We start from the raw sequence: 57,671 nt of genomic DNA, 5'->3' as shown, positions 1-57,671 counted from the left end.
CGATAGTAAAAGGCACATCTTCAGTTTTCATGGTCATTGTGGCAACCGCAGCTGGGTGCATTTGACCTTGCTGCTCCGGTGCTTTAGAGCAAGCAGATAAAAGTATAGGTGCAGTAACCAATAATAAAGCAGATAAAGATAATTTGGCAGGTGCGAAAGGCAGACGCATGTTTACTCCACAGTCCAATTGTTAAGCAAGTAAGCAAAGAAATGCCATCCAAAACTCAAAGGCAGTCCTATGCAATTTTAAAGTTCGCTTAGTTTATACCCAAAATAGCAAAAGGTACACCCTTTAGTTTACTTTTGCTCGGATTATATCGATACAAAAAACTACTTTAATGAGGATTATTAAAACGAGTTAGCAAAGTAAACCAGTAGAAATCATATTTATCTACTTTTGAGGCTTTGTTAGTCATTGTTTATTAGATTTACTGTGATGATAAGTTGGTTATACAAATGTACTCAAATCAGCAGCTTGCCTTAAATAAATGTAAGGTATAAATATGATTTTATTTGGGTGTATTAACGTGAGGCACAAAATTTTAACAAATGGCTTGTAATTAAACTGAAATCTCGTACCCTAAAGCAATAAAAATATAATAAATGTGAGTTAAGGATGACAGATAGAACAGGTGTGATCACCGCTTTTACTGAGATATCGAGCAAGCTTAGGCGCTTTGTATCACGTATCGTCAGCCCTGATGATGTAGAAGATATTGTGCAAGAGACCTTTATCAAAAGTTATGAGGCCGATCTTAGACAAAATATCGAGTACACTCATAGTTATATGCTGAAAACGGCAAAACATTTAGCACTAAACCATATTGCTAAATGGGATAATAAATATAAAGAGTCGTTAGATGAACAACAACAAGTTGAGCATCAAATGCGCTCAATGGCCTTAGAAGATGAGGTGACCTCAAAAGAACGCTTTTTGTTTTTTTGCCGAGTAACTAACGAACTAAGTCCACAAGTAAAAAAATGCTTTATTTTAAAGAAAGTCTACGGCCTAAGCCAAAAGGAAATTGCTGCTAAAATGGAACTCAGCGAAAGCACTGTTGAAAAACACATAGCCAAAGGCTTACTACATGTTCACCGAGCAATGAAATCTCACGACGTTCAAACCCACAGTCACCCTACAACCACAGAGTTCGCTGCAAAAGAGGTGAACAAATGAGTAATGTTCACCCGTTTTCATCAAAAGAAATGATTCAAGAGCAGGCGAGTCAGTGGATAAGCGCCATTGACCGTGGTTTATCAAAAGATGAAGTAAGCCAATTACATATGTGGGCCCATCAAAGTGCTGCTCACCAAGAAGCACTTTTTGAGCTTGCAACCTTGTGGGATGAAATGAGTGTACTTAACGAGCTAAGTAGCCTGTTTCCTTACAAAGCACCACAAAAACAGCCCGCAGTATTTGGCATGGCAACAGCCGCAAGCTTTCTAATTGTGATGCTGTTTGGTTGCATTATGTTGATTTATTCTAGTTATTGGCAAAGTGAAGAGAACGATTACGCGAAGTTTAATAAGATTTACCGGACAAAAGTGGGTGAGCAAGCTACATTCGTCTTGCCAGATAGCACGATTGTACAACTTAATACCAATACAAAACTTGAAGTGACTTATACAGGAACTCGTCGCCAGTTAATTTTAAACCGTGGCGAAGGGCGTTTTAACGTTGCTAAAGATGCAAGCCGTCCATTTACAGTGATCGCGGGTGATAAATCTTTTACTGCACTTGGTACAGTGTTTAATGTTCAGCGAAATACTGCATCAGACTTAGAATTAGTGGTCACTGAAGGCAAAGTAATGATTGCCGATCCAAATACTCATGTTGATGCAAGTGACTTTGACAGATTAAAAAGTGCTTCAGATAACAGCTCTGACATAAAAAAACTAAAAGCGAATGTTGTTATATCTGGTGAAAAAGCGCTGATTAAACACAGTAAAACTGAGCCAATTAAGCAGCTTTCAGCAGATGATGTGCAACGCGATCTTGCATGGCAACATGGAATGCTGATCTTTAGTGGTGAACCATTAAGCGAGGCACTTCAAGAAGTTAGTCGTTATACAGCAACGAGATTTGAGCTTAGCGATCCTGAACTTGCATCTTTGAAGGTAGCTGGTGTGTTTAAAGCTGGCGATATTAAAGGCCTACTTGATTCACTACAGGCAAATTTGTCAGTTAATCATCAACGTTTGGGTGAGCATCGTGTTAGCTTAACGTTCGCTGCAAAAGGTTAGTTCTGCCTATGAGAATACGCCAATATTATGATGTTAATTGTGCGCCACTTTCTCGTCACAAAAAATTAATTAAAAAAAAGTTAAATTTACATAGTGGATTTTTTTCCCTCACCTGTTTGTTTAAGTTGCACAGTAAGCAATTGCAGTTGTTACCAGCCTCATTTGTTGTTTATGGCCTTACCGTCGGCCAAACAGCAATTGCAGCTGAAAAACAAATGCTGCAATTTGACATCAAAGCGCAACGAGCTGATTTGGCTTTAATCGAATTTGCAAAGCAAACCGAACAAACAGTCATTTTTTCTTTCGAATTAGCGAAGCAATATCAGGCACAATCGTTATTTGGTTTTTACACTAAACTCGATGCACTGAATGCGATGCTAGAAGGTACTGAGCTTGATGCGGTTGTTGATCAACAAGGCTTGCTGAGGATAAAACTCAAACAAGTAGATAGGAAAGATAACAACATGATCAAAGTATCAGGGGTCAGCGCTGCAGTCGTGCCATTACTGCTAGCCGCCAATACGCAAGCATTAGCAGAAGATCAAGCAGCAGAACAAAACATCGAAAAAATTGCCGTTGTCGGTAGCCGTGTAGCAGGACGCTCGGTTGAAGATTTACCGGTTCCGGTTGATATTTTAAGTGCCGAAGCACTAGAGAATACAGGCCAAACAGAAGTAGGCCGTATGCTTCAAGCAATCGCTCCATCGTTTAACTTTTCAAGCTCGTCTATCAGTGATGGTACAGATGCACTTCGCCCAGCAACATTGCGTGGCTTAGGACCAGATCAAACCTTAGTGCTTATCAACGGTAAACGCCGCCATCAAGCGAGCCTTATCCACATTAATACGTCAGTAGGTCGTGGTACGGCTGGTACTGACATGAACGCTATCCCTGCTGCTGCAATCAAACGTATCGAAGTATTACGTGATGGTGCTGCTGCACAATATGGTTCAGATGCGATTGCAGGTGTTATCAATATCGTATTAAAAGACGCCGAAGAAGGCGGTAAAGCCGCTATCAACTACGGTGAGTATTCAGAAGGCGATGGTGAAACGGTTACTGTTGATTTCAACAAAGGTTTTGCTTTAGGTGATGAAGGTTATCTTAACACCACAATTAATTACCGTGACCGTGCGCCAACTAACCGTGCAGGCCTTCATGGTTCTTGTCAATTTTACGGCTGTACAGAACTTGATGACGGTACGCTATTAGCTGGCGATCCGCGTGAGTTAACAGCACCTCGTGATACATTTAGAATCGGTGATGCAGATTCACAGCAATTTGCTTTAACGATTAATACTGGCTACGAATTAGCTGGTGGTGAATTATATGGCTTTATCACCTATTCAAATCGTGAAAATGAATCAGCAGCGTTTTTCCGTCATAACGCAAATGCAAATGGTAACCCAGTATTACAAGATGGTGATGCAACCATTCCTATGGGTTTCTTACCTAAGATTAATACCATCATTGATGATGTGTCTTACAACGTGGGCTTTAAAAAGTCGTTTGATAATGATTCAAGCATTGATTTATCGTACACCTACGGTGAAAACAGCATTGATTACACAACAAGCGACACTATCAATGGTTCATACGCAAACTACCTTCGTTATAACCAAGGTTTAAGCGCTGATGAAATTCGTGCCACTATCCCGCGTTCAGCGTATGCATATGGCCTTGAATTATCGCTTCAAACACTCAACCTTGATTACACTAAAGACTATGATAATTTTTCATTAGCATTGGGTGCTGAGCTACGTACCGATGAGTTCCGTATTCTTGAAGGTAGTGAATACGCGTACCGTGATTACGACACAGTTGATGGCGTTAGCATTTACTCAGGCCTAAATGGCGGTGTTGGTAGTGTTGATGCAGCAAGTGGTACGCAAGGTTTTGGTGGCTCAGATCCGGCATCATCAGTTGATGAGTCGCGCGATGTGATCTCATTCTACATGGATGCAGAAACCTATGTAATCGATGATGTCATCATCTCAGGTGCGGTACGTTACGATAACTACAAAGGCTTTGGCGATACAGTTAACTTTAAGCTAGCGGGTAACTGGTCAATTACTGAAGATGTGTCTTTACGTGGTGCACTAAGCACAGGTTTTAGAGCGCCTTCAATGCAACAACTTTACTTTAACAACGTAAGTACACAGTTTGTTGTGGGTGATGATGGCAGCCTAGTCGCTGAGCAAGTAGGTACGTTCAGAAACGACAGTACCTTAGCGCAATCAATTGGTATTCCTAAGCTAAAAGAAGAGAAATCACAAAACCGTAGTTTAGGTATTGTGTATAACGTTACCGACAATATCAATTTAACCATTGACTACTACTCGATTGATATCGACGACCGTATCGTTATTTCTAACCGTTTAGGTAAAGGTTTATCAGATACGCTAGATGCTGCACTTGAAAGCTCAGGCGCAGGTGCGGGTCAGTTCTTCTTAAATGGTGCAGACACAGAAACAGAAGGTGTTGATTTAGTTGCTACATGGAACACAGAAGGCCTTGGCGGTACGCTTGATTTCACCTTTGCTGCTAACTTCACTAAAACAGATGTGGTTGATTTATTTACGCCATCAGGCAGTGGCCTTGAGACTATTCCGGTAGAAGATGTGTTTTCTGCGCAAGAAACATCAATTATTGAAGAATGGCAACCAGAAGATCGCATTAACTTAAGTGCGCTTTACCGTTTAGAAGATTGGACTGTAAACCTATCACTAAACCGTTACGGCGAGTACACAGTTGAAGACGGTGGTCGTCAAACATACGGCGCTGAAATCTTAACTGATGTAAAAGTTAACTACTTCTTTAACGAAAATCTGTCATTTAACATTGGTGCAAATAACTTATTTGATGTTTACCCAGATAAGAACACCATTGGTAATTCACGCTCGGGTACGATTGTTGATGCAAGCGGCAACACAATTGTTTCAAGCCCTGGTGTGTTCACTTACTCACGTCGTTCAGCACCATTTGGTTTTAACGGTGCGTACTATTACGTAGGTGCAGAGTACAAGTTCTAAACTCCCTTTAGATTCTTTTATTATTTAACTTTGCAAAGGGCCATTTGGCCCTTTTTTAGTTATAAAGACGTACTTATAGAAATTGGCACATCTTGATATTGTTTTATTTTATCAAGCAAGGTGACCAAGGTTTTGTGGCTGCTTTGCTCACTTGCCGTTACTTGCACATTGGTCATTTCAAACTGTGCGGCAAATAACGCAAGGTTAGCGATTATCTGCTCTGGTGTGATAAGCCGGTTTGCAAAGTAAATACTGTCGTTTTCAGTAATAGTAAATTGCGCTTGTTTTTTAGGGTTTTCAAGGCTTGGTTTTGCTAAAGGGCGATTCAATTCAATAGCGCGCTCTTTAACAAACGAGGTTGTGACAATAAAAAATATCAACAAGATAAACACAATATCGAGCATAGGAGTCATATCTACATCAGCGTTTGCAGTGGTTTTTTTATGTTGTTTCACCATAATTAGATCCTTGTTGTTTTTGACCAAGCCACAAAATTTACCATTAAGTGACTAGCCATAGGCGTGTTAAGAACACGGATTATTTTTAAAATGCTGGGCGCCACAGCAGTTTTTAGGATCCTAAATTTAAAGTTAGCAGCTTTTAAAAATACTGTAGTTAAATAAATATTCTAAGTTTATTAAATATTTGTAGCGCTTTTGTTGGTAAAAATATTTATTAACTTTGATGAAATCATTTTGAGGTTAGTCTGGTCATTTTTGTTGGAACTAAGTTTAAAGGATGGATAAATGCTAAAAATTAAGTCTTTAGTTTGTGCTATGTGCCTTGTATTACCAACAGCAAGTTTTGCTGAGGAGCCAGTAAACGGGCAAGATTTCATAAATTTATTTGAGAAGCTGTCAGGTAAGCAGCCCGGTATCAGAAAAGGTCACGCCAAAGGGGTGTGCGCTGTTGGCACATTTACACCTAATCAAGCAGTAAAACAGTATTCAATCAGCCCTTTATTTAACGCACCGTCAAAAGCAAATATTCGTTTTTCTATGGGCGGTGGTAACCCTCATGCTGATGAAACATCACGCTCGCCGCGTGGAATGGGGGTGCAGTTTGTGCTAGAAAATGGTGATGTGCATAATATTGCAGGGCTTACTACGCCAGTATTTGCAGGGAACAGCCCAGAAGCATTTTTTGGTTTGCTAAGTACCTTAGTACCTGACGAAAAAACAGGTCAAATCGATTTTGCAAAAGTAAAAGCATACAGAGAACAAAACCCGAGTACTTTAGGACAATTTAATTGGCTACAAAGCCATAACCCGCCAGCATCGTATGTGTCTTCGCGTTATTTTGGTGTGCATACCTTTTACATGGTTGATGAAAAGGGCGCTAAGCATGCCTTTAGGTGGACCATGGTGCCAGAAGAGCCAGAGCAGGTGCTAACTGAAGAGCAAATGAAAACCTTCCCTAAATCATTTTTGGCTAAGCGACTTGAAGAGGATTTAGCGAAAGGGAAGGTGCATTATCGTTTTCAAGCAGAGTTAGCCGAGCAGGGTGATGTGTTAACTGACCCTTCAGTTCGTTGGCCCGCTGATCGCAAAACAATTGAATTAGGAAAGCTCACCATAGAATCGACAGGTGAATCAGGCTGTGACCTTACTAATTATGACCCAAACCTGTTGTCTAAAGGCTTTATGCCAAGCGATGACAAAGTACTTAAATTACGCTCAACAGCTTATGCTATTTCATTTGCAAAGCGTTTAACGGGGCAATAAATCTAAGTATCTGTCAGGTTTGATTAAAAGGAATTAATAAACCTGACAGGTGAGTGAGAAGCTGACTGCAAGATAAACTCGTTTTTGGACAAAAGTGAGTTAGAGTATTTATTTGGTTCCGCCTTGATGCGTTTCTTATAAGAAATCTACATCAAATCGTCACTTGCATGAGCTAAATACGCATACTTGTATAAATGGTTAGGTAATTTGCTGTAAACATTTTGTTTCTTTGACGCAAAGTTAACTGCACTAGCACTTAAAGCAGCAATGCCAAAACTTGCACTAACTTCATTTGGTATTTGCCCCAAAATTGTGGCTATTGCTGAAACAGCACCGGGGTATGCATTGATAGGGTTAGTGACAATCTGATTTAAACCCTTTAACACAGTTCGAGAATTAAACTCGGTAATTACCTTATTGTACGATTCTAGATCAAACGCAAGTTTGTCCTTAACACGTGTCGCTTCTTTTTCTGTTTGTTCAGCATTACATACACGACTTACTAATTCATATATTGTATTTCGTAGCTCATTAAGCTCATCGGCTCTTTTCTGCTTAAATTCTAAAACCTCGCAAATAGGTACATCCATTCTAGGTACAGGCAACATATTCATGAGTTGAAATTCTATTGTATCTTGTTGGGTCGCACACTTATCTGGAGTATATAGCCCGCCACTAGTTTGAAAGAAACTCCAGTCTGTATCATTCTTTTCTAGATATTTTTGAAGGACAGCATATGGTTTTAAGGCTATAACATCTTGAATATATAAAGGTTCTGTAGTTACCTTGTTTAAATCAATATCACTTTCATCTACAAAAGCTAAGCCTTCTTTTATCAACAGGTCTAGCTCTTGATTTGGATTTGGCCAGCCAGGAGAACTTCGGTATGAAAATTGTTCGTAACAGGTGACGTCAAATTTGTCCCAGAAAAGTAATGCGAATCTTAAATCATTAAGATCCATTTTTTCGTGAATCGTCCCATGATGCCCATTCCCCCTTCCGGGGGTGACTTTTGGTGCTAAAATAATTCCTTTTTCCACACGATGCTCCTCATTGCTTATAACGCCGCGCTCTGCGGAAATTTTGGAGCGCCAGCGAGTAATTTATCCCTAGCAGCGCCTTGTTAGCTACTACAGGCCTCCTATCAGGTTCTTAAAAGACTCCCTGTTTTTCTTTCTTGCAGCAAGCTCGCTGATTAGATATTTAATGCAAGCTTGGATAGCTTTAGCTCTCTCTAGACACTCCCCATCATCGTAACTGTGAACGCCCTCACTAAGAACTTTGTACAGTCGACCTAGCGGATTAAGTCCTGAGGGAATGAGGTAGTCAGGTAGTGCATGATTAGCGATACTTATCTTATCGCTCATCGGAGATTCAGCTCTAAGCTCGGCCAATTTAGCTAAAACTGGGATTTCTCTTTCAGAGCCTTCAACATCTTCCTGAATTAGGCTAAGCAACTCGTGTATATTTCTTTCGATAATTCGTCTCATATATGCGAAAGCAGCTATTCCATAGCCATTAGAAATACACACAACAGCTTTTTCGTAGCATTCAGAGTCATGAGAGAAGAAATTTTGAAGAAGTGGATCTCTCTCTAGCTTTTTCCTAGGGCGTTCACCATATTTCTGAATTTTTATTGTTTCATCAGTAACAATTTGTTCAACTAGATATTCATGCTGATTACCACAGCAAGAAGCACATGAGAATTGAAAGTATGACGTCCCCGTAGTAAGTGATTGTATCGCCATACCAGCGCCACCACCTCTTGGTCTCATGTCTTGAAACGGCCTCCATTGATTGCACGTCTCACAAAACGAATCGATTTCCTTGATCCAGAGATTGCTCCTATTTATATCGGGCTTATTGAACTCCTTCCACGAATATAGAGGTGCAGTTTCAAGAAAATCTTTAATGCATTTATCTGAAATCTTTTCCATTTGCACGAAACTCAATTTGTATGGCTAACAGCGTATTACCGAGAATTCCCGTTAACACTTAATGTGTCAATTTCCAGAATTATCAAAATACGATTTTTATTAATCTAATTATTAATAACTTACACATAGCCTAAAGGAATTACAATTGTTTAGACTCCTATATAACCGAGAATGTACTTATTCGAGAATGGGGAAAATTACATTTCGAGAACACGCATAAAAAATAGCTTTAAAATTAGCAACTTAAATTTTTATGAAAGTTTTAACGAGAAGTCAATTATATTACATAACGAGAATTGATTATTTATTCATTAACACTTTGAATGGCTGCTTCTCTAAAAGCAGCCATTAGTGGGTTTACCCTAACTTGTTTTGGGGCAATAACGAGTTATGCTGATGTCAGCTATTGGACCTTAGCCGAATTTTGACACGAATGGCGGATTAGTTCCTAGTTGTATGTCAAATGAAGCTACAACAAAGAAGTTATATTTTGATAAATAATAAGCAGCATATCTAAACAGATAAAAGCCCAGCTTAACTGGGCTTTGCACTCTCACAATTTAATGCTTTTTCATTTTACTCATTTCAGCATGACAACTTTGAATTGTCAGCAGGGTTTTTGATAACGCGGCTTCACAATCATGGGGTTGTGGCTTTTTAAGCGCATGTTTGATTTCGGCTAGTGTTTTATCTTCAACTTCTTCAAGTTCGCTAACATAGGTGGCGTTTTTGTCGGCACCTAGTTTAGTAATTAGTGATGTATAGGCTTTACGTGCTTCTACAGCAAAGTCAGAGCCATTTTCGCGCTCGCAATTTTCGTTAATAGCATAAGGTTGTAAGCGCTCAACACTTACTTTACGCGCATCTATCATGCGTTGAAATAAGGCAATTATGCTTGGGTCGGTTACTTTTTCCTGTGCTTTTTCATAAAAATCGATACCGCTATTCATAACTTGGATGATATCTGCAATATGATGAACGTCTTGTCCTTGATGAGTATTCATAATGACCTCTTTTTGAATATTAAAAACAATGCAATGAGTTACTTGCAAAGCATATTCCAGTTCATTACTTAAATATAAAGTTGATTTATTTCAGGTGGTTGTTGGTTTTTAATAGGAGGGGTACTGCTGATAAGATAAGCTAATACTTGGCTTATCAGCAATAATTACAATTTGGTGGGTAAAATCTTACTTAAGCTCGTCGGCCACTTCTGCAACCTTTTGGCGTAACCAAATATGGCTTGCATCACGGTGTAATAGCGGGCTCCAAATCATATCGAGCTCAAATGGCGGAATAGGGAATGGCGGCTCAAGAATTTTAAGGCCCGGATCGTCTAAATAAATATTTGCTGCTTTTGATGGTAAGGTTGCAACCAAGTTTTGTTCTTTCGCTAAGTGAATGGCAACGTGGTAGTTACGGGTAAAGGTGGCAATATTACGGTGTTTACCAAAGTGAGCGAGCGCCTCATCGACCCAACCTAGCTTTTGCACATCTTTCGGATCCATACCAACGCCTACACCAAAGCCTGTTTTACTTACCCAGATATGACGCGCTTTTAAATAGCTGTCGAGGCTGAAGTCTTTAATAATCGGGTTATCTGCTTTTACTAGGCAACAAAAGCTGTCTTTCCAAATTTGCTTATAGTGAAACGATTGCGGTAAGTTTTCAAAGCGGTTGATAGCCATATCTACCTTACCGTTTTCAACATCGTGGAAGGTTACATCACTTGGGGTCAAAATATCGAGTGTGGTATCAGGGGCTTCTTCGTGTAATTTACTTAACAAGCGTGGGGCAAGTGTACTTGCTGCATAGTCACTGGCCATGATGCGAAAAACACGTTTACTTTGTGATGCCTCAAACTCGCGGTTTGGTGCAAGTGTTTCTTCAAGGGTCATTAATATGCCGCGGATCACTGGCTGTAACTCTTTTGCACGCTCTGTCGGTACCATACCCTCACTGGTACGCACCAAAATAGGGTCGTTAAATAAATTACGTAAGCGTTTTAAGCCATTACTCATTGCTGGCTGGGTAATGCTAAGCTGGTTAGCTGCTTTGGTTACATTACATTCCCTGAGAAGAGTATCTAGGTAAACAAGTAAGTTTAAATCTATTTTACTAATATTCATTCTGTGTCCTTGGTGTTTACCAATAATGGATAAATCGTTGTGCAGCAGGGTATGGGTAAATATGGCTTACTACACCTTGCTTAAAGTTGTATTGTGCTTGTCGCCAATAGGCTGGATCTTCAAGCTCTGGGTGTGTACTCAATAAGTATTGCTTATACACCGGGTTTGCTGTCACAAAGGTACATAATTGCTCTGGAAACACATCTTGTGGTGCTACAGAGTAGCTTTGCTCATTAGTTAGGTAATCATCGTACGTTTTGGCTTTAGGCAAAGCACGAAAATTCATATCGGTTAGATACTGAACTTCATCGTAGTCATAAAAAATAACGCGATTATGTTTACTCACCCCAAAGTTTTTCAACAGCATGTCGCCTGGGAAAATATTAACGGCGATCATTTCTTTTAAAGCTTGGCCATATTCTTCTATTGCCTCAAAAGCTTGTTGCTCACTGGCATTTTCAAGATAAAGATTTAACGGTGTCATCCGTCTTTCAATATATAAATGCTTGATGATTAGCCATTCGCCTTCAATAATCATCGAAGAACCAATGGTTTTATGTAACTCTTCAAGTAATTTACTATCAAATCGGGCTAGTGGAAATACGACGTTCGAATACTCTATGGTATCGGCCATGCGACCAACACGGTCATGACTTTTTACTAATTGGTAGCGTTTTAATACGGTATCGCGGCCAAAGGGTTTGCTTTCACCAAAGGTGTCTTTAATTACTTTAAATACATAGCCAAACGAGGGCAGGGTAAATACCATCATTACCATACCTGGTGTACCGGGGGCTATAACGAGCTGGTCATTTGAATGATCTAAATGACTTAAAAACTCACGATAAAATTCGGTCTTACCTTGTTTATGAAAACCTATGGCGTTGTACAGCTCTGCCAGTGTTTTATTAGGCATAAGCTGATTCAAAAAGCGCACTAACGCAGATAGTGCATGGGTTTCAACCATAAAATATGCGCGCGCAAAACCAAAGATAACCCGCATTTGCGATGATTTAGTAAGTAGGGCGTCGAGGTATAGCCCTTTGTCTTCATGATGCAACACAGCAATAATAAATGGCTGTACACCACTTTCTGACACCACGCGGCCAACAATATAAGCGGCTTTGTTACGGTAAAAAGGGGCTTGCAGTATATCAAAGCGCATTTGCCATGCTTGATGATGTGTATCGGGCGCTTGTTTATAAAAGGCTTTTACCAGCAAGCGAATATCGCGTTCTAAATCAACAAAGGGGGCTTTAAAATCAAACTGGTTAATAATTTTGCGAATAGTAGGTCTTAAACCATCAACAACCGGGTGGTAACTACGATATTCGGCTTCCATTGGCAATGCTGGGGCATCTGCTAGCGTTGCTTTTACAAATATAAAGTCATTATTAAAATAACGGCGATGGAATAAACGACAAAAAACTGAGTTGTAAAAGGTTTCGGCGAGTTCTGCTTGAGGGTGAAAGCGCAAAAATTGCTGATAAAGTTGTTTGGTTTCAAGCCAGCAGGTTTGGTCTAAGGTAATAATTTGCTGTTCATTAAGCGATTTGAGCTTGGCAATGGTTTCGTTAACCCGATCATCGTAATGGCTAATTCTGAGTTTGCTTATTTCATTTATTTTTTGCCAATCACGCTGTGCAAACGCGAGTGGCGCTTTAGCAGTAATTGCTTGAAAGAGTTTATAGTGATTGCGAAACCCAGATAAAATTAACTCTGCAATGTGTTGTGGCTGCATATAAACTCCTTACTTATACCAACATAGAGCAATAACTCTATAGGTGTTAAGAATATGTTATTTATTCTTCAAACCCAATAGTAAAGTGTATTTAATTATATCGAGCGAGTTTTTTCTCTAAGTTTACGATTTTTTTGTTAATATTTTTCACGTCTCGCACGTATTGCTTATTAATTGCTTTAAGCTGTTTATTTATGTCTTTGTTAATTTCTTTCGCTTTTTTATCTGACAACCTTCTATTTAAGCGTTGTTCTTGTTGATATTGCGCTCTATCTCGATCGCGACTCAAAATATCTAAACGATACTTATAACTACGGATCTCAGCTTCGAGATCTCTAATAATTTGCTGGCGCTCTAATTCATTCAGCTCTTTAACATAATTATTAGGTGCTTTAATGTCGGGATCGGTAACGTGGATTTTGTGCTTGGTTGCACGGTTACCGCAGGGGTATTCACTAAAAACGGTGCCTCTGTCTGTGACGCACTTATAGTATTCAGTTGTTGCAGCAAGTGATGAAAGGGAGCAGGTCAACAAACAAACTATTATTGAAAAAGTGATTATAGTTTTCATGACATCCATGTCTCCTAAATCAGTAATAGGGCTCTGTGTGGGTATATTTAAAACTAGCTCGTAATAATGATTTATCAATAATCACTAAGGAGTATAACGTTTTAGTTTTTTAATACTTTGCACCAAAAATGGGACATCAAGTCTTTGCTCAATCGCAAAACCTTGTGCAGCAGAAATATTTTTAAAATTACCATCAGAGTCAATCAGAGTAATTCGGTCTTTCTTAAAGGCAATGAAAACATCTTGAGAGTAGTTAACACCGGTATCATCATGGCGTTTATATAGATTGCTTCCCAGCATAGTTTGCTTTGCGAGCGTATTACAGCTGAAATAATGGCCAACACTTGTGGCAATAATATCGCTTGGTTGGATAAGACCATCAGTTTGCACCACTTTTTTGTCTGAGCTGTATAAGCGTGAAGCAGTGACAATACCATTGCTGTTATTAGCTAAACTAAAGGCAAAAACGGCATTTGCTGCTTCACGTGGGCGTGTAGATTCGTCCGCGCGAATAAGACGAATAGCCGGATTTATATCTTCGTTGTTAATAAATTCGAATTGTTCAAAACCATTAATTTGTATTGAGCGATTATCAGCAAGCCAAACAGGGAGCTGCTGTTTGTCTAGAATCGGGGCTTTGTAAAATGCTGGTAGGCCGTACACTAAACTAAATAACGTGTCTTCAGCTTCGATAGGTTGTAAGAATAAGTCTGTCTTACGTAGTGCAGGTTCAGTGCTAACAAATTGCTCAAGAGCGTTATTGTTTTCAAATACCAAAATATCAATTGTGGCACTTGAGTCAGCCTTACATTCAGCAAGAGGAGTAGGAGCTAAGTAATCTATGTTGTGCGGGTCTAATCTAACATCATGCGCTTCTTTATAGCTTTCGATATCTAGTAAATCATTTTTAGCTAATAAGCTTTTTGCCGTTGTTGGATAAGACAATGGCAATACATTATCTTGTTTAGTGATGTCGAACTTTAAGTTGGCATCAGCCCAAATATGAATGCTATGGCTCAGTGCAAAACACACTAGAATCGTGCTTGTTGCATAACGCGGAAATTTATATTGCTTTAAGCGTGCTAAGTGGTGCCATGTATAGTTACTTACTAATAACTGAAACGCTAAAATTAATAGCACAATACCACCCGCTAGAATTGTGGTAAGAGCAGGTGAGCTTGTTAAGCGGTGCCAAAGCAGAGACACAATTTCGGGTAGTGCAGATGTATTTAAGTGATAACCTAAGTTGAAATACACATAGGCATCAAGTGTCAATAATGAAGCACCAAGCGTTGCGATAATAGCCGCCATCCCTCGGATATGCCGAGGGTATGGAAACACTAAGCTTAATGGAAATATCGTCAAAACAAAGGCAATAAAAGTAATAAAGCTGGTGTGGCTTAACCAAGTTACGAGCATGTATAAATAGCCCATAAAGGTGGTTGGCGCACTGTCTGCAACTAAGTAGCTTACGCTAATAAATAGCACTAAGCCTATGTTTGCAAAGGTGAACCAATGTCCCCAACTTAGAAGCTGACTTACTTTTGATGAGAATTGACTTTGTTGCGATAAATTCATAAATCTTATTTAACCGACTGAGCTAATGCTTTGGCGAAATTGTCGGCAACCGCTTGTCTTTTCTCTGATGGTACATGCTCTTTTAAAATATGCGTGATAGAATTTCCTAAACACATAAGGCTTAAATCAACAGGCGCTTTGTGCTCTGTTAGTACATCGATCAGCTGATCAACGATTTGTTCTACTTGCTCATTAGAATATTTTGATATGATAGGCATCAGTTGGTTCGGTAAAAAGAGTTATATTCCCGTATTTTAACACCAGAGGCGTGAAAAACAAAGATGACAATAGATGTTAAAAAATTAGTCGTTCATTATGTAGACAAAAAAGATGACGACACAGATATTCATTTACGCAATGATGAGATGGTTGTTAACGATAAAGTAGCCGTTTTTATTGAACAGCTACACCATGCATACAATGGTAAGCCGGGTAAAGGTTATTGCGCATTCAGTGGCGAGAAAAACAGTATTGTTGCATCAGCTATGCAAAGCTACCGTAATAACGAGCTTGGTTTTTGGCACATGACAGAGCAAGCGACAAATGTGCTAAAAGAAGAGCTAAATAAGTATGCCTTCAACGAAACGGGTTATTTAGTTTTTTGCCATTATCAGTATGTTGCGAGTGACTTTTTGTTAATTGCCATGATTAATATTAAAGAGCACTACTCAATTACTTCTGAGCTTGATCTAGCGTCATCACGTCATTTAGATATTTCGCGTATGCAATTAGCTGCACGTGTAGATTTAACAGCGTGGGATGCGCAACCAGAAGATAATCGCTATGTGTCGTTTATTAAAGGTCGTGCCGGTCGTAAAGTAGCAGACTTCTTCTTAGACTTTTTAGGTTGTGAAGAGGGCATTGATCCGAAACAGCAAAGCCAAGTTATGCTTAATGCCGTAGAAGATTACTTATCTGAGCAACAATACGACAAGTCAGAAAAAGACGAGCTTCGCAAACAAGTTTTTGATTACTGTAATGATTGTGTAACTACAGGTGAAGATGCCAATGTTAAAGAACTTTCGGCGACATTATCAAAAAGTGACGACAGCCCATTTGAAAGCTTTTGCCAAGAACAAAATTATGACTTAGAAGAGTCGTTCCCTGTTGATAAGAAAACAGTTACCAGCATGGTTAAGTTTTCAGGTATGGGCGGCGGTGTCAGTGTGAGCTTCGAACGCAAACATTTAGGTGAGCGAGTTACCTACAACGAAGCGACTGATACGCTTGTTATTAAAGGTATTCCACCTAATCTTAAAGACCAGTTACAGCGCTTTATGGAGCAAGAAGAAAGTTAACTTTCTTAGCTACCGCAACCTTTCTTATTTAGCCCAGCCTTAGCTGGGCTTTTTTTACTATTTGTACTCACGTTGAAAATTTTTGCAATTATCTTAAATAAGAAGAGTGTGAGCTGGTCCTTTATGATTGGTTTTAAATTGAGATACGTTGTTTTTTAGTATTCTAAAGCCGTAAATAAAGTGATAACAATAGAAATGGATATTCAAGAATAAGTCGTATTTTTAGTATGAGCTCACAATAGCTGCTTAGTATCTAATTGAGCAGCATTTTAAATATCGAGGGTAAAGGAATGTCATCAAGTATTGTACTAATTAATCCATTTATTGTTCCTGAAGGCAAGTTAGAAGAATCAATCAAATATTGGGAATCCCATCGAGATTTTTTAAAAACGCAACCGGGGTATATATCAACTAAGTTACACCGTTCATTAGAAACACAATCATTTTTGGGTGAAGCCAAATATAAACTAATCAATGTAGCTGAGTGGGAAAGCCAAGACGCCTTTAATTCTGCAGTGCAAAAGATGCAATTAGCACTTAACAGCGAAAGAGTAGAAGGTTTAGTCGGGCAGCCTGCTTTATACGAGGTTGTTAGAGAATAAATAAAGGAAAAGCTGGAGAGATTATAAGTTAAAACTGTAAATTTGGTTTAACAGTGCCTTGACTAAGTCTCTTAACTTTAGCGCTATTTGGGGGATATATGGATAGAATCTTTAGATTATTAAAACCTGAAAATATTCGAGTCTTGTTATTTTTGCTAGGTATTGTGCTGTTAGGGAGAAGCTTGGCTACAACACGCCCAGAATATGGTGTGACAATTCTTACTGCACAAGAGCAACCACAAGATATTTTAATGTATTTTCATGTTGAAGTTCAGCGTTATATTATGACGATGCTTTGGCCTGTTGTTTTCGCGTTATTAAACTCGCTCTATCCAAAAATAAAAGTATCTAAGCCATTTTTTTATACAATTATAGGCCTACATATCATAAGCCTATTTATTAGTTTGATTTGGTATTTCAACTATGTTCCGAACAATCAAGAGGGAGCATCACATTTAGAGCAAGGGTTAGCACATATGCAATTTAGCGCAACAATAGTGTTTATTGTTAGCCTGATTAGTGCTGTGTTTTCTTTAATATGGTTTAGTAAAGGGTGGGTCATTTTTAAATCAGATGAGTCTCCTTAAACTTGGCAGCTAATTAACTAAATCTAAATTTTTTATATCGATAATATGTTTATCAATATCATTGTGTGCCAGCTCTTATGTATTTCTAATGTATGTTTCACAGTGGCTTTTAGTCATGGTGCCCCCTAAAAAAAGCAAATACACAGGCTTTAATTCTTACGAAAATCAATTCTTGCTTTGACATTTATAAGCTTCTTAAACGTGTGCTATTTAGTCGAAATTTTTATCTAACTATGATTTATCTGGCTCAATGCTGGTAAATCCATTAGGGTATTCTTTTAAGCTAAAATTTAAAAAGAGGGTAAATGACCCTTTCATTTAACACTGCAAGATTAAATGTCATTGAAGTAAATTCTAATGCAGCTAAATCAGAGCGTACTGCTCTAGTTAAAGCTTTACCTTCGATATTAACCCCCGCTGTAGTTGCAAATTTACCGAGTTATTTTCAAGGCATAGAATCTAAATTAGCGGCTGAGGAGTGGCTTAATAAAATGCTTAAAGAATGCCATTTATTAATGCTGCAGTCTTCTGAAAGTGAAATTATAGGGTTCTTGTTTATATATAGCGATAACCCAAATGCCCACATTGGTTACTTATTAGCTGAGCAATATTGGGGGAAGGGCCTTGCATTTGAATTACTGCATGGCTTTATCAACTTGGCTTACACCCACCCACAATGGCATAAGCTTATCGCTGGTGTTGATAAATCAAATACCGCGTCAGTTAAGCTTTTAAATAAACTTTCATTTATTCAGCAAGATGAAGTGATAAATGATATGTTGTTTTATGAATTTGACTTACGCAAAGAGCCTTTTGGAAAAGAGTAACGATGACTTACAAAGCAGTTAACTTTAAAGATAAGTTTTCTAAATTTACTGAACATTGGTCGCCACGGGTCATTGCCGAAATGAATGACTATCAATTCAAACTCGCTAAAGTTGAAGGAGAGTTTGTTTGGCATGATCATCCTGATACTGATGAAGTATTCATAGTTATTGAAGGGATACTTGAAATTGAGTTTAGGGATGGCGCTGTGACTTTGGAAGCTGGTGAGTTATTTGTAATTCCTAAGGGTGTTGAGCATAAACCAAAAGCAAACAGCGAATGCAAAATAATGCTTGTTGAACCCAAAGGGGTTGTAAATACAGGTAATGCGGGTGGGCAATTGACTGCCACAAATGATGTATGGGTGTAGCGATAATTTCGATATCAGATTCAGAACTGTAAGAATTAAACCTTAAAAAAGCTACGCATCTTAGTGTTTTTGTGCTTTTACTATTTGGCTTATACTCGTGTTTGTATTTCAGGTAATATATAAAAATCAGCCAATTTGGATCTCAACTAACAAGGCACTAGTGGCATAACGATATATTTTAAGCTTGTGCGGTGATCCTAGTTTTTAACTTAAGTATGGAATAAGTAATGACAATAACTGCATTTTTAGTTAATTCATTTACCGCAGAGGGAACAGGTGGCAACCCTGCAGGTGTGGTATTAAATGCTGACAATCTTTCAGATACAGAAAAATTGAAGATTGCAAAAGAAGTTGGCTTTTCAGAAACGGCATTTGTAGCCCAAGATCATGAAGTTGACTTTGCAGTATCATTTTTCACGACAACAGAAGAAGTTGATTTTTGCGGCCATGCAACACTTGCGGTGTTCGCTACGTTTTATGAAAAGGGTTTATTAAAACCAGGTTATTATACTCAGCGAACAAAAGCGGGTTTGTTAGGCGTCACAATTGCCGAAGACGGCAAAATTACTATGGAGCAAGCCTTGCCAAAATATCTTGGTGGCTTTTCTTATAGTGACCTTGCAGGCTTATTAGGGCTTGATGAAACTATACTTGCAGCAACAGGTTTACCAATTGACATAATAACCACAGGCTTGCCTGATATTATCGTTGCTGTGCCTAATGGCTACTTAGATAAAATGACTATTGATGAAGCAGCGCTGAGCGAATTTTGTCAACAACATAAAGTGATCGGTGTTCACGCATTTGAGCTTTTAGAGAGCGAATGTGGGCTAACAGCAAGTTGTCGTAATTTTGCTCCTTTGGTTGATATACCTGAAGAATCAGCAACGGGGAGTGCCAATGGTGCGCTTGCTTGCTATTTAACTAAACATGTATTTGTTCAGCAAGAAAACCATTTTCAGTTTGAACAAGGTCGAGCAATGGGCTGTCGCTCACATATTTCTACAAGTGTTTACTCGGATGAGCAGGGCGTGAGAAAAGTGTTAGTGGGTGGATACGCCAGTGCCATCGGCACACAAAAAATCGAGATTTAGTGTACATCTAAAACAAAAAAGCCGCGTTTCATAACGCGGCTTTTTTTATATAGCTATCAACTAGTCAGTAGATAATGTTTTCGTCATTTCTGCTCGCGCTCTACCTGCAGGTTTAACTGAACCTGGGCGTAGACCACTATCAGGAATAGCGTCACGTTTATCATGTGCCATAGCCGCCGGAGTAGGTTGTGGCTCGCTGTCTGCAACTGGCGCTGGTTTTGCCATAGCTGCGCTTGCTGAACCTTTAACTAACATTGTTTTTTCATTGTTAGGTGTTGGTTTAGCTTCTTCAGCTTTAACTGGCTCTTCAGCTTGTACTGGTTCGTCAGCTTTTACTGGCTCTTCAGCTTGTACTGGTTCGTCAGCTTGTACTGGCTCTTCAGCTTTTACTGGTTCTTCAGCTTTTACTGGTTCTTCAGCTTTTACTGGTTCGTCAGCTTGTACTGATTCTTCAGCTTGTGCTGGTTCTTCAGCTTTAACTGGTTCTTCAGCTTTAACAGGCTCTTCAGCTTTTACTGGTTCTTCAGCTTTAACAGGCTCTTCAGTTTTAACTGATTCTTCAGCTTTTACTGGTTCTTCAGCTTGTACTGACTCGTCAGCTTGTACTGGTTCTTCAGCTTGTACTGATTCTTCAGCTTTAACAGGCTCTTCAGCTTGTACTGATTCTTCAGCTTTAACAGGCTCTTCAGCTTGTACTGGCTCTTCAGCTTTTACTGATTCTTCAGCTTGTACTGGCTGTTGAGTTTGTGACTGCTTTGCTTTTAACTCAGCTTCATACTCAGCAGCGGCTTGATCAGCAACTGGAATAAACGCAGGTGCGTCACTTTTCGCATCACTTGATTTTTCGTCTTGCTCTGGGCGACGGCGACGTTGACCAGCGGCACGTAAATGACGCGGTGAACGACGAGAGCGAGTACGAGGTTGAGCTTGTTCTTCATCAGTTGATGCTTCAACTACAGATTCAACTTGCTCTGTTTGTTTTGGCTCAGCGTCAGCTTTCACTGGTTCAGCTTTTACTTGTGATTCAGCAACTGGTTGCTCTGCTTGTTCAGTCTCAACTGCAACCGATTCTTTTGCAGGCTTAGCTGGTTTTTCAGCTTTTGGTGCTTGCTCTACCGGTTCATTAGTTTGTACTAAATTTGCATCATCTGCATTTTCGTCTTTAACGCGAACTTTCTTGCGCAAGTTACGGCGTTGACGACGAACCTTAGGTTTAGTTTCCTTTGGTTGCTCAGACTGTGTTTCTTGTGCCGTTTCTTTTGTCGTTTGCTCTACATCATCAGTGCGTTTTTCATTGCGCTTTCTGTTGTTAGAATTACGACGACGCTTGTTACGATTTTCGTTACCTTCTTTTTGCTCAGGTGTTGAAGTATTTGTATTTTCTTCTTTAGCCTGTGCGTCTTCAGGGCGTTTGTTACGAGAGTTACGACGGCGCTGATTGTTGCTACGACGACGGTTATCGTTGTTGCGACGATTATTGCTACGTCTTTGTGCTGCCTTTTTCTCTTCTTGCTCTTTCTCTGTTTCGTCTTCAGCAGTGCTAAATAACGATTTGAAGAACTTACCAATTGCAGCAAATAAACCACCTTCAGACTTTTTAGCTGCAGGAGTTGCTTGCTCAGCTTTAGGTGCTGCTTGAGGAGCCGGTGTAGTCGGCATAACGACACCTTTTAAAACTGGCTCTTCACGAACTGGTGCTGTAGGCGCTTTAGCCATTTCAAATGCTTCTGGCTCAGGCGCAACAACTTGCTCGTAGCTCACTGTTTCGATTGTTTCGTCTTTACGTAAGCGAATTACTTCGTAATGTGGCGTTTCCATGTGTTGATTAGGAATGATCACTACATCAACGTTGTGGCGCTTTTCGATGCGTTGAACACTACGACGCTTTTCGTTTAATAAGTAAGCGGCAACAGCAACAGGCACTTGTGCATTAACTTGTGATGTGTTGTCTTTAATTGCTTCTTCTTCGATTAAGCGAAGGATAGACAGAGCAATTGATTCGTTTGAGCGAATCGTACCTTGACCATTACAACGAGGACATGGACCTTGGCTCGCTTCGCCTAATGAAGGGCGTAAACGTTGACGCGACATTTCAAGTAAACCAAAGCGTGAGATCTTACCGATTTGAACACGTGCTCTATCAGGACGAGCGGCATCTTTTAAACGGTTCTCAACTTCACGCTGGTGACGTGGTGGGGTCATATCGATGAAATCGATAACAATAAGACCACCTAAATCACGTAAACGTAATTGACGCGCAATTTCGTCTGCTGCTTCTAAGTTTGTATTAAGCGCAGTTTCTTCGATATCACCGCCTTTAGTGGCTTTTGACGAGTTAATATCGATAGATGTTAACGCTTCAGTTGGATCAATAACAATTGAGCCACCTGATGGTAAGCGAACTTCACGTTGGAAAGCTGACTCGATTTGGCTTTCTATCTGGTAATGAGTAAATAGCGGCACATCACCTTGATAAAGCTTTACGCGGCTCATGAAGTCTGGGCGGAAACGCTCAATGTGCGCTTTCGCTTCTTCGAATACACGTGCTTTATCAATTAATATTTCGCCAATATCACGACGTAAATAGTCACGAATCGCGCGGAATATTACGTTGCTTTCTTGGTGAATTAAGAACGGAGCAGGGCCACTGTCAGCTGCTTGCTGAATAGCTTGCCAATGCACCAATAATGCTTTTAAGTCGTACTCTAGTTCTTCAAAAGACTTACCAACACCTGCAGTACGAACAATTAAGCCCATGCCTTTAGGAAGTTCTAAACGGCTTAGTGCTTCTTTAAGTTCAGTACGCTCATCACCTTCAATACGGCGAGAAATACCACCTGCACGTGGGTTGTTCGGCATAAGTACTAAATAGCTACCAGCAACACTGATAAAGGTTGTTAACGCAGCACCTTTTTGGCCACGCTCTTCTTTATCAACTTGCACGATAACTTCCTGACCTTCTTTGATCACGTCACGAATGTTCGGACGGCCTTGGAACGTATAGCCTTGTGGGAAGTAGGTGCGAGCTATTTCTTTAAGTGGAAGGAAACCATGTCTTTCAGCGCCATAATCTACAAAGGCAGCTTCTAGTGATGGTTCGATACGGGTAATTTTACCCTTGTAAATATTTGCTTTTTTTTGTTCGTGACCCGGGCTCTCTATGTCTAAATCATACAGGCGCTGGCCATCAACCAGTGCAACGCGCATTTCTTCTTGCTGCGTCGCATTGATTAGCATACGTTTCATATTGTTACTCTACTAATTTTGTCGCTGACATGACGAAGTAAAATCGTCTGTTCAGTGGTATTTGACGGTTATTCTTGTGCAGTCTCACGACTGGGTAAAGTCAAAACCCTAGGTTGTTTGCTTACATTGAGCATCAGTATAGTGTGGCAGACAATAACATGCTGTCATGTTATTAGATTCTATTTGGTGCCAAAACTGCCGCATTTTTTGCGGTTTTAATTTACGAGTTTTGTCCTGAAGTCGACCAGATTTCAATTTTTATTCAATGTCTTGCTACAACAGCTGCTTCTGAATGACGATGTTACGTTGTCACTATCAGTCAATTTATCTTGTTCAATTGCTTTTTATGTTCATTAATCAACATTCGTGCTCAAATTATTCAGGCGATATATTACGCGCACCGCCGATAATTGAACGCTCGTGTTGGCTGGGTAATTATAAAAGCTTTGGAAAACTTAGCGCGGATCTGTATGATCGGCAACCCAGAATATGCATCACGAATGTATTAATGTGATAAAAGCACCGTTGTTACTTGCAAACTTATGTTCGCAGCGGTGATTATCCCACTAATACAACCGGGTTAGCAACTAAATTATTTACTTAAATCAGTGATTAGGCAATGTCAGAAAAAACCGGCTTACAAGTTTCGTTTGTTACCATCAGTGAAGACCATCTAGGTCAACGTATTGATAACTTTCTTATTACCCACCTAAAAGGTGTGCCTAAAAGTGCAGTTTATAAAATCCTTCGTAAAGGCGAAGTGCGAGTAAATAAAAAACGCATTAAACCTGTTTACAAATTACAACTTAACGATGTCGTTCGCATTCCGCCTATTAAAGTCGCTGAAAAGGAAGAGTTCGTTCCTAAGAAACTTGATAAAGTTAAACAACTTGAAGATGCGATTTTGTTTGAAGACAAGTATTTAATGGTTATTAACAAACCTTCAGGAATGGCTGTTCACGGTGGCAGTGGCTTAAGCTATGGCTTAATCGAAGCACTACGTGTGCTTCGTCCTGAAGAGCGCAGCTTAGAGCTTGTCCATCGATTAGACCGCGACACATCAGGCTGTTTACTTATATCAAAACGTCGTTCAGTGCTTACTGATTTACATAAGCAGTTGCGCGAAAAAACCATGGAAAAAAACTATTGGGCACTTGTTGATGGTCAATGGGATGCGAAAACTAAAAACGTTACTGAAGGGCTTCGTAAAAACACCTTAAAATCAGGTGAGCGAGTAGTGCGTGTAGATAATACCGAGGGTAAACCATCGCATACACGTTTTCGTGTCATTGAGCGTTATGCTGAATGCTCATTAGTACAAGCATCGCCAGTTACTGGCCGTACACACCAAATTCGTGTGCATACACAATGCAAAGGCCACCCAATTGCGTGTGATGATAAATACGGTGTGGCAGAGTTTGATCAGTACGTGAATAAGTTAACTGGGTTGAATCGTTTATTCTTACATGCCCATGATTTGCGTTTTATGCACCCTAAAAACGAAACGACTATGCATGTTGAAGCGCCATTAGATAATGCACTTCAAAACTGTATCAAAAAGCTACGTGCAGATAATGAACAAGTTTAAGTTAGTTATTTTTGATTGGGATGGCACTGTAATGGACTCAGTGCCAAAAATCGTCAACTGTTTGCGTAATACGGCTCGTGAATTAGGAATTGATATTCCATCTGAACAGCAAGCCAAGGATGTTATCGGTTTGTCGCTGGCAAAAGCCGCTGAAGTACTTTTTCCTGCCCATGCACATTTAAACGATGAGCTAGTGGCAGGTTATAAAGCGCAGTATCGTGAGTTGGATGTAACACCTACACCGCTATTTGCAGATGTAGAAACTGTGTTAAAGCGGCTAAGCGAGGCTGGCATGCAACTCGCTGTGGCTACCGGTAAAGGGCGTGAAGGCATCGACAGATTACTTAATGAGTCAGGTCTTGGTCAGTACTTTGTAAATGTAAAATGCTCAGATGATGCTAAGTCGAAGCCATCACCGGATATGCTTGAGCAAATTTTGCACGAGCAGGGCATAGCCAAACGTGATGCCGTAATGATTGGCGATAGCCAACTCGATATGGCAATGGCTAACGCTGCAGGTATTGCCTGTATTGGTGTTAGTTTTGGCGCTCATAGCCCGGCGCAGTTACAAAAACATACGCCGTTATGTGTTGTTGATTCATACCAACAACTATTGCAGGTTTTAACTACGCCCTTTGCAGCGTCAACACATCAACACCAAACTCAGCCAGTAGTTTAGTTAATGTGATCAGTGGCAGGCCTATAAGTGTATTTGGGTCATCGCCACTGAGTTTTTCAAATAGGCAAATACCTAACCCTTCACTTTTGAAACTTCCAGCACAATTGTATGGTTGTTCAGCATCACAATAGGCATTAATTTGCTCAAATGTGAGTGTTTTAAATGTCACATCAAAGGGCACTACAGTGGTAATTGCTTTACCACTTTTTATATCAAATACACTCAAACCCGTTAAAAATGTCACTGTATGGCCACTAAATGCCGATAGTTGCTTAATAGCATTCTCTTTAGTATGAGGCTTACCTAAAATTGTATTGCTGAATACCGCAACCTGATCAGAGCCTATGACTAAACCTTCATCAAAATGCTTTATTGCTTCACGGGCTTTTTGTTCACTTAAACGCGCTACCAATTGCTCGGGTGTTTCAGCTTTAAAAGGAGTTTCGTCAATATCTGGAGAGAAACTTTCAAAAGGTAGATTGAATTTAGTTAATAATTGCTGTCTAAATGGTGAGCTTGACGCTAATATAAGTGTTGGTTTCATAATAAATTCTGGATGAAAATTGTATTTTGCCAAGGATAAGCCACATTGAATCCGAAAACAAAGCAGAAGATCGTTAAAAACCGGCTAAAAATGGTTTTTTACTTTGACTAACTTACTAACTATCTATATGATGCAGCCCCTATGCAAAAGGTGAAAATTCCCATCACTCTTCATCCCAGCAAAGCAGCACAACATCGTTTAACGTATGACGGTATTGTACCGCTTGAAAAACTTTCTCGTTTAGAGCAAGTTGTGCAGGAAGAAGCAGGTGAAATAGCGGTAAAGATTCATTGCAAAATTGATGAGCAAGGTTTAGTGGTAATAAGTGGAAACTTATCAACACATGTAACTGTAACTTGTCAACGCTGCAATGGTGAATTAGGGTTGGATTTGGAACAAGACTTTGTGTATTCGCCAGTTGGTTTGGATGCAGAGTCAGATCATCTACCTGCAGGTTACGATGAAGTAGAACTGGACGAAAACGGTGAAATCAACGTATTTGAGTTAATCGAAGACGAATTGATTTTGGCTATTCCAATAGTGCCTACACACAACGAAACCTCGTGCAGTTATTCATCAGAGCCTGCCAGCTTTGGTAAATTAGCAGCAAAAGATGACAAACCAAATCCATTTGATATTTTGAAACAACTTAAGAAAGATTCTTAGGAGAAGACTAATGGCTGTACAAAAAAGCAAAAAGTCTCGTGCAAGACGCGGCATGCGCCGTTCACACGATGCGATCAGTGGTCCAACTTTAACTGTAGATCAAGTTTCTGGTGAGACTCACCGTCGTCACCACGTAACTGCTGACGGTTACTATAAAGGCGTTAAAGTAATTTCTAACTAAGAGATTGCTATATGCTGACCAATCTAACCATAGCGTTAGATATGATGGGGGGCGATTACGGCCCCCGTTCATCTATCCCCGCTGCAGTAAACGCAGTTAATGCGAATACCAACTTAAGACTCATCTTATGTGGTAATCAGCAGGTTATTCTAAAAGAACTCGAAGCACTCGATTCTGTTTCACACCCTCGTTTAATTATTCGTCATTGTAGCGAAGTCGTTACTAATGCGTGTGAACCCGCTTTAGCAGTTCGTTCTAAAAAAGATTCTTCAATGCGAGTTGCCCTTGATTTAGTTAAATCGGGTGAAGCGCAAGCATGTGTAAGCTCTGGTAATACGGGCGCATTATTTTTTATGGCGCATTATGTATTAAAGATGCTTCCAGGCGTAAAACGCCCTGCATTAATTTCTGCTGTTCCAACTGAACGTAAAAACCCTGTCTATTTGTTAGATTTAGGTGCCAATGTGCATTGTGATGCACAAACACTTTATCAATTTGGCATTATGGGGTCTGTGGTAGCAGGGCAAGCTCTAGGTTGTGAAAATCCTAGAGTTAGTTTATTGAATATTGGCTCTGAAGACATAAAAGGGCACGAAGGAATAAAACAGGCTGCACAGTTAATGCAGCAGTGTAAATATCTTAATTACACAGGTTATAGTGAAGGTAGTGATATTTTCAGTGGCAAAGCCGATGTTATAGTTTGCGAAGGATTTGTAGGTAATGTGGCATTAAAAACCTGTGAGGGTATTGCCAAACTCATCATGCATAAACTCACCAAAGCCTTACACAAACATTTCTTATACAAGTGTTTAGCATTTTTATTACGTCCAGTGATAAAAAAACTCTACAAGCGGGTGAACCCCGACCAGTATAACGGCGCAAGTCTGGTAGGATTGCGCGGTATTGTTGTTAAAAGCCATGGTAATGCCTCTGCGAAGGCGTTTCATGCTGCTATTGATGAAGCCGCGCGGGAAGTCGAACGCCAACTCCCTGAAAAAATCGCTGCGATTTTTGAGCAAACACATCCAACAACAAATTAGTGCAGCATAGTTAAAACTTGTTATGCTGCCTACTGATGAATATTTTTTTGTTTAATTATAAGAGCAAAGTATGGCACATAAAATTGCACTCGTATTTCCAGGTCAAGGCTCACAAGCTGTGGGCATGTTATCTGAACTATTAGCTGATTCACAAATTGCTAAAGCAACATTCGCTGAAGCATCTGAAGCACTTGGCTATGATCTCGCTGCACTTGTACTTAATGGTCCAGAAGAAGAATTAAATCAAACCCATCGTACACAACCAGCACTTCTTACTGCCAGTGTTGCTATTTACCGTCAATGGTTAGACGCAAACCCTGAAGCCGATGTTGTTATGGCTGGTCATAGTTTAGGCGAATATTCAGCGCTTGTTTGTGCTGGCGTTGTAAGCTTAAGCGAAGCCGTTAAACTTGTTGAGAACCGTGGTTTATACATGCAAGAAGCAGTACCTGCGGGTGTTGGTTCTATGGCTGCAATCATCGGCTTAGGTGACGACGAAATCAAAGCAGCGTGTGAAGCGTCAGCAAATGGTGACGTTGTTTCACCAGTAAACTACAACTCTCCAGGTCAAGTTGTAATTGCAGGTCACAAAGCGGCGGTTGAGCGTGCATCAGAAGCATGTAAAGAAGCCGGCGCTAAACGTGCTTTACCACTTGCAGTTAGCGTACCGTCTCACTGTGAACTAATGAAACCAGCCGCTGAAAAATTAGCTGCTGATTTAGCTGCTTTAACATTTAATACACCTAAGTGTGATGTAATCAACAACGTTGATGTAAAAGCTGAGCAATCAAGCGAAGCAATTAAAGATGCATTAGTACGTCAACTATACAGCCCAGTACGCTGGACTGAAACAGTACAAGCATTGGTTGCACAAGGTATTACACAAAGCTATGAGTTTGGCCCTGGTAAAGTTTTAACGGGTCTTGCGAAACGAATTGATAAAGCAATGGTATGCGCTGCGGTTAATACGCAAGCTACGATTGATGAAGCGAAATAAGTAGGAATAGAATGACAAATTTATTTTCTCTTGAGGGCAAGGTTGTCCTAATCACTGGTGCAAGCCGTGGTATTGGTAAAGCAATTGCAAACACGTTAGTTGCACAAGGTGCAAAAGTAGCGGGTACTGCAACAAGCGAATCAGGTGCTGCTAAAATCAGTGAATACTTAGGTGACAACGGTAAAGGTTATGCTCTTAACGTAACCGATCCTGAGTCGATTGAGGCAACACTTGCTGCAATTAAGGCTGATTTAGGTGATATTGACGTATTAGTTAACAATGCGGGTATCACCCGTGATAACTTATTAATGCGTATGAAAGACGGTGAGTGGGATGACATCATCGACACTAACTTAAGCTCAATTTTCCGTTTATCAAAGGCTGTATTACGCCCTATGATGAAAAAGAAAAATGGCCGTATCATTAATATTGGTTCTGTAGTGGGCACTATGGGTAACGCGGGTCAGGCAAACTACGCCGCGGCGAAAGCGGGTGTTATTGGTTTTACTAAGTCATTAGCACGCGAAGTTGCCTCACGTGGTATTACAGTTAATGTAGTAGCGCCTGGTTTTATCCAAACGGACATGACAGATGAGCTGACTGATGAGCAAAAAGCAGCTACGCTTGCAAATGTACCTGCTGGTCGTTTAGGTCAACCTGAAGAAATTGCTGCTGCAGTGTGTTATTTAGCATCTGACGCTGCTGCGTATGTATCAGGCGAAACATTGCACGTAAATGGCGCGATGTACATGGTTTAATGAAAGTTGGCAAAAATTTGCTAACGAAAGATTATCGAAAATTGTTGAATTTTTTGTGATCTTGCTTTAAACATACTTGAATTCGCTATGAAAATAAGCGATAAATGAACAAATACCAATCAAGAGGTTTGACCAGATAAGTAATTATCAGCAAATCCTTGAATCACAGAATTATGCGGCGTAAACTACGCCGCAATCTGAAAATAACGCATTGGCGTTTTTAATAAAGGAAAGAAGAATGAGCGACATCCAAGAACGCGTAAAGAAAATTATCATTGAGCAACTAGGTGTTAAAGAAGAAGAAGTAAAACATGAAGCTTCTTTCGTTGACGACTTAGGTGCTGACTCACTTGACACTGTAGAACTAGTAATGGCTCTTGAAGAAGAGTTCGACACTGAGATCCCAGACGAAGAAGCTGAAAAGATCACTACAGTTCAAGCTGCAATCGATTACGTTACAGCTCACGCTGAGTAATTTTACGCATTTTGATTTTTAAGGGCAGCGTTTAGCTGCCCTTAGTCTATCTATAGAATGATACTAATTATTACCAATTAGCAGTAAAAATTGCTAATTATGAAGGTGAAGCCTAGCAACAATGTAGTGGAAGTTTCTGATTCAAAATCACTAACAATGAAACTTTTGCCATATTACCAATTTAGCTTTTTCTTCAAATGACGCGATATAACGTTATTGGTATAATTTGGTTTACACCTACCTAAAATAATTTCCTTATTGGAGGCAACCCGTGGCTAAACGTCGAGTCGTCGTAACTGGCTTAGGAATGTTGACACCGCTAGGTAATGATGTTGAATCTACTTGGCAAGGTTTGTTAAACGGTAAAAGTGGTATTCAAACTATCACACATTTCGATACCTCAAGTTTCGGCACCAAATTCGCAGGTTTGCTGAATGACTTTGATGCATCAGCTTACATGTCACCGAAAGATGCAAAGAAAATGGATTTGTTTATTCAATATGGCATTGCAGCGGGTGTACAAGCACTACAAGATTCTGGTCTAGAGATCACTGAACAAAACGCCACGCGCGTTGGTGTTGCAGTGGGTTCTGGCATTGGTGGTTTGACGTTAATCGAAGAAAACCACATTAAACTACTAAATAGTGGTCCGCGTAAGCTTTCACCATTTTATGTGCCTTCGACTATTATCAATATGATCTCGGGCCATTTATCGATTATGCATGGTTTACGTGGCCCAAACATTTCAATTGTTACGGCATGTACAACAGGCTTACATAACATTGGTCATGCTGCGCGTATGATTGCATACGGTGATGCAGACGCAATGGTAGCCGGTGGTGCAGAAAAAGCCTCTACACCAATTGGTATGGGTGGTTTTAATGCGGCACGTGCACTATCAACACGTAACGACGATCCACAAGCAGCATCACGCCCTTGGGATAAAGACCGTGACGGTTTTGTTCTTGCTGATGGTGCCGGTGTTATCGTACTTGAAGAATATGAGCATGCAAAAGCACGTGGTGCGAAAATCTACGCTGAACTGGTAGGTTTTGGTATGAGTGGTGATGCATATCACATGACTTCTCCACCTGAAGACGGTGCAGGCGCAGCACTGGCAATGGAAAATGCATTAAACGATGCACAAGTTAATGCAGACCAAGTTGGTTACATTAATGCTCACGGTACATCGACTAATGCAGGCGATAAAGCCGAAACATCAGCCGTTAAAACTATTTTTGGTGATGCAGCGAAAGATGTGATGGTAAGTTCATCTAAATCAATGATGGGCCACTTGTTAGGTGCAGCAGGCTCAGTAGAGTCAATTATTACTATCTTGTCACTTGTTGACCAGAAAGTAAGCCCTACAATTAACCTTGATAACCCTGATGAAGGTTGTGATTTAGATTATGTACCGCACACTGCACGTGACGCTAAATTGGATTACGCACTATGTAATTCATTTGGTTTTGGTGGTACTAATGGCTCGTTGCTGTTTAAAAAGGTATAATTCTTTTTAACAACGGACTAAAAGAAGAGCCCAGTTGTTTAACTGGGCTTTTTTGTATGAGTAAATTAAAACAAACAATAAAAATAATCACACCAGACACCACAATAAGCACACAAGATCGTGGCTTAAATTACGGTGATGGCTTTTTCACGACTGCCTCAGTGGTGGACTCAGAGGTTGAACACTGGGATTTACATAAAGCGCGTTTAGAAGAATGCGCGCAAAGGCTATTTTTCCCCGAATTAGATTTAAGCGCAATTGAGTGTGAAGTTAACCAAGCAATTAGTGATACACAAACGGGTATTTTAAAAATAGTCGTCACTCGTGGCGCAGGTGGTCGTGGTTATGGTTTACCAGATACGCCCAATATCCAAGTACTTATCACTGTATTACCTGCGGTTTCACACTATCAATCCTGGCAACAGCAGGGTGTTAAATTAGCAATAAGTGACGTGAGACTTGCATACCAACCGTTACTTGCTGGACTAAAAACCCTAAATCGTTTAGAGCAAGTACTTATAAAAAAGCACATGCATACTGTTGAATGTGATGACGTTGTGGTGCTTGACTATAAAAATAATGTGATTGAGTGCTCAGCTGCAAATATATTCGCCATTAAAAACGGTAAAATCGTTTCACCCAAGTTAGATGGCTGCGGTATTACAGGGGTTTATCTAAACGCTTTATGTGGTAAGTTAGCCATTGAGTTTAAAGCAATCCAACTGGATGAGTTGCTAGCTATGGATGCCGTATTTATGTGCAACAGTTTAATGGGTGTGGTTCCGGTTACAAGCATTGCTGATACACAGTTTAATATTGTACGCAGTAACGCGCTATTAGCGGCGCAGTTTGCCAAGGAGAATACGTGATAAAAGTCATTGTTAGCGTGCTGTTATTAGCATTGCTATGTTGTGGTATTGGCTATCAACAGCTTCAATCAGCACTAAAAATGCCGTTAAAAGTTGAAAAAAGTACTTTATTCAAAGTAGAGCGCGGCACTGGCTTTAATCAACTCTGCCAAGCATGGCAAGCAAAACAATGGGTTGATAGCTGCTTTAAATTTCAGGTACTCGCTAAATTAGATCCGACTCTTACTGATTTAAAAGCGGGTCTGTATGAACTTGATACAAGCACTGTGATTGATAATATTCGCCGTATCAATGAAGGTGCACAAGTAAGCTTTAGTTTCACTATTATTGAAGGGCAACCTCTTCGTGAAGTGGTGGCAAACATAGCAAAACAACCTCATTTAACACAAGATTTAGATCCAGAAAATTTAGCGACTCAGATTAGCAACACGCAAGAAAATTTAGAAGGCTGGTTGTTCCCAGACACCTATCATTACCATAGTGAAGATAGCGCCAGTGGCTTATTAAAACGCGCATACAGCAAAATGCAGCAAGAATTAGAGGCTGCATGGCAAAAAAGAGCGCCAGATTTAGTTTTAAACTCACCCTATGAAGCTTTAATTCTTGCGTCGATTATTGAAAAAGAAACCGGCCTTGCTTCTGAGCGACCATTAATTTCGGCGGTATTTACTAATCGTTTAAAAACCAATATGCGTTTGCAAACCGATCCGACAGTTATCTATGGTATAGGTGCGGATTTTGATGGTGATATTAAGCGCAAAGATTTAACAACGTATACACCGTATAATACATATAAAATAAAAGGCTTACCGCCAACACCAATAGCCATGCCATCGAAAGCAGCGCTACTTGCGGCAGTTAATCCGCCTGAGTCTGAGTACGTGTATTTTGTCTCGAAGGGAGATGGCAGCCATCAATTTTCGAAAACGTTACAAGAACATAATCGCGCAGTTAAACAGTATCAATTGAATTAACAACCAGAATAGAGTCATATGACAGCGAAATTTATAGTGATTGAAGGCCTTGAAGGGGCTGGAAAATCAACGGCAATTGCCGTGTGCCAAGCTTATTTAGAAAATAAGCAGATCGAATTTATCAATGTACGTGAGCCAGGCGGAACACCCATGGCAGAAGAACTACGTAGTATCGTAAAACAGGCTCATCAAGAAACAGTCACTTCTGAAACTGAGCTGTTAATTATGTATGCGGCACGTTCGCAATTGGTTGCTAATGTCATTGCTCCAGCACTTAATAAGGGCACTTGGGTGTTAGGTGATCGTCATGATCTTTCATCGCAAGCGTATCAGGGGGGGGGTCGTGGGATTGCACAAGAGCAACTTTCTTTTTTAGCTGATATGGTGCTAAAGGGTTTAAAACCAGACTTAACGATATATTTAGATATTGAACCTGCAGTGGGTCTTGAACGTGCAAAAGGACGTGGTGAACTAGACCGTATAGAGCAAGAAGCTTTAGGCTTTTTTGAGCGCACTCGAGAACGTTATCTTGAAATTGCAAGCACTGACAACAGCATCAAAGCAGTAGATGCTAATCAAACCATGCCTGAAGTGCATGCAGCTATTACCAGTGTGCTTGATGAATTCTTTAAAGGTGTAAATTAGCATGCCTTTGCCATGGCTTGAACCTTTATATCAGCAATTAGCTCAAAGCTATTCGCAGCAACGCTTCCATCATGCACAGTTATTTAATGGCGATATCGGTGTAGGAAAACGTGAGCTAGTTGATATGTTAGCTGATGCGTTACTGTGCTCTAATGCCAACAACCTAATTGCCTGTGGAAAATGTAAAAGCTGTCAATTAAACCGAGCAAACACACATCCCGATAAGCGCGTTGTAAAGGCTGAAGGCCAAACTATTGGTGTTGATGAAGTGCGTGAAATTACAGATTTTATTAATCATTCATCAGCTCAAAATGGTAATAAAGTGGTGGTACTTGAACACAGTCATAAAATGACTACCGCAGCTGCAAATGCCTTGTTGAAAACTCTTGAAGAACCCAGTTTAAATCGATACCTGCTTTTAACCTGTGAACAACTGGCTTTATTGCCAGCCACAATTTTAAGCCGCTGTGCAGTTCATGAGGTAAAGGTAAATCCTAGCTTAGCTAAAAAATGGTTGGGTGAATTTAATATACCTCATTATTCTTGGTTAGAACTATTTGTAGAGCAGCCAATGCTTATTGAGCATTGGTATAATGAAAAGCAATTAGACTCAATAGATTCCCTCTATAAATTTGCAACTGAGTTAAAAGACAGCGATAATTTCAGTGCTTTAGTCGAGATCCTTAGCAAAGATAGCACCTTGATTAATGTATTTGTTTTGTTTTTAACAGAACATTTAAAGGAAAAATTAGTATTAGGGATGGATTTTTTCAGCTACCAAAAAGCGCAACAAGCCATAGCAGAATTTCTGTATAATAGCTCGCATGTGCTAGGTTTAAATATGTCGCTGGCCATTTCGAAGTTAGCGTTTTCATTACGTGAAAGCCAAAATTAGGATACATCGTGCAAGAATTATTAGTAGATATTGAAGACTTAGAAGAATTATATCGCTGTTACATGCCGTACTTAAAAAATGGTGGTTTATTTGTTCGCACTAATATGCGTTTTGAAATGGGCCATTCACTTGCATTAAAAGTTACTTTACCTGATGCATTGGAAGACGATGTAGTGACAGGTAAAGTTGCTTGGATCACCCCGCAAGGTGCTCAAAGTTCAAATCCACCGGGTATCGGTGTAAATTTTATTGATGACAAAACGAATTTGAATGCGAAGATCGAAAAACTTTTGGGTACTATGTTAAACTCTGGCAACCCGACCTATACCATGTAATAAAAGTAGTACCATGATTGTAGATTCTCATTGCCATTTAGACAGGCTCGATTTCGATAAACTCGACCTTAATTTAGACCAAGTACTTGAAAATGCTCGCGCAAAGAAAGTTGAACATTTTTTGTGCGTGAGTGTCACTTTAGATCAATTCCCAACGATGCTGGATAAAATCAAACACTATCCAGATGTTTCTGCATCATGCGGCGTTCACCCACTTGATCAAAAAGACGCGCTCGATAAGCAAAAACTTATTTCACTTGCTAGCCACGATAAAGTGGTTGCGATAGGTGAAACCGGTCTAGATTACTATTACTCAAAAGACACCCATATAGTTCAGCAAGAAAGTTTTGTTGGTCATATAGAGGTTGCTAATGAGCTCAATAAGCCGCTAATTATTCATACTCGTGATGCCAGAGAAGACACCATTAATCTAATGCGTGCGCATAATGCAGAGAATTGTGGTGGTGTATTACACTGCTTTACAGAAAACTGGGAAATGGCCAAAAAAGCCATTGATATGGGCTTTTATATCTCGATTTCGGGTATCGTTACGTTTAAAAATGCCGTTGAGCTAAAAGATGTTGTAAAGCAAATCCCGCTTGATCGCTTATTAATTGAAACAGACTCACCCTATTTAGCGCCTGTTCCTTATCGTGGTAAAACAAATCAACCAGCCTACGTTGAAGATGTAGCTTACTACATCGCTGAGTTAAAAGGACTTACTTTTAACGAGTTAGCCGAAGCAACAACTAACAACTTTTACTCGTTGTTCAATCAAGCTAAAAGGGCGTAGTGGTGCAAGGCGTATCAAATTTACCTCAGTTAGTAATGGGGCCAATGGTACGCCGAGCAGATGCAGGGCGAGTGTGCTTTCAATTTGTTACAACTGTGCCTTGCCAATACCGAATTGAGTTTAAAGGTGTTGATACTTACTCTAACTTAGAGTCAATTCAATTAGGGCAACATCTTTACTTAAATTTCATCAATGTCATGCCAGTCAGTGGCCAGTTTACAGTAGATTCACTGATCTATTATTCGTTACATGATGAAGATAAAAGCATTGATTTGTCGTCTTATTGTTACGAGCGAGCTGAATCTCCTGCATTTGTGATCCCCAATAGGCTCGATAGAATTCTTCATGGTTCCTGTCGTAACCCTCATCACCCAGCAAAAGATAGTCTCGTTGCTGCTGACAAATGGCAAAATGACCAGCGTCAATCTCTTAATGCAGGTGCTGACTTATTATTGTTATCTGGCGATCAAATATATGCAGATGATGTCGCAGGGCCTATGCTGCTCGCGATTGAAAAAGTGATTAGTTTATTTGGTGTGTTTGTAGAGCCCGAACTTGATTTAGATTTACCAGCAGGGTTTGAACAACAACTTTATAAGCGCCATTTACACTTACCTAAAGTGCCTTGGCAAAAACGCAGTAAATTTGGTGTTGGTTATTGGCTCAAAAAAGATGAGCCGCACTTCTCAAGTTTAAAAGCTGAAAACCACTTAATTCATTTTCAAGAATTTATAGCGCTTTATTTACTAAACTTTAGCCCTGTTACTTGGCAGTTAATCGAGTTTGAAACAATTGAATGCCCAGCATTAGCTCCTAAATACGCTAATTTATTCAAACTTGAAAAAGACGCTTTACTTGGTTTCGCAAAAGGCCTTAGTAGTGTCGAAAGATTATTTGCCAATGTATCGACATTGATGATGTTTGATGATCATGATGTCACCGATGATTGGAACTTAACCGCAGGATGGGAGCAGGCTATTTATCAGCACCCAGCTAGCCGACGCATAGTAAATAATGGCCTGATTAGTTATTGGTTAATGCAAGGGATTGGTAATGATGCGGGCGCTAACTCGTTGTCTTTATTGCCAAGTTTTAAGCAGAGTTTAAAGAAGCAGAGTTGGCATTTTAAAGACTTTGATAGGCTAATACTCAATTTTAACCATTGGCATTATGAGCTTAATACCATACCCAAAGTTGTGGTGCTCGATACCCGAACCCATCGCTGGCGTAATGAACAAAACTTCAATGAACCATCTGGCTTACTTGATTGGGAGAGGCTAACAGAATTAGAAGAAAGCTTATTGTCTCACGATAAAGTGATTATTGTATCTCCAGCACCGGTGTTTGGTGTTAAATCAATTGAAGCAATCCAAGCTATTTTTAATTTTTGTGGGCAACCTTTGCTTGTTGATGTTGAAAACTGGATGGCCCACGAAGGTTCCGCTAAAAAGCTACTTGATACTTTCCGTCGTGAAGATACACCAAAAGAAACCTTGATACTCTCTGGTGATGTACATTATTCATTTTGTTTTTCAGTGCAAAAGCGCTTTGGCAAACATAAAAATCGTATTTGGCAGTTAACCGCCAGTGGTATTAAAAATGAGTTTCCTCGCAAGCTCATTAATGTACTCGATAAGCTAGATTCGATTTTATATGCCCCAAAAAGCCCACTTAACTTTTTTACTAAACGTTGGCAGATGGAAGTTGATAAACACCAAACCATGGGGGAAGGGCAAAAGTATTTGGTTAGTAATGCAGCTATCAGTTTGATAGAACTCAATGATGGTTTGCTCGCAAAATATGAACTAATTCATGCTGACAACCAAATTACAGAATTCGATTTAAACACACATTAATCGAATACTCAGAATAAAAAAACGCCCAGAACGAATCCGCATTGTTCTGGGCTTAGGGGTGGCTCGTGCGAGCCTGCGCTAACTATAAAAAAACACCTTCTAAATTCAGTAGGGAGAAGTAGAAAGTACTTTTAAGTGTAGTTAATTAGCAGGAAATTGCACGGTAAATGTACAAATTTTATACTAGTTTAAAATCAGCCTGTTACGGCTTTTTACCTAAAAAGGTGCCTACTTTATACAAGCCTTATGCGCAACTTATACCCAAGTTATCAACTGGGCATTTTGTACTAAATCACGTGGTAATGAGTTCTTAATTTTATTCTTTTGCCACTTACCAAGGCCTACAGGACAGCCACATAACATTAACACTACTTCACCATTATCTTGAGTTGGTTTTTCGAGCCGAATATCTTTACCGTTAAAGTAATCGTTTGCTTGGCAAGCAGACATCTCAAAGGTATTTTTATCGCAATCTTGGCCAAATACGGTGGCAAATTCATGCGCTAAGCGAACCCCACCTTTGTGAATTACACCAAGTTGAATACCTAAACGTGAGTATTTAATTTTATCTTGCAGTTCATCAAAGCCATCACGAAACAACCAAAGCTCTTTATCACGCTGCATTAAAGTGCCTTTTAGTGATTTTAGACCGAACTGTTTTTTAATTGTTTGCATAAACGCTTGGCTTTGCTTTTTATCAAACTCAGCAAACGGAAATGCGCCTTTCTTAACTTTTTGATTGGGGTTATCGCTTGACGCTATTTTCTTAAATTTAGCGATGAAGAAACCTTCACTATCGTAAGTTTGCGGCCAAACGTGCAAATAACCTTCGCTGGTTGTCGCTTTATCTGCGCCATCGAACAGGCTATCGAGTGATTGTACTTCGATGCAATCAGGGAACTCAGCTAATAGGTATTCGCACACTTGTTGGTTTTCAAGGGGTGTTAAAGTACAGGTCGAATAAACTAATGTGCCGCCGGGTTTTAGGGCATAAAAGGCACTTTTGATGAGTGCTTTTTGCACAGCAGCAATGTCAATATTAGATTCGATTGACCAATTCTTTAGGGCGTCTGCATCTTTACGAACCGTGCCTTCACCTGAGCACGGGGCGTCTAGCAAAATACTGTCGAAGCACTCATACATGTAATCTCCAAAGATCACACCATCAAAATGTGATAACGCACAGTTACCAACCCCCATACGTTTGAGGGTTGCTGCCAATACTTTTAAGCGAGACGATGACAATTCATTGGCAACTAACACGCCACTATTATCCATCATGGCAGCGATTTGTGATGTTTTTGAACCTGGTGCCGATGCCATATCTAATACCGTATTGCTTTGCTCAACCTCGGCTCTCAGTGCCACCGGCGGCAGCATTGAACTGGCTTCTTGCACATACATAGCACCACTTAAGTGTAAATCGGTATTTCCGATGGCAAGGGCTTTTTCTTCCTCACTTGGACGTGTTAACCAGAATCCTTCTTCGCACCATGGAATTGCTGTTAACTCCCATCCTTTATTGGCGCATTGACGCTGAAATTCATCGACTGACATTTTTAATGTATTTACGCGAACTGAGCGTCTAAGTGGGCGACGACAGGCTGCAATAAAGTCGTCTAATGATAAATGTTCAGGAAGGTAGCTTTTTACATCATCAATAAATGAATCTGGAATATATGTATTAGCGTCCACTAAATGGCTCTCACGTCACGTAATAATAGGCGGATCATACCATTTATAGCGCTGTCAGGGGATATTTTTAGCTTTTTACGAGCGATATTGAAGTGTCGACAAATTGCCAATATAAATGTCTTTTATAGTCATTATTTTTGATAAATATCATTTTATGTCGACATTTTGCTGGTTTTTTAGTCTGTTTTTCCGATCTCAAGGTTGACACATTCGATGATAGGGCGCATAGTGAACTCACAAATTGTCGACAATCTTAATTAAGTACTTAAATAGACCTATTTATGACAGAGCAAAAAGCCAACGATAACTACAACGATATCACGATAACAACGGCATCAGACCAAGTGTTTGTCGACATGCGTCGTGAAATTGTACAAGGCACCATAGAGCAGGGTAGCAAAATTTCTGAGCCAGAACTTGCTAAACGCTATGGTGTAAGCCGTGCCACCCTTCGCGAGGCGCTAAATCGTTTAGAGAGCTGTTATTTGGTAGAGCGTAAAGCCAATGTTGGTTGCCGTGTAGTCGCACTGACCGCTGAGCGTTTAATCGAAGTCTATCAGGTACGTAGTGCCCTTGAGGGGCTCGCTTGTCGGTTAGCTGCCGACAACATGGAACCTGAAGAAGTGCAGGGTTTAAAACAGTTATTGAACCAGCACTTACAAACACAGCGTGTAAAAGAAGGTGAATCATACTACCAAGAAGCGGGCGACCTTGATTTTCATTATCGCATTATAAAGGGGTCGAAAAACGCACACTTAATTCATCTTTTATGTAATGAGTTGTACCAGTTAATTCGTATGTACCGAGTACAAATGGGTATGGTTGGGCCGCGTGTATCAAAAGCATTTGATGAACACTTGGCGATTATTAATGCCATTGAAAACCATGACGGTGAATTAGCCGAAATGCTTATGAAACGCCATATCAGCGCGTCTCAGGCAAATATTCAGACTAAGTTTGACTTACTCGCAGCAAAAAATCAGTAGCGCCGTAGTTAAACAGTCACAATTTAGATTTAAAAATAGAGTCAGCCAAAGAGCTGAAACCGTTCAAAGATAGGAGTTATCCAATGTCAGCAGGATTAAAGTTCAAACAGGCAATTGCCAACAACAAGCCATTGCAAGTGGTTGGCACCGTCAATGCGTACTGCGCAATGATGGCAGAAAAAACAGGTCACCAAGCACTTTACCTCTCAGGTGCGGGTGTTGCTAACGCGTCATACGGCATGCCAGATTTAGGTATGACTAGCCTAGATAACGTACTTGAAGATATTCGTCGAATTACCAGCGCTACCGACTTACCGCTTCTTGTAGATGCTGACACAGGTTGGGGCGGTGCATTTAATATTGCTCGTACCGTTAAAGAAATGACCAAAGCGGGTGCTGCGGGCTTCCATATTGAAGACCAAGTAGCTCAAAAGCGTTGTGGTCACCGTCCTAATAAAGAAATCGTGTCTAAAGATGAAATGGTTGACCGTATTAAAGCAGCGGTTGATGCCAAAACTGACAGTGATTTTTACATCATGGCGCGTACTGACGCATTCCAAAAAGAAGGCTTAAATGCAGCGATTGATCGCGCCGCAGCATGTGTTGAAGCTGGCGCAGACGCTATTTTTGCAGAAGCTGTACATGATTTAGCAGATTACCAAGCGTTTGCTAAAGCGTTAAATGTGCCAATTCTTGCGAATATCACTGAATTTGGTCAAACACCGCTCTATACAAAAGAGCAGTTAAGCGAAGTTGGTGTTGAAATTGTACTTTATCCATTAAGTGCATTTAGAGCCATGAACAAAGCAGCGCTTAATGTGTATTCGTCTATTCTTAACGAAGGCTCACAACAAAGCCAATTAGACAACATGCAAACACGTGCAGAATTATATGAGTTTTTAGATTACCACTCATATGAAAACACACTCGATAACCTTTTCTCAGCTAAAAAATCATAACGACAACATATAAGGAGAACACTCATGGTAGATAAAGCATTAGGCGGCGCAGGTTTACGTGGTCAAGTAGCAGGTGAAACAGCACTGTGTACAGTAGGTAAATCAGGTTCAGGTTTAACTTATTGTGGTTATGATATTAGTGAATTAGCAGATAAAGCGCAGTTTGAAGAAGTGTCTTTTTTACTGTCGCGTGGTGAATTACCAACAGAATCTGAGCTTACTGAATATAAAGCAAAGCTAAAATCACTACGTGGTTTACCTGAAGCACTAAAAACAGTGCTTGAAAATATCCCTAAAGACGCACACCCAATGGATGTAATGCGCACCGGTTGTTCTATGCTAGGTAACCTAGAAATGGAGCAAGATTTCTCACAAGCGAATGATGCGATTGACCGCCTAGTTGCCGTATTCCCAAGCATTATTTGTTACTGGTATCGTTTTAGCCATGACGGCGTTCGTATCGACACTGAAACTGATGATGATTCGGTAGGTGCACACTTTTTACGTTTATTACATGACAAAGCACCATCAGCACTGTTTGAGCAAGTAATGAATGTGTCTTTAATTCTTTATGCTGAGCATGAGTTTAATGCATCGACATTTACTGCGCGTGTGTGTGCATCAACATTGTCTGATATTCACTCTTGTGTAACGGGTGCGATAGGTAGCTTACGTGGTCCATTACATGGTGGTGCGAACGAAGCGGCTATGGATATGATTGAAGGCTTCACAAGTGCAGACCAAGCTGAAGATGCACTAATGGGTATGCTTGAGCGTAAAGACAAGATCATGGGCTTTGGTCACGCTATCTACCGCGAATCAGATCCACGAAACGTGATCATCAAAAAATGGTCAGAAAAACTGGCTGCAGAAGTGGGTGACGATGTTCTTTATCCAGTGTCTGTTCGCTGTGAAGAAGTTATGTGGCGTGAAAAGAAATTATTCTGTAATGCTGATTTCTTCCATGCATCTGCGTATCACTTCATGGGTATTCCAACTAAGTTATTCACGCCAATTTTCGTAATGAGCCGTGTAACAGGTTGGACAGCACACGTGAAAGAGCAACGTGCTAACAACCGTATTATTCGCCCAAGTGCAGATTATACGGGCCCAGAAGCGCGCAGCTATACGCCAATTTCTGAGCGTTAATCGTTAATTAAATCAGTGATAGGGGTAGCTTAGCTGCCCCTTTATGAAGGGGCGAAATAAATACAAAAACAATCAGCCTACCTTTGTTCACCGTCACCAAGTACAAGTAGAATCATCATGAATACAAATTTTAGAAAACCATTAGCAGGCACAGGAGTAGATTACTTTGACACTCGCGCTGCTGTTGATGCAATTAAACCGGGCAGCTATGCCACACTTCCTTATACATCGCGAGTACTTGCCGAAAACTTAGTTCGTCGTTGTGAACCTGAAATGCTAAATGATGCGCTGTCGCAATTGATTGACCGTAAGCGTGATTTAGATTTTCCATGGTTTCCTGCTCGTGTTGTGTGCCACGATATCTTAGGTCAAACAGCGTTGGTTGATTTAGCAGGCCTACGTGATGCCATTGCTGCAAAAGGCGGCGATCCTGCAAAAGTAAACCCTGTGGTACCAACACAGTTAATTGTTGACCATTCATTAGCGGTTGAACACGCAGGTTTTGAACCTGGTGCATTTGAAAAAAACCGTGCTATTGAAGATCGTCGTAATGATGACCGTTTTCATTTTATCAATTGGACGAAAACAGCATTTAAAAATATTGATGTGATCCCGCCGGGTAACGGCATTATGCATCAAATCAATTTAGAGAAAATGTCACCGGTGATCCAAAACCGCGATGGCGTGGCATTCCCAGATACATTAGTTGGTACAGATAGCCACACACCTATGGTCGATGCATTAGGTGTTATTGCAGTCGGTGTAGGTGGTCTTGAAGCTGAAAGCGTGATGCTTGGCCGAGCGTCTTACATGCGTTTACCAGATATTGTGGGTGTCGAGCTCAAAGGCAAGCCACAACCGGGTATTACTGCAACTGATATCGTATTAGCGATCACCGAGTTTTTACGCAATGAAAAAGTTGTGTCGACCTACCTTGAATTTTATGGTGAAGGTGCCGATGCACTTACCTTGGGTGACAGAGCAACTATTTCTAATATGACGCCAGAGTTTGGCGCAACAGCTGCGATGTTCTACATTGATGACAACACACTTGATTACCTACGCTTAACAGGTCGCGAAGAAGAGCAGGTTAAACTAGTCGAAACTTACGCAAAAGAAACCGGTCTTTGGAGCGATAGCCTTAAAACGGCAGAATATGAGCGTGTGTTAACCTTTGATCTGTCATCAGTTGGTCGCAATATTGCGGGCCCATCGAATCCACATCGCCGTGTTGCAACAAAGGACCTTGATAAAGCGGGTATCACTGGCATCGTTGAAAATGAAGAAGGCTTAATGCCAGATGGCGCCTGTATCATTGCAGCGATCACAAGTTGTACTAATACCAGTAACCCACGCAATGTAATTGCTGCTGGTTTACTTGCGCGCAATGCTAACGCTAAAGGGTTAACCCGTAAGCCATGGGTTAAAACATCACTGGCACCGGGTTCTAAAGCGGTTAAATCTTACTTAGAAGAAGCAAATTTATTACCTGAACTCGAGCAACTTGGCTTTGGTATCGTTGGCTTTGCATGTACGACCTGTAATGGCATGAGTGGTGCGCTTGATCCAAAGATTCAGCAAGAAGTGATTGACCGTGACTTATATGCAACAGCTGTACTTTCGGGTAACCGTAATTTTGATGGCCGTATTCACCCTTATGCTAAACAAGCATTCTTAGCTTCACCACCACTGGTTGTTGCTTATGCCATTGCTGGTACTATTCGCTTTGATATCGAAAAAGATGTATTAGGGTACGATCAACAAGGCAACGAAATTCGCTTAATGGATTTATGGCCATCAGATGAAGAAATTGATGCAGTGATTAAACAAAGTGTTAAACCTGAACAATTTAAAAAGGTTTACGAGCCAATGTTTGATTTAAGTGTTGATTACGGTGAAGACAACGATCCGCTTTACCAATGGCGTCCACAAAGTACTTATATTCGCCGTCCTCCTTATTGGGAAGGCGCATTAGCGGGTGAACGTTCGCTTAGTAATATGCGTGCATTAGCTGTACTGGGTGACAACATCACTACTGACCACTTATCGCCTTCAAATGCGATTTTAGCGTCAAGTGCAGCTGGCGAGTACTTAGCTAAAATGGGCCTCCCAGAAGAAGATTTTAACTCGTATGCTACGCACCGAGGCGACCATTTAACTGCACAACGTGCAACATTCGCTAACCCTAAGTTATTGAATGAAATGGTTAAAGAAAATGGTGAAGTGAAGCAAGGTTCATACGCTCGTATTGAACCAGAAGGCAAAGTGACACGTATGTGGGAAGCAATCGAAACCTATATGCAGCGTAAACAACCGCTTATCATTGTGGCAGGTGCCGATTATGGTCAAGGCTCATCACGTGACTGGGCTGCAAAAGGTGTACGCCTTGCAGGTGTTGAAGTGATTGCTGCGGAAGGCTTTGAGCGTATTCACCGCACTAACTTAATTGGTATGGGCGTACTACCGCTAGAATTTAAAGCCGGTACTACGCGAACTACATTAGGTATTGATGGCAGTGAAACCTTTAGTGTGAAAGGTGAGCCAACACCAGGTGCAACCCTGACTTTAGTGATCACCCGTGCCAATGGTGAAACCGTTGAAGTACCAATGACGTGTCGTTTAGATACAGCTGAAGAAGTGTCAATTTATTCAGCGGGTGGTGTGCTGCAACGTTTCGCGCAAGATTTCTTAGAATCTGAGGAGCACTAAGCAATGGCGTTTAAACCACAAATTAAGGTGGCAGCGACCTATATGCGTGGCGGCACCAGTAAAGGGGTGTTCTTTAACTTAACTGATTTACCTGAGCCTGCCCAAGTGGCAGGTGAGGCGCGCGATAACCTGTTATTGCGTGTAATTGGCAGCCCCGATCCTTATCAAAAACAAACTGATGGCATGGGCGGCGCAACGTCAAGCACCAGTAAAACGGTGATTTTATCGAAAAGCGCTAAAGCTGATCACGATGTCGATTATCTGTTTGGTCAAGTGGCTATCGATAAAGCGTTTGTTGATTGGAGTGGTAATTGCGGCAATTTAACTTCAGCAGTCGGGGCCTTTGCTGTGTCGAACGGCCTTGTTGATGCCAACAAAATTCCAGAAAACGGCGTTGTCGAAGTAAAAGTATGGCAAGTCAATATTAGTAAAACCATCATAGTGCATGTGCCAATTACAAATGGTGAAGTACAAGAAACTGGTGATTTTGAGCTTGATGGCGTGACCTTTCCTGCCGCTGAAGTAAAACTTGAATTTATGGACCCTGCAGATGGAGAAGGGGCCTTATTCCCAACAGGTAACTTAGTCGATGAGCTAGAAGTGCCGGGTATTGGTATGTTGTCTGCAACGATGATCAATGCGGGTATTCCGACAGTTTTCATTAACGCCAGTGAAGTTGGCTACGATGGTACAGAGCTGCAAGAAGCCATTAACGGTGATGTATCTGCGCTTGAAAAGTTAGAAACGATTCGCGCCTACGGAGCGTTGAAAATGGGGCTAATTTCTCATATTGATGAAGCAAAAGCACGTCAACATACGCCAAAAGTAGCTTGGGTAGCACCAGCTAAAACGTATCATGCATCAAGCGGAAAAGTTGTTAGTGATACTGATATTGATTTAGTGGTACGTGCTATGTCGATGGGTAAATTGCACCATGCCATGATGGGCACCGCTGCGGTTGCAATAGGTACTGCAGCTGCTATTCCTGGCACCTTGGTTAACCTTGCTGCAGGCGGTGGCGAGCGTCAGGAGGTAAACTTTGGTCATCCTTCTGGTACTTTAAAAGTGGGTGCCGCTGCAACGCTTGTTGATGATAAATGGCAAGTCACAAAAGCAAGTATGAGCCGAAGTGCGCGCGTGTTAATGGAAGGCTGGGTTAGAGTGCCTGAGTAGTAATCTATATTATACTGATATGATCAAAATAAAGCGGCGGTTACGTCGCTTTTTCTAATCCGTAGCACTGTTGTTTCATGCCTTCAATAAACTCATCAAACTTGCCGCTTTGTTGCATCATTTCTATTTCATCATTCAAATCTTGTAAAACTTTTTGCCAATGCGGTGTTGATTTACTGACAGAGTAATAAAGTGCTTTGTATTCAAGTTTTGGTTCTAGTGCGACCAGTGATTCTAATATTTGTCGCTTACCCTTAATTGATAACTCAGATTTATGAACGCTGGCTTTTAACACTTCAAGATCTGCCACAATGAGGCTTACACGATTACTTAATAAGAGGTGTATTAATTGATACTCATTATTTGCCACGATTGTATCGATTTCTTTGTTATCGATCATGGCATCTAATTCTTTGGTGTTTTTATATGAGCGTACCACTCCAATAGGCAGGTCTTTTACTGAGTTTAAGTCACCATTGAAAGGGATTTGGTTTCCTTTTAACGCCACGAAAGATAGATCTCCTCCCGGGATTGCATGACTTAAAGCGAGTAAATCGTTTCGGGTTTTATCTAAAAAGTTATCAGAAATCACATTACCTTCAATGAAGTACTCAGGAAAGAGAATATCGGCTCGGCCTAATTCAGCTTCTCTAACTGCACGAGCCCAAGGGTAAAAACTAATATGAACGCCGTAGCCTTTTTCAAGAAGAGCACTGACCGTAAATTGGAAAAGCCAACCTTTATTACATAAGTTTTCATCTATATAAGGGGGCCAATCGAGGGTAACGAGCTTTAGAACGTGTTTGGCATCTAGGTTATAACCGTACCCGCCATTAAAGCGTACCGCTTGCTCTGTAATAAATTCGCCATCCATTTCATAAGTAACAGGAGTAAGGTTAGCAATAGCTTGATATGAAAAAAATAAAAATAACGCTGCAAACAGTTTCATATAGTATTTAAGTTTTGTTATTTACATATAGCTTAGTCTTTTGCTGTAAATATACAACCTAATCACTTGAACAATATACCTCTAAGCTGTGGCTTAAATCTAATTCATATCGTTGACAGGGTATTCGCAACATAGTAAATTTCGTCGGGTGTGGCGAAGTGTTACACCGCTTTAAGGACGACCTTAAAGTTGTGATTTTAATTCGGGGACGACCCCATAAAGAGGTCGACCATGAATTGGATCTTACTTATTACTGCCGGCTTACTTGAAGTCGCTTGGGCTTATGGCCTAAAACAATCAAACGGTTTTACTAAACCACTCATCTCATTCTTTACAATTTTAACTATGGCTGCGAGCTTTTATTGCTTAAGTGTGGCGCTTAAATCATTACCACTTAGTTTGGCTTATGCCGTTTGGGTAGGTATCGGCGTAATTGGCTCAGCAATTATTGGCATGACGCTATTATCTGAAGGCGTGAGTCTATTAAAAATAGCCAGCTTACTGCTGATTGCGCTTGGCATTATTGGTTTGAAACTAGCCAGTTAGATTTTTTATCTCTGATAATAATTAAGTAATATTTCGGATTGGTATTAAATAAAAATCCGATAGGCTGTCGCTCTATCGGATTTTGGTCCTGATCAAATGTAATTTGGGATTTATTACTTAGTGTAATTTCTTATAATCAACGACCCGTTGCTGTTGTACACCTAAGCCTTCAATGCCTAGGGTTACAACATCACCATCGTTCAAATAAATTGGCGGAGTTTGCCCTAAACCAACTCCCGGTGGAGTGCCTGTAGAGATAACATCGCCTGGTTGTAGGCTCATAAATTGGCTGAGATAGCTAACAATAAACGCAGGATCAAATACCATGGTTTTAGTATTACCATTTTGGAATTGGGTATCGTTTACTTTTAACCACATATCTAAATTAAGTGGATCAGCAATCTCATCTTTGGTTACTAGCCAAGGACCAAGTGGACCAAATGTGTCACAGCCTTTACCCTTATCCCATTGGCAGCCACGCTCTAGTTGAAAGTTACGCTCAGATACATCATTACAAACACAATAACCAGCTATGTAGTCATTGGCATTTTCAACATTGACATAGGAGGCGTGCTTACCAATGACGATGGCAAGTTCAACTTCCCAGTCTAATTTTTCGCTGTTTTTAGGTTTGATAATATTATCGTTAGGTCCACTGATGGCGCTGGTGGCTTTACTGAATACTTCAGGCTCATTTGGGATTGCCATGCCAGATTCTGCAGCATGATCTGCGTAGTTCAAACCAATGCAAATGAACTTACCAACGTTAGCAACGCATGCGCCGATTCTTACTGACTCATCTACAATAGGCAGTGATGTAAGGTCTAAGCGTTTTATTTTTTCTAGGCTCTCAACTGAAAGAGCGGCTCCATTAACATCATTAATAATGCCACTTAAGCAACGAATTTTACCGTCACCATCTATAATACCGGGTTTTTCTTGGCCTTCAGGGCCATATCTGAGTAGTTTCATAATGATTCTCTTTACTTCAGTTAATTATTAAGTGTGACGAAACCGCCATCAATCGGGAAATTACTGCCAGTTATAAATGCAGCGTCGTCTGAGCATAAGTAATCAACAAGTCCTGCGATTTCTTCAGGTTTACCCATGCGACCAATAGGTTGGCTTTTTGAGAGCTTTTCAAACATCTCAGCCTGATTATCTGGGTAGCTTTGTGCTAAAAAGTTATCAACAAAAGGGGTATGAACACGACCAGGGGCAATACAGTTACAACGAATACCGTATGATAAATAATCTTTTGCTACAGAGTAGGTCATGGTTAAAACGGCACCTTTAGTCATTGAATAGGCAAACCTATCGGCAATTCCTACGGATGAAGCAACAGATGCTAGATTAATGATGACGCCGCTCTGTTTTTCTTTCATGCTTGCAATGGCTGCATGCATACAGTTATAAACACCTTTAACATTGATGTTGTAGAGTCTGTCTAAGTCTGACTCTGTGGTATTTTCGATATTGCCAATGTGGGCTATACCTGCATTGTTTATCAGAATATCAATGGCATAGTGTTTTTTTATAGTTGCAAACAACTCAGCTACTTGTTGATGGTTCGCTACATCCACTGCAAATGCTTGTGCAGATCCACCGTTTTCATTTATTTCTTGCATCACTGTGTTTGCAGCATCGATATTTAAATCAACAACAAGAATATGCATATTCCGTTTTGCTAAACGTAAACAGATACTTCGACCTATTCCGCTACCACCTCCTGTTACTAAGGCAATTTTTTTTGAGCTTTGCTGATTCATAATGTGTCCTTAAAAGGTGTGATTAGAGTAACTTATAAAAATTTCGCGCATTTTCTGACCATATCAACTGCTGTTCTGCTTTAGGCAATTCATTGATCAATGCCTGACTAATGTCATGCCACAGAGCATAACTGCCATTCATGTTGACAACAGGCCAATCACTTCCCCAAAGAATTCTTTTCGGACCAAACAATTGATAAATGAGCTGAAAATATTGACGATAAATAGCAACATCAACACAATCTGTTGCAGCTTGTGTCATTAGTCCTGAAAACTTAATAGAAACATTTTCTAACTCTGCTAAGCAGGTTAACTGGCGTTGCCATTTTGTTGACATAGGTTTTGTTAAGTCAGGTTTAGCAAGATGGTTAACTACAATATTTAATTGTGGATAGCGCTTTGCAATTGATGTTATCTGCTCAAGATGTATCTCAAGTATGAGTGCATCAAATGTAAGGCTGTTGTTTGCTAAAAAATCAAAAATAGCAGCAAAATCGTCATTGAGTATCCAGTCAGGGTCGTCAATATCTTGCAACATTGGACGAATACCTTTGAAATAGGGATTTTTACTTAATGACGCTAAATGAGAAATGACATCGTTGGTTTGAAAATCAACCCAACCGACGACACCTGCTATGAAATCAGTTTTATTAGCTAGTTCGAGCAAGAAGTATGTCTCATCTATTGAATCTGCAGCTTGAACCACAATTGTGCTCGTTATGCCATATAACTCTAATGCTGGAGCTAGTAATTCAGGCAAATGATCTTTATAGAGACAAGTAAAGTCAGAAGTTAGCCAGTTATAGTCTCCTCGGCTTAATTGCCAAAAGTGTTGATGGCTATCTACTTTTTCTATTTTTGAGCTAGATGTTGATTTCATAATTACGCTCATTACATCGGTACTGGGGCATTTTCAGCAAGTAACTGTTCAGATTTTAAATCTTGCCAAAATGCAAAAGGGATCACTTCATTAAATAGCTGTACAGTTTTTGCAACTCGCTTTGCATTGCCAAGGCCTGGAATAACCGATGCAACTGCTGGGTGTGCAAGCGGAAATTGCAGTGCAGCAGCAGCGAGAGTGACATTATGGTCTAAACAAATTTGCTCAATTTTATCTACTTTTAAAATTACTTCTTTAGGGGCAGGGTTGTAGTTATAAAAGGGCGTTTTGTTAGTGCGAACGCCAGTTGCTAATATGCCCGAGTTGTAAGGACCGCCGAGAATTATCGACGTACCATTTGCAATGCATTGAGGAAGAAACTCGTTGACTGGTTCTTGTTCAAGTAATGAGTATCGGCCGGCTAATAAAAAACAATCAAACTGGCCAATATTCATGGCACGCTTACAAATTTCTACTTCGTTTACACCTAAACCAATCGCTTTGATTTGTCCGCTACTTTTAAGTTCATCAAGTGCTCTATAACCACCTTGTTCGAACTGCATAAAATAAAATGAATCTCTATCTCCATGAGTATCTCTGCCAAGATCATGAACCAGAAGAATATCAATTTCAGCGAGCCCTAAACGTTGCTGACTATCCTCAAATGAACGCATAATGCCATCGTAGCTGTAGTCATATTGAGCATCAAAAGGCATTGGAGTAGCAAAACCATGGCGAAGCTGCGTTACATCCGCTTTCGCGTCTGGTTTAATGAGTCTTCCTACTTTTGTGGATAATATATAATCCTGTTTTGGAAGTTCCCTTAGTGCATCTCCCACTCGACGTTCACTTAGTCCTGCACCATAACGCGGAGCTGTATCAAAATAGTTGATACCTATATCAATAGCCGATGATAAAGTGTTTTTAGCTTCTTCATCACTGACTGGTTGATATAAATTACCCATAGACGCAGCCCCAAAACCTAACGTTGATATATTTAGGTTTGTGTTACCAAGTTGACGAGTGTTGAAAACGTTTTTCATAATACTCCTACCATATTGTTCAGCTATTTAACTAGGAAGCTTGGTAAGTCCGTTACTTTTTCACAGCCTAATTGGTTCATTATCTGCGTTACCTGCATCATCAATGCATTAATGGTATGAATGCCTCCTTTATCACCTAATGCGCCAACGCCATATACAAAAGGTCTACCCAGAAAAGTAAAATCTGCTCCACTTGCTAGGGCACTCACAATATTAGTGCCGCTTCGTAAACCGCTATCCATAAATATCTTTATGTCTTTTGAATACTTAGATGCGATAGTTTGTAGTGGTTTTACTGGTGATTCACCTGCATCAAGTTGTCGACCACCATGATTAGAAATTACGACAGCATCAGCGCCAAGTTCTATAGCCGATTTCACATCTTGTTCACTAATTAATCCTTTTATTACTAATGGCCCTTGCCACATATCTCGTATAGGCTTTAGTCCCTCAATATCTACACGGCCCATAACCGTTTTATTCATAAATGCTGCAAGTTCATCAGTTGGCATGTCTTTAGGCATATAGGGTTTTAGGGTTTGCATTTCAGGCTTGCCGGCAAGCGCTGTTTCGTAAAACCAACGGGGTCTACTTAGCATTTGCATGATGTTTGAAAATGTCATTTTAGGTGGCATCGCCAAACCATTGCGAATATCTCTTGGGCGATAGCCAAATGTTGGCACATCAACTGTGACAACCAATACAGGGTAGTGTGCTGCTTTTATGCGACTTAATAGATCTTTACGAATGATCTCATCTGTTGGGTTGTATAATTGGAACCAAGCATGACCCTCAGACACTTCTGCAATACGCTCAAGGCTAGATGACGAAACAGTACTTAATACATAAGGGATGTTTTTTTCAGCGGCAGCTTTAGCCAGTATCTCAGGCGCTTTTGGCCACATTAGGCCTTGCAAACCAACGGGTGCAATTCCAAAAGGAGCAGAGTAGGTGTGGCCAAATAGTTCAACTGATTGATCGCTGCCAGAAAAAGGCTTTAATAATGTACTACGCAATTGTACAGCATTGATCTCGTCTCGATTTCGCTGAACACTTCGCTCTTCCATACAGCCACCTTCAAGGTAGTCAAATGCAAAGCGTGGTATGCGTTGTTTGGCTTTTTTCTTGAGGTCCGAGATATCAGGGTATTTATGATTAAAGTAATTATTCATGATGATGTCCTCTGCTCACATTAATTCAAGCAAGCAGGTCCTATGCTGTCGAATGTTTTATAAGTTAACAAAAATTCCTGATGTCCCATTTGTTCAGATTTACTTTGTTCACCACTTGCAATGCGGACAATAAGATCAAAGATTTCATCTCCCACTTGCTCTACCGTTTTCTGACCTTCGATAATACTTCCAGCATTTATATCCATGTCATCACTTAAGTTTTTGTATGTTTCAGGGTTTGCGCAGATTTTAATTACTGGCGAAATAGCTGAACCAACAACGGAGCCACGACCGGTTGTAAATAATGTGATGTGGGCACCTGATGCAATCATTTCGATGATTTCTTGATTATCAGAAATGTTTGGAAATCCAAATTTAGGGTCTCCATCAGGGACTACATCCATCAAGAATAAGCCTTTTTTGTGAGGCTCTTCACCTGGTTTAATAATGCCATTAATTAACGAGCCACCTGACTTAGCATAAGCTCCCATTGATTTTTCTTCTTGTGTTGTTAAGCCACCCTCTGCATTACCCGGAGCAAAGCTGCCATAGCCCATTTTTGTGTAATATTTCTCAGCTTTTATGACACAAGATACAAGCTTGTCTGCAAGGTCTTTCGATTCGGCCCTTTGCGCCATTATTTGCTCGCAGCCCACAAGTTCGCCGGTTTCTTCAAAAATGCAGGTTGCATTTTGCGTAATTAAACGGTCGAAACACTTACCAACAGCAGGGTTTGCGCTGATACCACTGGTGCCATCTGAACCACCACAAATTGTGCCAATAACTAATTCATCAACTGTCATATCAACAACAGGGCATGAAGAAATTTGTTCTAGCATAGCCGCAGCTTCTTGAACCCCTTTATCAATGGTGTTTTTTGTTCCGCCGTTATTTTGAATAACAAGCGTACTAACGGGGCGACCAGACTGACTGATAGCTTCACTTAAGTGTTCACGGTTGAACCCTTCACATCCCAAAGAAACGAGTAACACACCGCCAACATTAGGGTGGGTACACAGTTTAGTCATCATAGAAAGTGCATAATTGTTTGGATAGCAGCCAGGAAAGCCAATAAGTTGGATGTCTTGGTTATTTGACTTATTAACGATTGTTCTTGCCACATGGTGTGCACATTCAACTAAGTAGGCTACAACCACAGTGTTACGAATACCTTTTTTACCATTACTTCTTAAATAGCCCTGCATATTAATCTCCACTAACTGAGTGCCTAGTGTGGCTTGCTATATAGTCACTCTTCATATTGTGAAGGTGCACATGCTGTCCTTTTTCAATATCGTCAGTGGCAGATCCGATAGGCACACCGTATTTTAAAATTTGTTCGCCTTTTTGAATTGCACGGCAGGCAACTTTATGACCAACAGTGACATCTGTATTTAGCGTTAGCTCATCATTTGCAATGGTGATCGCTTCACCAAGGTATGCAGCCTGACAACAAACAATGACGTTGTCTTGTTCATGCAGTAACACAAATTTATTTCCAGACATTCAATCCTCACAATTAAAGTTTGTTGGTACACTAGTAATTTATTTTAAGTATGAATTATTTTTTCATATTTAAAATATTTGTAATAATTAAACAAGTCAACATCTTTCTTTTGTCTCTAGCCACTGTCATTTGTTGCTAAAGCCAGGAACCTTTAAAAAAATAGTAAATAAACAATTGTTTTTTATAGACATATTTAAAATAATATTTTTCTTATATGAAATTTAATTGTATATATGAATTTATCGTGCAATCTTTTAAACATGAACTGTACTAAGCAGTTCGTATTAACAGCATTTAACTAAGAGCGTAATTAACAATGAACACATATCAATTAGGTACAAAAGAGGGAGGGGAAACTGCACCATTAATCGCAACGGATATGCTGATACCTTTTATTCTGGTTGCAGCACTTTTTCCACTTTGGGGCTTTGCAAATGACATTACCAACCCGCTGGTAAAAGCGTTCAAAGATATTTTTCTAATTTCAAATGCACAGAGTTCTCTTGTGCAATTTGCTTTTTACTTAGGGTATGGAGTGATGGCTATTCCTGCCGCATTGTATATTCGGCGATATTCTTATAAATCTGGGATACTACTTGGACTTGGGCTATATGCACTGGGTGCATTACTATTTATTCCTGCCAGTTATTACATGGAATTTAATTATTTTTTGGCTTCTTTGTGTATTTTAACCTGTGGATTGGCACTCTTAGAGACAACTGCAAATCCTTATATTTTATCAATGGGAGATGAGCGGACAGCCACAAAGCGGTTAAATTTAGCGCAAGCATTCAACCCTGTTGGTTCGTTGATGGGCATGTTTGTTGCTTCAACTATGATTCTAAATAAGCTTGAAATAGAACAGTTTAGAGCTGAAGAAAAATTACAACATCCAGAATATGCACATTGGCTCCCCGCAGTTGTTGATGAAAAGCTTACCGAAGCACTTTATACCTTTTCAAAAGAAGAACCATTTAATCATATGGCGATGCAGGCAGCTGATTTGGCGACAATACGCGACCCTTATGTGGTAATTGCTATGATTGTTATTGTCTTATTTTTTATCTATTTATTTTATCGCTTGCCTAATACACAGGCTGTTAAAGTAAATCAAAGTGACAATAGCGCGAAGGAGGTTTTTGTAAAACTTATTAAAAATAAGCGCTATGTTGAAGGTGTGATTGCTCAAGTTTTTTATGTTGGTGCACAAATTATGTGCTGGACTTTTATTATCCATTACGGGATGACTGAAGTAGGCTTAACCGCTTCTGAAGCGCAGAATTACAACATTGTTGCTATGTGTGTTTTTCTGGCCAGTCGCTTTATTTGTACGTTTTTACTTAATTGGGTTAATGCCGCATTACTGCTGATGATCTTTGCAATTGCTGCAGCGAGCTTGACGTTTGCTGTCATTTTTACCGGGGGCATGCTCGGATTGTATTGTCTTATTGCTGTTTCGGGGTGTATGTCTTTAATGTTCCCAACAATTTATGGTATCAGTTTAGGCGGTTTAAAAGCCGATGCAAGTATCGCATCCTCAGGGTTGGTCATGGCGATTGTCGGAGGAGCGCTAATGCCACCTCTACAGGGGCAGATGATTGATGCAGGGCCACTGATAAAGTCACTAAGTGCAGTACAAACCTCTTTTTTACTACCTTTAATTAGTTTTATGGTGATAGCTGTTTTTGCTTATCGCGTTATCTATATACATAAAACATCAGTGGAGAAATGAAATGCAATATTGCTTAACATTAGAGCTAGAAAACAACGATGATTTAATAGCCGAATATGAGAAATACCATGCCCCGGGAAATGTATGGCCTGAAGTTGTAGCGGCAATCAAAGAAGTGGGTATAACGAACATGGCGATTCATCGGCTAGGTACACAATTAATAATGATACTTGATACCTGCGATGACTTTAGTTTTGAACACAAAGCCAGATTCGATGCTCAAAATAATAAAGTTCAAGAATGGGAAGCATTAATGGAAAAGTTTCAAAAGGTTGATACGTCATCCAGTAAATCTGCTAAGTGGAAGCTTGTTGAGCGGATTTTTTCACTGGATGAACAAATAGCAGCTTATTAAATGGTTATGGCGCTTTTTCTCATAAATGAAACTAATGTATACTTTTGTAATCTGAGGAAATTTTATAGCTAGTCTCAAAAAACTAGTGAGTTATATTAAGGTGAATATCAGTGGAAAAAGAAACGGATTCTAAATCACGGAAAAAAGTGTATTCAGCTCCTGCGCTTGAAAAAGGATTGGATTTGCTTGAATTGCTGTCAAGTGAAGTAGACGGTCTCAATATCACGGATATCACAGCACGACTCGATCGTTCGGTCGGCGAGTTGTTTAGAATGTTGGCTGTATTAGAGCAACGCGGCTATATTGAAACGCCAGCGGGAAGTGATAGGCATAGATTAACCTTAAAGCTCTTTGGGCTAGCCAATCGGTTTCCACCTATTAAGCGTTTAACATCGCTAGCTAACCCTTTGATGCACAGATTATCTTATACCATAGAGCAATCTTGCCATTTAGTGATCTACTACGAAGGTAAAGGTCATGTTGTAGTGCAGCAAGATTCACCTTCGGCACGTATCTTTAGCGTTAGACTTGGCGCTGAAGCACCCTTAGTAAATACCTGTTCAGGGCATTTATTGTTGGCGTTTTCTGAACGAGAAAAGCGTGATTTAATGCTAAGTCGTGTGCCAAGTGACCACCCACAAGCAAATTCTGAACAACTCGAGGATATAATCAATCGTGTTAAAAGTCAGGGGTATGAGAGTGTAATTAGTGCGCAAGCTCATGGAGTAAATGATATTGGTTATCCGGTGTTTGATGCCACAGGTCAAATCGCAGCGGCATTAGTTGTGCCATTTATTGATTTCACTGACGGCTCTCATACAACTGATATGGCAATGATCCACGAAAATATGCAGGTAACAGCTTTAGAGTTGTCGAAGCTATTAGGGTATGAGTGATCCCAATTATCAAATTAGAATATTTAGAGTTGGTACGAGCGAGTAGATTCGAACCACAGACCTTTGGAGCGTGTCATAAAGAGTGGTAGTGCGCTAAGCGACTGAGCTTTATGCTATAGGATATTTAGAATTGGTACGACCGAGTGGATTCGAACCACCGACCTTTGGAGCGGGTCATAAAGAGTGGTAGTGCGCTAACTAGCTGAGGTTTGAGATATTGTAAATTAGTAAATTTAGAATTGGTACGACCGAGTGGATTCGAACCACCGAGCTTTGGAGCGGGCCATCAAGAGTGGTAGTGCGCTAAGCGACTGAGCTTTATGCTATAGGATATTTAGAATTGGTACGACCGAGTGGATTCGAACCAC

Annotated in this window: 56 protein-coding genes (1 of these 56 cut by a window edge); 35 read left to right on the top strand and 21 right to left on the bottom strand. The window is 40.3% G+C overall.

All coding sequences use genetic code 11. The features are described from left to right. On the bottom strand, positions 1–169 hold the beginning of the coding sequence (locus tag ACSFVZ_RS02925) for an efflux RND transporter periplasmic adaptor subunit (RefSeq protein ID WP_435558059.1). Its footprint begins 1,034 nt before the window's first position; 169 of the gene's 1,203 nt are visible here — the first part of the coding sequence; it begins with the start codon at positions 167–169; its stop codon lies off the left edge, out of view. Between the two features lie 447 nt (positions 170–616). Between ACSFVZ_RS02925 and ACSFVZ_RS02920 the strand changes: the two genes are divergently transcribed. From ACSFVZ_RS02920 to ACSFVZ_RS02910, 3 genes are all read left to right on the top strand, one after another. After that, on the top strand, positions 617–1,177 hold the full coding sequence (locus ACSFVZ_RS02920) for an RNA polymerase sigma factor (RefSeq protein WP_135924307.1): 561 nt from the start codon (positions 617–619) through the stop codon (positions 1,175–1,177). Continuing rightward, positions 1,174–2,244 carry a FecR family protein gene (locus tag ACSFVZ_RS02915; protein WP_435558058.1) on the top strand — a complete coding sequence of 357 codons (1,071 nt, stop codon included), beginning with the start codon at positions 1,174–1,176 and terminating at the stop codon, positions 2,242–2,244. Before ACSFVZ_RS02920 ends, ACSFVZ_RS02915 begins: the two co-directional genes overlap by 4 nt. Before the next feature lie 215 nt (positions 2,245–2,459). After that, a complete protein-coding gene (locus tag ACSFVZ_RS02910) occupies positions 2,460–5,276 on the top strand; it encodes a TonB-dependent receptor plug domain-containing protein (protein ID WP_135926272.1) in 2,817 nt (938 codons plus the stop codon). A 59-nt stretch (positions 5,277–5,335) separates the two neighbouring features. Here the strand turns inward: ACSFVZ_RS02910 and ACSFVZ_RS02905 are convergent, their stop codons facing one another. Further along, positions 5,336–5,734: an ExbD/TolR family protein gene (locus ACSFVZ_RS02905; RefSeq protein ID WP_435558057.1), complete on the bottom strand. Its 399-nt coding sequence runs from the start codon at positions 5,732–5,734 to the stop codon at positions 5,336–5,338. Between the two features lie 288 nt (positions 5,735–6,022). Here ACSFVZ_RS02905 and ACSFVZ_RS02900 point away from each other — a divergent pair, with 288 nt between their 5' ends. Next, positions 6,023–7,000, top strand: a complete 978-nt coding sequence (locus ACSFVZ_RS02900; protein WP_435558056.1) for a catalase family peroxidase — start codon at positions 6,023–6,025, stop codon at positions 6,998–7,000. Between the two features lie 146 nt (positions 7,001–7,146). Here the strand turns inward: ACSFVZ_RS02900 and ACSFVZ_RS02895 are convergent, their stop codons facing one another. The 8 genes from ACSFVZ_RS02895 to ACSFVZ_RS02860 form a co-directional block, all read right to left on the bottom strand. Further along, positions 7,147–8,040 (bottom strand): DUF6236 family protein, encoded by an 894-nt coding sequence (locus ACSFVZ_RS02895; protein WP_435558055.1) that lies wholly within the window; start codon positions 8,038–8,040, stop codon positions 7,147–7,149. A 90-nt stretch (positions 8,041–8,130) separates the two neighbouring features. Further along, the gene (locus ACSFVZ_RS02890; RefSeq protein WP_435558054.1) at positions 8,131–8,937 is read right to left on the bottom strand and encodes a hypothetical protein; all 807 of its coding nucleotides are present in this window, start codon (positions 8,935–8,937) and stop codon (positions 8,131–8,133) included. A gap of 560 nt (positions 8,938–9,497) precedes the next feature. Then, complete coding sequence (locus ACSFVZ_RS02885) at positions 9,498–9,941, bottom strand: ferritin-like domain-containing protein (RefSeq protein ID WP_435558053.1); 444 nt, start codon at positions 9,939–9,941, stop codon at positions 9,498–9,500. A 186-nt stretch (positions 9,942–10,127) separates the two neighbouring features. Next, positions 10,128–11,066 carry a LysR family transcriptional regulator gene (locus tag ACSFVZ_RS02880; protein ID WP_054554698.1) on the bottom strand — a complete coding sequence of 313 codons (939 nt, stop codon included), beginning with the start codon at positions 11,064–11,066 and terminating at the stop codon, positions 10,128–10,130. Between the two features lie 16 nt (positions 11,067–11,082). Continuing rightward, positions 11,083–12,807: a bifunctional isocitrate dehydrogenase kinase/phosphatase gene (gene aceK / locus ACSFVZ_RS02875; protein ID WP_435558052.1), complete on the bottom strand. Its 1,725-nt coding sequence runs from the start codon at positions 12,805–12,807 to the stop codon at positions 11,083–11,085. Positions 12,808–12,898: 91 nt separating this feature from the next. Continuing rightward, a complete protein-coding gene (locus tag ACSFVZ_RS02870; protein ID WP_295510385.1) occupies positions 12,899–13,378 on the bottom strand; it encodes a DUF4124 domain-containing protein in 480 nt (159 codons plus the stop codon). Between the two features lie 84 nt (positions 13,379–13,462). Next, on the bottom strand, positions 13,463–14,956 hold the full coding sequence (locus ACSFVZ_RS02865; RefSeq protein ID WP_235382373.1) for a DUF3413 domain-containing protein: 1,494 nt from the start codon (positions 14,954–14,956) through the stop codon (positions 13,463–13,465). A 5-nt stretch (positions 14,957–14,961) separates the two neighbouring features. Beyond that, positions 14,962–15,174 carry a YejL family protein gene (locus ACSFVZ_RS02860; RefSeq protein ID WP_036967930.1) on the bottom strand — a complete coding sequence of 71 codons (213 nt, stop codon included), beginning with the start codon at positions 15,172–15,174 and terminating at the stop codon, positions 14,962–14,964. Between the two features lie 63 nt (positions 15,175–15,237). On the opposite strand from ACSFVZ_RS02860, the gene yejK reads away from it, so the two are divergent. The 6 genes from yejK (at position 15,238) to ACSFVZ_RS02830 (ending at position 19,732) form a co-directional block, all read left to right on the top strand. After that, positions 15,238–16,254, top strand: a complete 1,017-nt coding sequence (gene yejK / locus ACSFVZ_RS02855) for a nucleoid-associated protein YejK (RefSeq protein WP_135924328.1) — start codon at positions 15,238–15,240, stop codon at positions 16,252–16,254. A gap of 290 nt (positions 16,255–16,544) precedes the next feature. Then, positions 16,545–16,856: an antibiotic biosynthesis monooxygenase family protein gene (locus tag ACSFVZ_RS02850; protein ID WP_135924329.1), complete on the top strand. Its 312-nt coding sequence runs from the start codon at positions 16,545–16,547 to the stop codon at positions 16,854–16,856. Positions 16,857–16,954: 98 nt separating this feature from the next. Continuing rightward, positions 16,955–17,443, top strand: coding sequence for a hypothetical protein (locus ACSFVZ_RS02845; RefSeq protein ID WP_435558051.1), 489 nt, complete (start codon positions 16,955–16,957; stop codon positions 17,441–17,443). Positions 17,444–17,748: 305 nt separating this feature from the next. Continuing rightward, positions 17,749–18,270 (top strand): GNAT family N-acetyltransferase, encoded by a 522-nt coding sequence (locus tag ACSFVZ_RS02840; RefSeq protein ID WP_435558050.1) that lies wholly within the window; start codon positions 17,749–17,751, stop codon positions 18,268–18,270. Positions 18,271–18,272: 2 nt separating this feature from the next. Beyond that, positions 18,273–18,638, top strand: coding sequence for a cupin domain-containing protein (locus ACSFVZ_RS02835; protein WP_138558328.1), 366 nt, complete (start codon positions 18,273–18,275; stop codon positions 18,636–18,638). Between the two features lie 227 nt (positions 18,639–18,865). After that, complete coding sequence (locus ACSFVZ_RS02830) at positions 18,866–19,732, top strand: PhzF family phenazine biosynthesis protein (protein ID WP_435558049.1); 867 nt, start codon at positions 18,866–18,868, stop codon at positions 19,730–19,732. Between the two features lie 60 nt (positions 19,733–19,792). Here the strand turns inward: ACSFVZ_RS02830 and rne are convergent, their stop codons facing one another. Further along, positions 19,793–22,978 (bottom strand): ribonuclease E, encoded by a 3,186-nt coding sequence (gene rne / locus ACSFVZ_RS02825; protein WP_435558048.1) that lies wholly within the window; start codon positions 22,976–22,978, stop codon positions 19,793–19,795. A 619-nt stretch (positions 22,979–23,597) separates the two neighbouring features. Between rne and rluC the strand changes: the two genes are divergently transcribed. Both rluC and ACSFVZ_RS02815 read left to right on the top strand, forming a co-directional pair. Beyond that, entirely contained in the window at positions 23,598–24,566 is a 969-nt protein-coding gene (gene rluC, locus ACSFVZ_RS02820) for a 23S rRNA pseudouridine(955/2504/2580) synthase RluC (protein WP_435558047.1), read from the top strand. Then, a complete protein-coding gene (locus ACSFVZ_RS02815) occupies positions 24,553–25,245 on the top strand; it encodes an HAD family hydrolase (protein ID WP_435558046.1) in 693 nt (230 codons plus the stop codon). The genes rluC and ACSFVZ_RS02815 overlap by 14 nt, the downstream gene beginning before the upstream one ends. Here ACSFVZ_RS02815 and ACSFVZ_RS02810 read toward each other — a convergent pair. Continuing rightward, on the bottom strand, positions 25,193–25,789 hold the full coding sequence (locus ACSFVZ_RS02810) for a Maf family protein (protein ID WP_435558045.1): 597 nt from the start codon (positions 25,787–25,789) through the stop codon (positions 25,193–25,195). The genes ACSFVZ_RS02815 and ACSFVZ_RS02810 overlap by 53 nt on opposite strands. A gap of 141 nt (positions 25,790–25,930) precedes the next feature. Between ACSFVZ_RS02810 and yceD the strand changes: the two genes are divergently transcribed. The 14 genes from yceD (at position 25,931) to ACSFVZ_RS02740 (ending at position 37,783) form a co-directional block, all read left to right on the top strand. After that, positions 25,931–26,455 (top strand): 23S rRNA accumulation protein YceD, encoded by a 525-nt coding sequence (gene yceD / locus ACSFVZ_RS02805; RefSeq protein WP_135924338.1) that lies wholly within the window; start codon positions 25,931–25,933, stop codon positions 26,453–26,455. Positions 26,456–26,465: 10 nt separating this feature from the next. After that, complete coding sequence (gene rpmF / locus ACSFVZ_RS02800; protein ID WP_036967969.1) at positions 26,466–26,636, top strand: 50S ribosomal protein L32; 171 nt, start codon at positions 26,466–26,468, stop codon at positions 26,634–26,636. Positions 26,637–26,647: 11 nt separating this feature from the next. Further along, positions 26,648–27,676 carry a phosphate acyltransferase PlsX gene (plsX, locus tag ACSFVZ_RS02795; protein WP_435558044.1) on the top strand — a complete coding sequence of 343 codons (1,029 nt, stop codon included), beginning with the start codon at positions 26,648–26,650 and terminating at the stop codon, positions 27,674–27,676. 70 nt (positions 27,677–27,746) lie between these two features. Then, entirely contained in the window at positions 27,747–28,673 is a 927-nt protein-coding gene (fabD, locus tag ACSFVZ_RS02790; RefSeq protein ID WP_135924340.1) for an ACP S-malonyltransferase, read from the top strand. An 11-nt stretch (positions 28,674–28,684) separates the two neighbouring features. After that, a complete protein-coding gene (gene fabG, locus ACSFVZ_RS02785; RefSeq protein WP_063704919.1) occupies positions 28,685–29,431 on the top strand; it encodes a 3-oxoacyl-ACP reductase FabG in 747 nt (248 codons plus the stop codon). A gap of 238 nt (positions 29,432–29,669) precedes the next feature. Continuing rightward, positions 29,670–29,906 carry an acyl carrier protein gene (gene acpP / locus ACSFVZ_RS02780; RefSeq protein WP_016707440.1) on the top strand — a complete coding sequence of 79 codons (237 nt, stop codon included), beginning with the start codon at positions 29,670–29,672 and terminating at the stop codon, positions 29,904–29,906. Positions 29,907–30,177: 271 nt separating this feature from the next. Then, entirely contained in the window at positions 30,178–31,416 is a 1,239-nt protein-coding gene (gene fabF, locus ACSFVZ_RS02775) for a beta-ketoacyl-ACP synthase II (protein ID WP_135924341.1), read from the top strand. Between the two features lie 56 nt (positions 31,417–31,472). Continuing rightward, positions 31,473–32,285, top strand: coding sequence for an aminodeoxychorismate lyase (gene pabC / locus ACSFVZ_RS02770; RefSeq protein ID WP_435558043.1), 813 nt, complete (start codon positions 31,473–31,475; stop codon positions 32,283–32,285). After that, entirely contained in the window at positions 32,282–33,259 is a 978-nt protein-coding gene (gene mltG / locus ACSFVZ_RS02765; RefSeq protein WP_435558042.1) for an endolytic transglycosylase MltG, read from the top strand. The genes pabC and mltG overlap by 4 nt, the downstream gene beginning before the upstream one ends. 18 nt (positions 33,260–33,277) lie before the next feature. After that, positions 33,278–33,904 carry a dTMP kinase gene (gene tmk, locus ACSFVZ_RS02760; RefSeq protein WP_435558041.1) on the top strand — a complete coding sequence of 209 codons (627 nt, stop codon included), beginning with the start codon at positions 33,278–33,280 and terminating at the stop codon, positions 33,902–33,904. A 1-nt stretch (position 33,905) separates the two neighbouring features. After that, a complete protein-coding gene (locus tag ACSFVZ_RS02755) occupies positions 33,906–34,799 on the top strand; it encodes a DNA polymerase III delta subunit-related protein (RefSeq protein WP_435558040.1) in 894 nt (297 codons plus the stop codon). 8 nt (positions 34,800–34,807) lie between these two features. Continuing rightward, the gene (locus ACSFVZ_RS02750; protein ID WP_054554720.1) at positions 34,808–35,134 is read left to right on the top strand and encodes a PilZ domain-containing protein; all 327 of its coding nucleotides are present in this window, start codon (positions 34,808–34,810) and stop codon (positions 35,132–35,134) included. Between the two features lie 13 nt (positions 35,135–35,147). Continuing rightward, positions 35,148–35,927: a TatD family hydrolase gene (locus ACSFVZ_RS02745; RefSeq protein WP_135924346.1), complete on the top strand. Its 780-nt coding sequence runs from the start codon at positions 35,148–35,150 to the stop codon at positions 35,925–35,927. Positions 35,928–35,962: 35 nt separating this feature from the next. Next, positions 35,963–37,783: an alkaline phosphatase D family protein gene (locus ACSFVZ_RS02740; RefSeq protein WP_435558155.1), complete on the top strand. Its 1,821-nt coding sequence runs from the start codon at positions 35,963–35,965 to the stop codon at positions 37,781–37,783. A 255-nt stretch (positions 37,784–38,038) separates the two neighbouring features. Here the strand turns inward: ACSFVZ_RS02740 and rsmF are convergent, their stop codons facing one another. Continuing rightward, the gene (gene rsmF, locus ACSFVZ_RS02735; protein WP_435558039.1) at positions 38,039–39,478 is read right to left on the bottom strand and encodes a 16S rRNA (cytosine(1407)-C(5))-methyltransferase RsmF; all 1,440 of its coding nucleotides are present in this window, start codon (positions 39,476–39,478) and stop codon (positions 38,039–38,041) included. Positions 39,479–39,759: 281 nt separating this feature from the next. Here rsmF and ACSFVZ_RS02730 point away from each other — a divergent pair, with 281 nt between their 5' ends. The 5 genes from ACSFVZ_RS02730 to prpF all read left to right on the top strand — a co-directional run bounded on the left by ACSFVZ_RS02730 (position 39,760) and on the right by prpF (position 46,454). Continuing rightward, positions 39,760–40,464, top strand: coding sequence for a GntR family transcriptional regulator (locus tag ACSFVZ_RS02730; protein ID WP_054554723.1), 705 nt, complete (start codon positions 39,760–39,762; stop codon positions 40,462–40,464). 83 nt (positions 40,465–40,547) lie between these two features. Beyond that, positions 40,548–41,423, top strand: a complete 876-nt coding sequence (prpB, locus tag ACSFVZ_RS02725) for a methylisocitrate lyase (protein WP_135924348.1) — start codon at positions 40,548–40,550, stop codon at positions 41,421–41,423. A 24-nt stretch (positions 41,424–41,447) separates the two neighbouring features. Continuing rightward, positions 41,448–42,572, top strand: coding sequence for a bifunctional 2-methylcitrate synthase/citrate synthase (prpC, locus tag ACSFVZ_RS02720; protein ID WP_435558038.1), 1,125 nt, complete (start codon positions 41,448–41,450; stop codon positions 42,570–42,572). Positions 42,573–42,689: 117 nt separating this feature from the next. Beyond that, the gene (gene acnD / locus ACSFVZ_RS02715) at positions 42,690–45,281 is read left to right on the top strand and encodes a Fe/S-dependent 2-methylisocitrate dehydratase AcnD (protein WP_435558037.1); all 2,592 of its coding nucleotides are present in this window, start codon (positions 42,690–42,692) and stop codon (positions 45,279–45,281) included. Positions 45,282–45,284: 3 nt separating this feature from the next. Beyond that, positions 45,285–46,454, top strand: a complete 1,170-nt coding sequence (gene prpF, locus ACSFVZ_RS02710; RefSeq protein ID WP_435558036.1) for a 2-methylaconitate cis-trans isomerase PrpF — start codon at positions 45,285–45,287, stop codon at positions 46,452–46,454. Between the two features lie 40 nt (positions 46,455–46,494). Here prpF and ACSFVZ_RS02705 read toward each other — a convergent pair whose 3' ends face one another. Continuing rightward, positions 46,495–47,403 (bottom strand): substrate-binding periplasmic protein, encoded by a 909-nt coding sequence (locus ACSFVZ_RS02705; protein ID WP_435558035.1) that lies wholly within the window; start codon positions 47,401–47,403, stop codon positions 46,495–46,497. Positions 47,404–47,634: 231 nt separating this feature from the next. Here ACSFVZ_RS02705 and ACSFVZ_RS02700 point away from each other — a divergent pair, with 231 nt between their 5' ends. Beyond that, on the top strand, positions 47,635–47,949 hold the full coding sequence (locus ACSFVZ_RS02700; protein ID WP_435558034.1) for a DMT family transporter: 315 nt from the start codon (positions 47,635–47,637) through the stop codon (positions 47,947–47,949). A 117-nt stretch (positions 47,950–48,066) separates the two neighbouring features. On the opposite strand, the gene ACSFVZ_RS02695 is transcribed toward ACSFVZ_RS02700, so the two are convergent. Genes ACSFVZ_RS02695 through ACSFVZ_RS02665 form a run of 7 tightly spaced genes read right to left on the bottom strand, consistent with a single transcriptional unit; the run spans position 48,067 to position 54,319 of the window. After that, positions 48,067–48,921 carry a fumarylacetoacetate hydrolase family protein gene (locus ACSFVZ_RS02695; protein WP_138558457.1) on the bottom strand — a complete coding sequence of 285 codons (855 nt, stop codon included), beginning with the start codon at positions 48,919–48,921 and terminating at the stop codon, positions 48,067–48,069. A gap of 20 nt (positions 48,922–48,941) precedes the next feature. Next, entirely contained in the window at positions 48,942–49,718 is a 777-nt protein-coding gene (locus tag ACSFVZ_RS02690) for an SDR family NAD(P)-dependent oxidoreductase (RefSeq protein ID WP_135924355.1), read from the bottom strand. A gap of 22 nt (positions 49,719–49,740) precedes the next feature. Further along, on the bottom strand, positions 49,741–50,598 hold the full coding sequence (locus ACSFVZ_RS02685; RefSeq protein WP_435558033.1) for an amidohydrolase family protein: 858 nt from the start codon (positions 50,596–50,598) through the stop codon (positions 49,741–49,743). A gap of 11 nt (positions 50,599–50,609) precedes the next feature. Then, the gene (locus ACSFVZ_RS02680; RefSeq protein ID WP_435558032.1) at positions 50,610–51,641 is read right to left on the bottom strand and encodes an aldo/keto reductase; all 1,032 of its coding nucleotides are present in this window, start codon (positions 51,639–51,641) and stop codon (positions 50,610–50,612) included. 23 nt (positions 51,642–51,664) lie between these two features. Further along, positions 51,665–52,813, bottom strand: coding sequence for an alpha-hydroxy acid oxidase (locus ACSFVZ_RS02675; RefSeq protein WP_435558031.1), 1,149 nt, complete (start codon positions 52,811–52,813; stop codon positions 51,665–51,667). 20 nt (positions 52,814–52,833) lie between these two features. Then, on the bottom strand, positions 52,834–54,018 hold the full coding sequence (locus tag ACSFVZ_RS02670) for a UxaA family hydrolase (RefSeq protein WP_138558462.1): 1,185 nt from the start codon (positions 54,016–54,018) through the stop codon (positions 52,834–52,836). A 1-nt stretch (position 54,019) separates the two neighbouring features. Further along, the gene (locus tag ACSFVZ_RS02665; protein WP_135924360.1) at positions 54,020–54,319 is read right to left on the bottom strand and encodes a UxaA family hydrolase; all 300 of its coding nucleotides are present in this window, start codon (positions 54,317–54,319) and stop codon (positions 54,020–54,022) included. A 317-nt stretch (positions 54,320–54,636) separates the two neighbouring features. Between ACSFVZ_RS02665 and fucP the strand changes: the two genes are divergently transcribed. From fucP to ACSFVZ_RS02650, 3 genes are all read left to right on the top strand, one after another. Then, positions 54,637–56,052 (top strand): L-fucose:H+ symporter permease, encoded by a 1,416-nt coding sequence (fucP, locus tag ACSFVZ_RS02660; RefSeq protein WP_435558030.1) that lies wholly within the window; start codon positions 54,637–54,639, stop codon positions 56,050–56,052. Between the two features lies 1 nt (position 56,053). Then, on the top strand, positions 56,054–56,407 hold the full coding sequence (locus ACSFVZ_RS02655; RefSeq protein ID WP_435558029.1) for an L-rhamnose mutarotase: 354 nt from the start codon (positions 56,054–56,056) through the stop codon (positions 56,405–56,407). A 110-nt stretch (positions 56,408–56,517) separates the two neighbouring features. Next, positions 56,518–57,303 carry an IclR family transcriptional regulator gene (locus ACSFVZ_RS02650; protein ID WP_235382397.1) on the top strand — a complete coding sequence of 262 codons (786 nt, stop codon included), beginning with the start codon at positions 56,518–56,520 and terminating at the stop codon, positions 57,301–57,303. Positions 57,304–57,671: the final 368 nt, after the last annotated feature.

This window comes from Pseudoalteromonas nanhaiensis (assembly GCF_051235485.1).
In the GTDB taxonomy this organism is placed as follows: domain Bacteria; phylum Pseudomonadota; class Gammaproteobacteria; order Enterobacterales; family Alteromonadaceae; genus Pseudoalteromonas; species Pseudoalteromonas lipolytica_C.
The sequence above is the reverse complement of the archived record's forward strand: the minus strand, read 5'-3'. Positions and strand labels throughout refer to the sequence as shown.

What these genes read in the sequence shown, in the direction of transcription:
- ACSFVZ_RS02850 (WP_135924329.1), top strand. Translation starts at nt 16,545, where the DNA reads ATGTCATCAAGTATTGTACTAATTAATCCATTTATTGTTCCTGAAGGC.
- ACSFVZ_RS02900 (WP_435558056.1), top strand. Translation starts at nt 6,023, where the DNA reads ATGCTAAAAATTAAGTCTTTAGTTTGTGCTATGTGCCTTGTATTACCA.
- plsX (WP_435558044.1), top strand. Translation starts at nt 26,648, where the DNA reads ATGCTGACCAATCTAACCATAGCGTTAGATATGATGGGGGGCGATTAC.
- yejK (WP_135924328.1), top strand. Translation starts at nt 15,238, where the DNA reads ATGACAATAGATGTTAAAAAATTAGTCGTTCATTATGTAGACAAAAAA.
- ACSFVZ_RS02865 (WP_235382373.1), bottom strand. Translation starts at nt 14,956, where the DNA reads ATGAATTTATCGCAACAAAGTCAATTCTCATCAAAAGTAAGTCAGCTT.
- ACSFVZ_RS02755 (WP_435558040.1), top strand. Translation starts at nt 33,906, where the DNA reads ATGCCTTTGCCATGGCTTGAACCTTTATATCAGCAATTAGCTCAAAGC.
- ACSFVZ_RS02675 (WP_435558031.1), bottom strand. Translation starts at nt 52,813, where the DNA reads ATGAATAATTACTTTAATCATAAATACCCTGATATCTCGGACCTCAAG.
- acpP (WP_016707440.1), top strand. Translation starts at nt 29,670, where the DNA reads ATGAGCGACATCCAAGAACGCGTAAAGAAAATTATCATTGAGCAACTA.
- ACSFVZ_RS02745 (WP_135924346.1), top strand. Translation starts at nt 35,148, where the DNA reads ATGATTGTAGATTCTCATTGCCATTTAGACAGGCTCGATTTCGATAAA.
- pabC (WP_435558043.1), top strand. Translation starts at nt 31,473, where the DNA reads ATGAGTAAATTAAAACAAACAATAAAAATAATCACACCAGACACCACA.
- ACSFVZ_RS02915 (WP_435558058.1), top strand. Translation starts at nt 1,174, where the DNA reads ATGAGTAATGTTCACCCGTTTTCATCAAAAGAAATGATTCAAGAGCAG.
- ACSFVZ_RS02700 (WP_435558034.1), top strand. Translation starts at nt 47,635, where the DNA reads ATGAATTGGATCTTACTTATTACTGCCGGCTTACTTGAAGTCGCTTGG.
- ACSFVZ_RS02885 (WP_435558053.1), bottom strand. Translation starts at nt 9,941, where the DNA reads ATGAATACTCATCAAGGACAAGACGTTCATCATATTGCAGATATCATC.
- fucP (WP_435558030.1), top strand. Translation starts at nt 54,637, where the DNA reads ATGAACACATATCAATTAGGTACAAAAGAGGGAGGGGAAACTGCACCA.
- ACSFVZ_RS02695 (WP_138558457.1), bottom strand. Translation starts at nt 48,921, where the DNA reads ATGAAACTACTCAGATATGGCCCTGAAGGCCAAGAAAAACCCGGTATT.
- ACSFVZ_RS02910 (WP_135926272.1), top strand. Translation starts at nt 2,460, where the DNA reads ATGCTGCAATTTGACATCAAAGCGCAACGAGCTGATTTGGCTTTAATC.
- ACSFVZ_RS02835 (WP_138558328.1), top strand. Translation starts at nt 18,273, where the DNA reads ATGACTTACAAAGCAGTTAACTTTAAAGATAAGTTTTCTAAATTTACT.
- fabG (WP_063704919.1), top strand. Translation starts at nt 28,685, where the DNA reads ATGACAAATTTATTTTCTCTTGAGGGCAAGGTTGTCCTAATCACTGGT.
- ACSFVZ_RS02860 (WP_036967930.1), bottom strand. Translation starts at nt 15,174, where the DNA reads ATGCCTATCATATCAAAATATTCTAATGAGCAAGTAGAACAAATCGTT.
- rpmF (WP_036967969.1), top strand. Translation starts at nt 26,466, where the DNA reads ATGGCTGTACAAAAAAGCAAAAAGTCTCGTGCAAGACGCGGCATGCGC.
- tmk (WP_435558041.1), top strand. Translation starts at nt 33,278, where the DNA reads ATGACAGCGAAATTTATAGTGATTGAAGGCCTTGAAGGGGCTGGAAAA.
- ACSFVZ_RS02690 (WP_135924355.1), bottom strand. Translation starts at nt 49,718, where the DNA reads ATGAATCAGCAAAGCTCAAAAAAAATTGCCTTAGTAACAGGAGGTGGT.
- ACSFVZ_RS02830 (WP_435558049.1), top strand. Translation starts at nt 18,866, where the DNA reads ATGACAATAACTGCATTTTTAGTTAATTCATTTACCGCAGAGGGAACA.
- ACSFVZ_RS02705 (WP_435558035.1), bottom strand. Translation starts at nt 47,403, where the DNA reads ATGAAACTGTTTGCAGCGTTATTTTTATTTTTTTCATATCAAGCTATT.
- rne (WP_435558048.1), bottom strand. Translation starts at nt 22,978, where the DNA reads ATGAAACGTATGCTAATCAATGCGACGCAGCAAGAAGAAATGCGCGTT.
- ACSFVZ_RS02655 (WP_435558029.1), top strand. Translation starts at nt 56,054, where the DNA reads ATGCAATATTGCTTAACATTAGAGCTAGAAAACAACGATGATTTAATA.
- ACSFVZ_RS02730 (WP_054554723.1), top strand. Translation starts at nt 39,760, where the DNA reads ATGACAGAGCAAAAAGCCAACGATAACTACAACGATATCACGATAACA.
- ACSFVZ_RS02870 (WP_295510385.1), bottom strand. Translation starts at nt 13,378, where the DNA reads ATGAAAACTATAATCACTTTTTCAATAATAGTTTGTTTGTTGACCTGC.
- ACSFVZ_RS02670 (WP_138558462.1), bottom strand. Translation starts at nt 54,018, where the DNA reads ATGCAGGGCTATTTAAGAAGTAATGGTAAAAAAGGTATTCGTAACACT.
- ACSFVZ_RS02680 (WP_435558032.1), bottom strand. Translation starts at nt 51,641, where the DNA reads ATGAAAAACGTTTTCAACACTCGTCAACTTGGTAACACAAACCTAAAT.
- prpF (WP_435558036.1), top strand. Translation starts at nt 45,285, where the DNA reads ATGGCGTTTAAACCACAAATTAAGGTGGCAGCGACCTATATGCGTGGC.
- ACSFVZ_RS02920 (WP_135924307.1), top strand. Translation starts at nt 617, where the DNA reads ATGACAGATAGAACAGGTGTGATCACCGCTTTTACTGAGATATCGAGC.
- rluC (WP_435558047.1), top strand. Translation starts at nt 23,598, where the DNA reads ATGTCAGAAAAAACCGGCTTACAAGTTTCGTTTGTTACCATCAGTGAA.
- ACSFVZ_RS02845 (WP_435558051.1), top strand. Translation starts at nt 16,955, where the DNA reads ATGGATAGAATCTTTAGATTATTAAAACCTGAAAATATTCGAGTCTTG.
- ACSFVZ_RS02665 (WP_135924360.1), bottom strand. Translation starts at nt 54,319, where the DNA reads ATGTCTGGAAATAAATTTGTGTTACTGCATGAACAAGACAACGTCATT.
- acnD (WP_435558037.1), top strand. Translation starts at nt 42,690, where the DNA reads ATGAATACAAATTTTAGAAAACCATTAGCAGGCACAGGAGTAGATTAC.
- fabD (WP_135924340.1), top strand. Translation starts at nt 27,747, where the DNA reads ATGGCACATAAAATTGCACTCGTATTTCCAGGTCAAGGCTCACAAGCT.
- ACSFVZ_RS02810 (WP_435558045.1), bottom strand. Translation starts at nt 25,789, where the DNA reads ATGAAACCAACACTTATATTAGCGTCAAGCTCACCATTTAGACAGCAA.
- ACSFVZ_RS02685 (WP_435558033.1), bottom strand. Translation starts at nt 50,598, where the DNA reads ATGAAATCAACATCTAGCTCAAAAATAGAAAAAGTAGATAGCCATCAA.
- ACSFVZ_RS02740 (WP_435558155.1), top strand. Translation starts at nt 35,963, where the DNA reads ATGGGGCCAATGGTACGCCGAGCAGATGCAGGGCGAGTGTGCTTTCAA.
- yceD (WP_135924338.1), top strand. Translation starts at nt 25,931, where the DNA reads ATGCAAAAGGTGAAAATTCCCATCACTCTTCATCCCAGCAAAGCAGCA.
- ACSFVZ_RS02815 (WP_435558046.1), top strand. Translation starts at nt 24,553, where the DNA reads ATGAACAAGTTTAAGTTAGTTATTTTTGATTGGGATGGCACTGTAATG.
- aceK (WP_435558052.1), bottom strand. Translation starts at nt 12,807, where the DNA reads ATGCAGCCACAACACATTGCAGAGTTAATTTTATCTGGGTTTCGCAAT.
- ACSFVZ_RS02880 (WP_054554698.1), bottom strand. Translation starts at nt 11,066, where the DNA reads ATGAATATTAGTAAAATAGATTTAAACTTACTTGTTTACCTAGATACT.
- ACSFVZ_RS02890 (WP_435558054.1), bottom strand. Translation starts at nt 8,937, where the DNA reads ATGGAAAAGATTTCAGATAAATGCATTAAAGATTTTCTTGAAACTGCA.
- ACSFVZ_RS02905 (WP_435558057.1), bottom strand. Translation starts at nt 5,734, where the DNA reads ATGGTGAAACAACATAAAAAAACCACTGCAAACGCTGATGTAGATATG.
- ACSFVZ_RS02840 (WP_435558050.1), top strand. Translation starts at nt 17,749, where the DNA reads ATGACCCTTTCATTTAACACTGCAAGATTAAATGTCATTGAAGTAAAT.
- prpC (WP_435558038.1), top strand. Translation starts at nt 41,448, where the DNA reads ATGGTAGATAAAGCATTAGGCGGCGCAGGTTTACGTGGTCAAGTAGCA.
- prpB (WP_135924348.1), top strand. Translation starts at nt 40,548, where the DNA reads ATGTCAGCAGGATTAAAGTTCAAACAGGCAATTGCCAACAACAAGCCA.